The following is a 57,671-nucleotide window of genomic DNA, read 5'->3' on the forward strand; positions in this document are numbered from 1 at the left end:
GTTCGGGGTGGAAGCATGGCGACATGTGCAGCTGACGAATACTAATCGATCGAGGACTTAACCAATTTGTTTGTTTCTGATGTCCTTTATCCAGTTTTGAGTGAACAACTCATTGAGGGTTTCAATGCGCCTCGTATTGAAAGCCGAAGCAGTCTAGTGATGATGGCGAAGAGGTCACACCCGTTCCCATACCGAACACGGAAGTTAAGCTCTTCAGCGCCGATGGTAGTTGGGGGTCTCCCCCTGTGAGAGTAGGACGTCGCTAGGCAACAGAAAGGCCTTCACCGAGTAAATCGGTGAAGGCCTTTTTTATTGACAGGCAGGCAACCTTCGTGAAGGACCATCTATCAGACAATGGATTTACTCTCGTTCGTACCAGACCTTCAATAGAAGTGCCCCGAAGCCTTTTCTAGTTTAATCCTCATTCTTAGTAAATAAACCTTCCAGTGGTTCCCAAGGATGTACTGTATCCTCAAACTTTTCTTCCGATACAGGAGGGGCGTTTTTGGCAATTTCTTTTGCTTCTTGTATCTCTCAACCTCTACAATAACCAACCCCCAAGTGTGGTCCATGATTTATTCCCAATGTGGTTTCCGATTTAACCATGCTTTTCCTCCCTATTTCGCATTCACTATGCCTTTCTCACCATCTCTATAGTTTAATTATAATGCAAATTTAATTTACAAATAAGTATTATAATTCTGTAAAATTACGAATCATTAAATGGATGTTTATGTTAAAATAGGTGTAGATTTCGTGATTACATAAAGAGTACGTGATATCTTTTGTCTATAGAGATCTACCTATATTTTGGATAATAGACATTCAAGTTATGGCTACCCCACATATTCCTTCTTTGATAAAGGTACCAATTAATAAGTACCATCATTTTTTAAAATTATGGATATTAAATTTAAAATATTATTTAAGAGGTAATGAAGAGGCGAAAAATAATATTGTAAAACTAGCAAAACGAACACTAAACAGAGAAGTTGAAAATAAAGATATTCCTTAACTAATGTCCCAGATATTACATGAAATAAAAGTAAATATAGAGCCAGAATTACATAATTTTATTGAGAAATGTGAAGCTGAGTTATTTAAAAGCAGGTAAATATAAAAAGGACGAAAGTTATGAATAAATTAGTAGTGTGGGTGTGTTTATCATTCATTTTAGTTGGTTGTAACGTTGAGCATAAAGATAAAGAAAATATGAGAATACAAGATTATCTTATTACTCTTGAAGACGAATCCAACTCAAACGTAACTGAGTTAAGTTACTCTTTCACCATAGGCCAGATAGGCAAGAATGAAGTGTTGGAAGAAGATATTGAAGTAGTAGCTAGCAATTGGCTAGATCAAAGAAAGATTAATAGTGAATTAACTGAGTTTACTAAGGAAGATGGCAATATTTATATAAAAGGCTTTATAACATTTGATACTGTCGGATATAGTAAGCAAGAACTTGCTGTATATGAACCATTAATAATAGGCGTGAATGTTAATATGAATGAAGAGTTAGTTTTATTAGAAATTAACTAAAACGGCAGGCTAGTTCAGTAAAATGTTAACTTGGAATTGCTTGAAGTAGTAATATGACGAGTTATTCTACTAGTATTTCATCGAATTTTTTAAAGTCATAAATGAGAAATGAGAGTGAAAAATTGAAAACTCGACCAAAAATGTGGGTTGTTATTATATTTACTATAATGCTTCTTGCTGCATGTCAACAAGGAACAGAAGAACCCGAAATTAGAATAACCCATTCTTCTGAACAATTACCCACTATTTCATTTGGAGATCTGTATAACGAAGAAAAGGAAGAAATTGTAGAGAGAGTCAGGGATTATATGGTAGGTAAAAAATTTAGTGAGTTACCCTCCATTAGTCATAGTGAAATCATACAAATTGAATCTATAAACTTTGAATCTGATGAATTTGAGGTTTATGACTACATTTTAGATGAGAATGGATACATTATTTCCGAGTACGATATCGCCCCAGTCGTCCCAAGAGTTGGAGAAAATGGAATCGTTGAATTACAATTCGAGCAAACTCATGATTTTGGGAGATATACGGATTATGCAATAGACGGAAACCTTATACATTGTTTGTTAATTAGAACGAAAATTAATAACAGTAATTTTGCATTCGCTACACTTGTGTTAAAAGATAGTAACTAATTGTCTACGAATGAATTTTCATATGCATGCTACTCAAATAACGGGTACGGAGTAGGTTAGCGGAAGAAGGATTTATGGGATGGTTAAGAGAATACATAACAATGATGTTATTATATAGAAAGTGTACAGTAAGGAGGGATGCTTTTGAATGAATGTCCTAACTGCGGCAGTGAAATGAAAAAAGGGTATATACAGAGTGGTACTAGACTTGCTTGGGTACCAAAAGTATCTAAGTTGAGTATTGAACCCAGGTTGAATAAAGAATCAGTTCTATTATCGAATCAAAGTCGCTTTTCAATTAATTATGTAGATGCTTATCTATGTGAGGGTTGTAAAAAAGTCCTTATAGATTATTCCAATGAAGAATAGAATTTATGAACTAGACTGCTTTAAGAGTGGTCTTTTTTCATATGTTGCTTAAGGAGCAGGTTAGCGGACGAAGAAATTCGAAACTTGGAGGATTTTATGAAAAAGAAATTTCCGTTTGTGATTTCAATTGCTGCTGTCTCGGGTGGGGGCAAAACTACAATAACCTCTTACCTAAAAGGGCAGTTGCAAAATAGTAAAACAATATCTTTTGATGATTATGATTTTGATGGTCCTGATAACATTATAGAATGGATTGATAATGGATGTAATCCTGATGAATGGGACTTATCGCCACTAATTAGAGATATAAAGAAGTTAGTTAATGAACCATTGGATTACATAATTTTAGATTTTCCATTTGCTTATTTACATACTAACACAAGAGAATTTATTGATTTTGCAGTGTTTATTGATACTCCATTGGATATTGCAATGGCACGGAGAATAATGCGAGATTTTAAAAATAGTTCTGCCGAGGATATAAAGCTGGATCTAGAAAACTACATTCTTAGAGGAAGGCGGGGGTATCTGGATATGTTAAATACGACAAAACCGAACTCTGACCTCATTGTAGATGGGACCCTATCTAAATCTGAGATTGCAAGTTTTATCGTCCGAAATATAGCGACAATAGAGTAATTCTAAGGTAAAAGTAAATTAACCAGGTAAAAGGAACGTTGATTTCAACAGGACTAATATATCAATAATTAATATGCAAAGGGTGATTAATATTAATGAATTCTTAACAATTAATCATAATAAAATGGAAATTCTTCGAAAAGGAAGAAATGGTACACCAATAATTATCCTTACAGGGATGGGTTGCTCATTTGATGAGTGGTACGATGTGATAGACCCATTAAGTAAATCAAATCGAGTAATAATGTTTAATAGACCTGGACTTGGTAATAGTGAAATTCGGAATGAAGTCCGTAATACACAGGCGGTCGTAAACGAAATAAATGAGTTGATGCTTTTACTTGAAATATTTGAACCCGTATTATTAGTTGGCCATTCCTATGGTGGTTTATGTGCCCAGCATTTTGTGAAAGAGCATCCTAAAAAGGTGGCGGGAATAGTTTTAGTAGATTCAACTTCTGTTGATTTAAAGGTCTTAGACGAGTTGGATACACCAGTGTTGAATGAAGGTTCAACCGATGAGATTTGGATGGAAAAATGTGCTTCTTATTCTCTTATGAATCAGGAAGAATTAAGAGAAATCATTAATCCTACTCTTTCAATAAAACAAAAACAACTCCCTTTTGATGTACAACAACGATTAATAAAATTCCAGATAAATCCTTTGCTATACAAAGCAATGCATTCTGAAATTAGCAATTGGAAGGTGGACGCAGATACCATAAAGAACTTAGGTGAATTTCCTAATGTACCTTTAATGGTAATTGGGCGAGATAAAGAACATAATATTAGGTTGGGAATTGAGGATGGTTTACCAGAGTCGGAGTTAAGGTTATTTGAAGAAAAGTGGCAAGAACTAATTATGAACCAAGTTAATCTTTCTCAAAATAGTAAATTGATATTAGCACAAGAGGCAAGTCATTCAATACATATTGATAGACCAGATATTATTATTGAATCAATAAGTTGGATGATCAAAGAAAATAATTCCTTCTTCAGCTAACAGGGGCTTTGAATCAAGATCATGGGTAGCTTAGACGACTTTTTTCTTAAGGGGATATTGGGGGGGATCAATGAAGATGGTTGCGATTAGGTTTTATGTTCTTGCTTTTCTACTTTACTTCATGAGTTTTCTTGGGGGCTTCTCAATAGGATTATATATATTATTACCTACGATTTTTGTATTGTTAATTGGAATAGCAGTGAATCTTGGATTATATAAAAAACAGAAATATTATGTAGTTCCATTAATCACATCAATCGTGATATGCGGTATAACGTATCCTTTATGGTATTACTTGGTTCATAATGTGGATGACGCTTATATCTTCTTTCCTTTTATCTTTTTCGTATAATACATGAAACAGTATGAAGGTTGAGCATACCGTGGAGGGTCTAGAAGATTTACACTCTTACTTAAAAATGGAGATGGTGATTAAATGTTAGTTAAGGGGTATAAAGTCAGTTTGCCTAAAGCTTATTGGGTATTATTAATTCCTATATCATTAGGGATAAGTTATTATAATATTTTTTTTGATTGGCAACTGCAATATTACGGATTAAACGAAGTCGAAGATTTTGGCATATATGTATTTGTCTTAGTTCTAAGTATTTGCCGAAGTTTTATTTACATTTTACTAATTAGGCTTGGAATGTCTTTATTAAAATATTTATTTAGAAACCAAGAGGGGAATGCTTCGTCATAATGGATTTTTCTATTGGGTGAAGTAACCTCATTCAGCTGACGGGGTGCTTTACTTCAAGAAGGAGTAAAGCTTTTTTTCTAATCGAACATATTCTATTTTTCTTTATAGAATACCGGATTAGGCATTTAGTATATAACGGTTAATCCAAGAGAAATTAATGCCTTTTTATATTGAATTACTTATGGAAGTAACGACTCTAAAAAATATACATATAATAATTGCAAATTGGGGGGTGTAATGGATTTGCAAGGGAGAGCCAGTTTGATTGTTGGTTGGATAACCTTGTTTCTAATGGGTACAGATTTATTTGTAGTATCTCCGTTACTACCTTTCATTTCGGAAGCTTATAGTGTTAGTTCAGCGATGACAGGATGGATGGTAACTGTTTTTGCTATAACCTATGCTATTGCAACACCTTTCTTTGGTTGGGCTTCAGATAAAAATGGAAGAGGAGTTTTTATTACCTTTGGGTTAATGTTATTTTCCTTCTCTAATATCTTAACTGCTTTTTCTCCTTCTTTTACTTGGTTAATTATTAGTCGTATTTTAGCTGGCTTGGCGGTTGCTGCCATCACTCCTGTGATTTATGCAATTATCGGGGATATTGCACCATCTAATCGAAGAGGAACTTGGCTTTCTATTGTGATTTCAGGACATTTAACAGCTCTTTGGGCAGGAGCACCAATCGGTACGTTACTAGAGAATTTTCTTGGATGGCGTTCAGTTTTTGTTGTAATGGCTGTTATAGGAACTTTATTGGTGGTAGTGAATTATAAAACATGGAAATGTGTTCCTAAGAATGATTTAACAAGGAATCTATTAGAAGGAAATTTGCTGAGAATCCTCGGTTCGGTAAGTGTTACCACCTTTTGGGCAATTTCGATGTATACTCTTTATGTTTACTTAGGTGCGGCTCTTTATTCCGAAAATAGATTCATATCATCAGAAATCGCATTAGCTGTTACTTTTTATGGGATTGGTGCTGTTTTAGGAAGTCTTATAAGTGGACAATTCACAGACAGGTTTGGGGAAAAGAAATTTTCTAAAGCTACGTTAGTTTTATTAACCCTTATACTCGTTTGTTTAGGAATCTTCTTCTCAACTGGGGGTTGGATTTATTTCATTTTGTTCATATGGGCTTTGGTTGGGTATGCAGGATTTACATCCTATCAAGCACGATTAACAGTTGAATATCCCAAAGAACGGGGAATGGTTATGGCGTGGAATAATACGGCTCTATATATTGGCATTACCATCGGTTCAATCATTGGTGGTTATGTGATATCTAATTGGGGTTATCCTTTCCTACCATATGTTTGTAGCATTTCAGCATTTATTTGTTTTGTCCTTAGTAACCAAAAGGTCCCAGAAACAAAAAAGAGAAAAATGATAATGTGAAAAATTGTACTTTAACGAACGGGTACTTTACTTCAAGAAGGGAAACTCATAAGAAGGTTACACACTTACTAAATTCAAAGTCCTTTCTCCCTGAAGAATATGTTTTCAACAAGGTTCTTCAAGATAGTTTAGGTGTGTTTCCTGATAAGTATGCTATTTCATTATGACATGGTTTCTCAAATGCAGCTTCTTACATTTTCTGCTTCACAGCGCAGTTTAAAAAAGTCTTGGACTAACGGATGTTCACTTGCAATTGTGTCGTTCATTTTCATTAATGTTCGTTTCCCAATACGACGATCCAACAGGCATAATATTTTCATTAAACTATCGGATGAGCGTAAACAATCTTCTATAGACGTGTTGAAATATTTTTCTAAAGTAGAAAAGAAATCATATTGTGCATAGATGGCTTCGTTCTTAAGTATTTGATGTGCCTTATCTTGAATGGCACGGTTATTAGATACATCATCAAAATTAAAGTCGTCTAATTCTTTTCTTATAGCTCTACCTCTGTAATATTCTTCTCTCTCCACAGTGATTGTGCACATATTTAACTTTTCTACTTTGTCCACAGTAATGATAGCTCTACCTAGCTGGTCGTGTGCACGTCTATAATTAATGACATGAAAGTCCACTCTTGAACGTAAGGATTCGCAAGTGAAGCTTTTTAATTGTTTTTTAGCTTTGCTCCATTTTGGACTATATAACAAATAAATACCTCCCAAGGTCAACTTATATGAAGGATAATCAAACACATTTTCAAACGATTTATCATGAAAATGGAATAGTTTGAAACAATTTAATCGTAAGAATTAACGTGGACAGAGTACCTGCGGACATTAAGGTAATAATTCTTCTATTGTCCTGGTCCTTCGAAGACTTTCCGAGTTCCTGAGACACTGTGCTCCATATAACGATAGAAGCGATTGACACTATCAAGATTAACATCATATGACGACCTTTCCACAAGCATTTTTCCTTTTAGCGAACCTTCATTGCATCCTCTATAATCTCTAGTATTAATTCGTGATCATCTACTACTTGAATCACTTCCGATGGCTCTACCCATATGCGTGTCTTTGCCTCAAATTCTCTAAGGAAAGGTAGGCACTCTGTAATGTCCACTCGGTAAAATGCCTGATAGGCAACCTTTGGATATTTACCATTGTAAGTTGGGTTTTCTTCATGGCTCACTTCAATACAGCCTAAGTAAGTAGCTGTCCCTCGTACATACGCTTCTTCGTAAATTTCTCTGTGTAATGTTTCTTCTGGTGTCTCGTTATTTTCTAGATGACCACCAGGAGAATTAAAGCCCCTGCCTTCAATATGACTTAACAGGATTTTACCGTCCAATACACAAATACCGTGCACACTTGTAACAATTCTATCTTCTGTCAGAACCAATTCAGGCTTCCAAGTAAGTCTGACTGTATTTTCTCCCCATTTCACATACACCATGCCGTTCCCTCCGTCTCTATAGGTTAATTATACCATGGGCTTTATTTGCATATAAGTCTTATAATTCTATAAATTACAAGCTAAGATAGCATTTATAAAAGAAAAGGGGTGCATGGTTTGATTAGTGGGTCAGCGAATGTAGCGCAAACTGTTCGATATCTTCAACAACATTATGTGGAAATGAAGAGGCTGCCGATGTTTTGTACGTCTCCTATAGCTATTGGAACGCATCTTGGGGAAATGAATGACGAGGATTCAAGGCTATATAAAGAGGCATTAACATACGGATTACGAAATGGGATAAATTTTGTGGATACTGCCTTAAATTATCGTGGAAAGAGATCGGAAAGAGATATTGGGCAGGTTTTGAAAAAAATAATCGTAGAAGATCAAGTGTTGAAAAGGGAAGAGATTATTCTATCTACCAAGGCAGGCCTAATACCAGGTGATATTGACGCCAAATTGGTGCCTACCGAGTATTTAAAGCAAGTCCTTCTAAAGGAAAAGATCATCCAGGAGAAGGATATTCACGTAATGGGTACCAGTAAGCATGTGTTGGAGCCAAGCTATTTTCAATTTGCCATAGAGGAGAGTAGAAGGAATGTGCATGTAGAAACGCTAGATATCTATTACCTTCATAATCCGGAAATTTCGTTGGAGGTAATTGGGGAGACAAAGTTCTATCAAAAGTTAGAGAAGCTGTTTCAATTTTTCGAGGAGCAGGTGGAGAAGGAAAAGATTAGATACTATGGGTTGGCAACGTGGCATGGATTTTTGCGAAATCCTCAGGATGCAGGTTATCTCTCGTTAGAGAAAGTGGTTCAAACGGCGGAACTAGTGGCAGGGGAGCAGCACCATTTTAGGTTCATTCAGTTTCCCTTTAATTTTTCGATGCAAGAGGGAAAATCGCTGTTCAATCAAACAGTTAGTGCACAGAAATGCTCTTTATTAAAAGCAGCTGAAATGCTTCAAATTCATGTGACAACGAGTGCACCCTTCAACTTAGGGAAAGCCTTTGATGATGGAATGGATGCGCGGCAAACATTAAGAAGCATACTTGAAAATAAAAAAGTAAGTGCGGTCATGGTTGGAATGAAACGAAAAGAGCATGTAAGAGAGAACATGGAGGCAATAAGAAGGGGCGAATAAATTCTCCTATGATACTTTTTTACGAACTTCCCCTATGTATGGTAAACTAGAATAGATTGTTAAATTTGAGTCTTGTTAGAGCGCTCTGACTTATATAAAGCAAAATTATAGACAATGTGAACAATTATCGGGGGAATTACTGTGTGGAAATTTTATGGGCTTGCAGCGTTTGTCATTCTACTGGACCAATGGACGAAATGGCTGGTAGTAAAAAACATGGAGCTAGGAGAACGGATTATTCTGTGGGATCCTTATTTTGCGCTCCTCTCACATAGAAATCGTGGAGCAGCGTGGGGAATATTACAGGGGCAAATGGCATTGTTTGCTGTTATCACCGTTGTGGTGGTTGCTGCGATTATTTATTATTTCCATAAGGAAGCAAAGGGTAAACCTTTCTTTCAAACAGGGTTGATGCTTATCTTAGGCGGAGCTATAGGGAATTTTATTGACCGCATGTGGAGAGGCGAGGTAGTGGATTTTGCAGATGTATTAATCCCTATCATCAACTATGATTTCCCGATTTTTAATATTGCAGATGCTGCATTAACTTTTGGGGTAATATTTATTATCTTGTTCATCCTAAAAGAGGAACGTATTGAACGAGCAGAAAAGAAAAAGGTGAAATAATGGAAGAACAAACGTATGTAATAGAAAAGGAATTAGAAAAAGAAAGAATTGATAAGGCAATCGCGTCCTTCGAAACAGATTGGTCTCGTACGCAGATTCAAAACTTCATTAAAGAAGGCCATGTTCTGGTGAATAATGAGCCTGCCAAGTCTAATTATAAGGTAAAGGAGGGAGACGTGATTGTTGTATCTCCTCCAGAGTCCGTGCCATTAGATATCGTAGCTGAAAACTTGAACCTGGAGATTATCTATGAGGACGAGGACGTTGTCGTAGTTTACAAGCCAAGAGGAATGGTTGTGCACCCTGCTCCTGGTCATACTTCTGGGACATTAGTAAATGGGTTGATGTATCAAATTAAAGACCTATCTGGTATTAATGGCGTTATGCGCCCTGGTATTGTGCATCGTATCGATAAAGACACGTCTGGTTTATTGATGGTCGCAAAAAACGATGTGGCTCATGTATCGTTAGTGGATCAACTGGTGAAAAAGACCGTAACTCGTAAGTATACTGCTCTTGTTCATGGACACATTGCTCATGATAAGGGAACGATTGATGCGCCAATCGGCCGTGACAAAAAGGATCGTCAAAGTATGGGTGTTGTAGATAATGGCAAGCATGCAGTCACTCATTTTAGAGTGCTGGAGCGCTTCCAAAAGTACACGCTTGTGGAATGTCAGCTAGAGACTGGTAGAACCCATCAAATTCGTGTGCACATGAAGTATATTGGATTCCCGCTTGCTGGAGATCCAAAGTATGGTCCGAAGAAAACAATAGATTTCAATGGACAAGTGCTACATGCTGGAGTGCTTGGTTTTATTCAGCCAAGAACAGGTGAATATCTAGAGTTTTCATATCCGCTGCCGGAAGATTTTCAACATTTATTGGATGATTTACGAAAAACGTCATTGCATAATGAGGATTAATCCTTTATACTGTTAAAAAAGTAAATAGCTTCACCTTTAATAACAGTCCAGAGAGGCTGAGAAGGTACAATGTGAACGTGACTCACTATCAATCTGCGGATTTATAGGAATCACTCTAATTTCTTGCGCACATACAACCTCTTGGGCTTCTCTAGCTCAAGAGGTTTTTTATTTACACGAAAAGGAGGTCAGGTTCACATGGAAGAAAAGGCAAGCATATTAGATGAGCAATCCATAAGTAGGGCACTAACAAGGATTGCGCATGAAATAATCGAGCGAAACAAAGGAATTGAAGATTGTATCCTTGTTGGAATCAAAACGAGGGGTGCTTTCCTAGCAAAGAGGCTTGCGGAAAGAATCGAGCGAATTGAAGGCAAGGCCATTAAAACAGGGGAGCTCGATATTACCTTATATCGAGATGATCTTTCTCTGAAAAATGGCTCGGAGCCGTTAGTGCAGCAGGTAGATATCACGCATGATGTGACAGATAAAAAAGTCGTGCTGGTGGATGATGTGTTATACACCGGTAGAACGGTGAGGGCAGCAATGGATGCAGTGATGGATCTAGGAAGACCTGCACAAATTCAGCTTGCGGTTCTAATAGATAGAGGGCATCGCGAGCTACCAATACGAGCAGATTATGTTGGGAAAAACATTCCAACCTCTAGTAATGAAAGAATCGTCGTAAAGGTAGTAGAAGCAGATCAGCAGGATGCTGTCACAATTTACGAATAAACAAATGAAGGTAGGGACTCCCCATGTCAAATGCGATTTTAGATGTTCATGAAAAACCATCAAAAGGACAATTAATCACCCTGAGCTTTCAGCATATGTTTGCAATGTTCGGATCCACTATTCTGGTTCCGCAGTTAGTAGGGTTAAGCCCGGCAATTGCGCTATTAACAAGTGGGATAGCAACGATTATTTTTCTACTAATCACCAAGTTTCAAGTCCCAGCTTATTTAGGCTCGTCCTTTGCGTTTATTACTCCAATCATTTATGTAGCTGGTATAGATCAAGCGGGGATGTCTGTAAATCCCGGAAATGCCATGATTGGTGCCATGATGGTCGGATTGGTGTATGGGATTGTGTCACTGGTTATATGGAAAAGTGGCTACAACTGGATTATGAAGCTACTACCAGCTATCGTGGTTGGCCCAGTAATCATGGTAATCGGGCTAGGCCTTGCTGGAGTAGCAGTGGATATGGCGATGAACATTCCAGTAGGAGATGCAGGAGAAAAGGCGTATAGCTTCCTTCATTTCTCAGCAGCGTTAGTTACCTTGTTCACAGCGATTATCTGCACCATCTACTTTAAAAATATTATTAGTACAATGCCTATTTTAATAGGGTTGGTAGTTGGATATATTTACTCTATCATCATTGGAATCGTAAACTTTGACCCAATCAAGGAAACTGGCTGGTTTGCAATGCCAGACTTCTTGATTCCAGGTATAGACTATGAGTTTCAGATAACTTCTACTATATTACTAGCAATGGTGCCGGTGGTTATTGTGACAATTTCAGAGCATATCGGACATCAGCTTGTTCTTGGAAAAGTAGTAGAAAAAGATTATATAAAAGAGCCTGGTTTACATAGATCTCTATTAGGAGATGGGCTTGGAACATTTGTAAGTGCCCTGATCGGTGGTCCGCCGAAAACGACCTACGGCGAAAACATCGGTGTGCTAGCAATTACTCGAGTGTACAGTGTCTATGTCATTCTTGGTGCAGCGGTTGTAGCGATTCTCCTATCATTCATGGGAAAAGTGATGGCAGTCATCACGACGATTCCAACAGCGGTTCTAGGTGGGGTTTCCATCCTGCTATTCGGAATTATCGCTTCTAGCGGATTGCGTATGCTGGTGGATGCAAAAGTAGACTTTGGAGATAGCCGTAATATGGTCATCGCTTCGGTTATCTTGGTAATCGGAATTGGCGGAGCGAAATTTGTAGTTAATGAAGCATTCAGTATCGAAGGAATGGCATTAGCTGCAATCATTGGTGTGATTTTAAATCTAATACTTCCTGGTAGAAAAAAAGAGCTGCCGGAGGAAATAAACTAAATAGCGTAACCTTTTAACAGTAGAACAGAGAGTCTGCGAAGGGTTTAAGAATAGGTAAAGAGTGTGCACGGGGAGCTACTCTACTTTGCCTATGCTTTCACGAACCTTCTCGACGACTCTCGAGGAGGTTTTTTTATAGCCTCTTTTTGCAAAAAGCTCCCCATTTGCTTGTCGGGGCAGACATAGGCGCTTACGCATTTCAATATGTCCAGCTTCAGCGCCTTGCCCCTCGAGGGCCAACAGGATGTTGGTCAGGAAAACGTTGTCACACGAGGTGACGTTCTTAGTTTTCCTTCCGTGTTAAAGCTCCCCATTTGCTTGTCGGGGCAGAGCAGGCGCTTGCGCATTTCAATAATGAGAGGTGGATTTTGTGGTGAATCTAGTTTCTGGAAGGCGTTTAACGGATCTTGTTTCGATGAAGGAATTGTCTGTGGAGCAGATGATGGATATTTTAAAGCAGGCACAGGCTTTTGAGGACGGTACATCTTCTTCACTAACAAGGAAATATCATGTGGCGAATTTATTTTTTGAGCCAAGTACAAGGACGAAGATGAGCTTTGAGATGGCGGAGAGAAGACTAGGTTTAGAGGTTGTACCATTTGATGCAGGTTTCTCCAGCACGCTGAAGGGTGAAACGCTATACGACACGGTGAAGGTTTTGGAGTCCATCGGCTTAGATGCTTTGGTTATTAGACACGAACAAAACGAGTTTTTTAAGGAACTCGTAGGGAAGGTTCGTCTGCCCATTATTAACGGAGGAGACGGAACTGGAAATCATCCCACTCAAAGTCTACTAGATATCTATACAATTTGGCAGGAGTATGGAACACTGCAGGATAAAGTAATCACGATTGTTGGAGATATTGCCCATAGCAGAGTGGCGAGGTCAAATGCAGATGCGCTAACAAGGCTAGGCGCCAAGGTACAATTTGTTTGCCCACCAGAATGGCAGGCGGAATTTAACGCAATTCATGATTTAGATAAAGTAATAGAAAGCACAGATGTCCTCATGCTTTTACGAGTACAGCATGAAAGACATGACGGAATCACGAGCTTTTCGAAAGAAATCTATCACGAAAATTATGGATTAACGGTAGATAGAGAGAAAAGAATGAAGGAGGGCGCAATCATCATGCACCCAGCACCTTTTAATAGAGGGGTAGAAATTGCAAGTGAGCTGGTGGAATGTGAACGCTCCAGAATCTTTAAGCAAATGAAAAACGGCGTATTTATTCGCATGGCAGTACTCGAAATGATAATGAAAGGGAGAGAATAACATGACAAAAATTATCCGTAATATCCAGCTACTAAACGATAAGGGAGAGCTAGAGTCTTCCAGTCTAGCAATCCAAAATGGCAAGATAGCTGGGATCGGGAAAGATATCCAGCTAGAGAATGCAAAGGAAATCGCCGGTAAAGGAATGTTATTATCTCCAGGGTTCATTGATGTGCACGTCCATTTACGGGAGCCGGGTGGCGAGCATAAGGAAACGATTGAAACAGGTACGAAGGCTGCTGCTAGAGGCGGCTATACAACAATCTGTGCAATGCCAAATACTAGACCAGTACCAGATACACCCGAGAACTTTCAAAAAGTATTGGACTTAGTGGAAAAGAATGCACTAGTACGAGTGCTACCGTACGGGTCTATCACGATTCGCCAGGCTGGAAAAGAAAGAACAGACATCGCAGCGTTGAAGGAGTTAGGAGTTTTTGCTTTAACAGACGATGGGGTAGGGGTTCAACAGGCTGGTACGATGTTAGAGGCAATGGAGGAAGCGGCAAGATTACAAATCCCAATTGTTGCACACTGTGAAGACAATACGTTGATCTATGGTGGTGTGATGCATAAAGGGAAGCGAAATGAAGAGCTAGGACTAAAGGGAATTCCTTCTGTTTCAGAATCAGTACATATAGCAAGAGATATCCTTCTTGCTGAAGCAGCGGGCGCTCACTATCACGTATGCCATGTGAGTACGAAGGAATCGGTAAGAGTTATAAGAGACGCAAAAAAAGCAGGGATCCATGTAACAGCAGAGGTTAGTCCGCATCATCTTTTATTATGTGAGGACGACATTCCTTCGAATGATGCGAATTGGAAGATGAATCCTCCACTTCGGGCAAGAGAGGATATGCTTGCTCTTCGAGAGGGACTGCTAGACGGGACAATAGATTTTATTGCCACCGACCATGCACCACATACAGAGGAGGAAAAAGCGAACGCATTTGAAAAGGCTCCGTTTGGAATTGTCGGACTAGAGACAGCATTTCCACTTTTGTATACAAATTTTGTGCAAACTGGGGAGTGGACATTGAAGCAGCTGATCGATTACATGACGAAAAAGCCAGCAGATGTATTTGGTTTTCCGTATGGTCGATTAGAGGTAGGGGCACCGGCAGATTTAGTCTTAATAGATTTGAATAAAAAACAGGCAATTGATAAGGAAACTTTCTTATCAAAAGGGAAGAACACACCGTTCCATGAGTGGGACTGTACAGGTTGGCCACAGGTAACAATCTATAACGGAGAAATCGTATGGCAGGAGGAGCAGATATGAAAACAAGATACTTAATTTTAGAGGATGGTACGGTATTTAAAGGGAATGCATTTGGAAGTGAAGAGGGGACAATGGGAGAGGTTATCTTCACGACAGCAATGACTGGTTATCAGGAATCTATTTCGGATCCATCTAACTGTAGCCAAATCCTTACGTTTACTTATCCGATGGTAGGTAACTATGGGATAAACCCTGATGACTTTGAAGCAATCGATATCGGCTTGGCTGGAGTGGTAGTGAGAGAGCTGGCAGAGACACCATCGAATTTCCGAAAAGAAAGCACATTACACGAGTTTCTTGCGCTGAAAAATATTCCTGGTATTGAAGGAATTGATACTCGTAAGCTGACACGCATCATTCGTAAGCATGGCTCTTTAAAGGGTTTATTAACAAAAGCAGAAGAAGAGGTAAACGTGGAAGAAACAGTAGCATATCTAAAAGCAGCAGAGATTCCAAGAAATGTCGTACAGCAGGTTTCTATCACAAGACCGTATCCAAGTCCAGGACGTGGTAAACGTGTCGTGCTAGTAGACTTCGGCATGAAGCATGGTATTTTACGAGAATTAAACAAGCGTGACTGTGACGTGATTGTCGTTCCTTATAACACATCCTCCAAGGAAATCTTAGCAATGCGCCCAGATGGTGTGATGCTGTCAAACGGACCTGGAGATCCAACAGATATCCCGGAAGCAATCCAAATGGTCAGAGAAATAATCGGAGATGTCCCAATTTTCGGAGTTTGCCTAGGTCACCAGCTGATTTCCTTAGCAAGTGGTGCAACGTCCTTCAAGCTGAAATTTGGACATCGTGGCGGAAATCATCCGGTGAAAGATTTAACAACTGGTAGAACAGAGCTGACCTCTCAAAACCATGGCTACGCAATTGATGCGGATTCTATCGCTAACACAGATTTAGAAATTACACATATTGCACTGAATGATGGAACGGTAGAGGGAGTTCGACATAAGAAGCACCCGGTTTTCTGTGTACAATTCCACCCAGAGGGCTCTTGTGGTCCAGAGGATTCCACGCATTTATTTGACCAATTTATCGAGCTAATGAATAAAGCAAGCAAAAAGGAGACTGCACATGCCTAAACGTACAGATATTGAAACTATTTTAGTTATCGGATCCGGTCCAATTGTCATCGGTCAAGCGGCAGAATTTGACTATGCGGGGACGCAAGCATGTATCTCTTTAAAGGAAGAGGGCTATCGAGTAATCCTTGTAAACTCAAATCCGGCGACAATCATGACAGATACAGAGATTGCTGACAAAGTATACATCGAGCCAATCACCCTGCAATTTGTGAGCAAAATTATTCGTAAGGAGCGTCCAGATGCTATCCTTCCAACACTAGGCGGGCAAACAGGATTGAACATGGCTATCCAGCTGCATGAATCAGGCATTCTAGACGAGCTGGGAATCGAGATTCTTGGGACGAAGCTAGATGCAATCCATCAAGCGGAGGATCGTGACCTGTTTCGTACGTTGATGAACGAATTAAATGAGCCAGTACCTGAAAGTGAAATCATCCACAACCTAGACGAGGCAAAAGCATTTGTCGAGGTGGTCGGCTATCCAGTAATTGTCCGCCCTGCGTTCACACTTGGTGGAACAGGCGGAGGAATCTGCTACAACGATGCTGACTTACAGGAAATCGTGACTAGCGGCTTGAAATACAGCCCTGTAACACAATGTCTGCTAGAAAAATCGATCGCAGGCTTTAAGGAAATCGAATATGAGGTAATGCGTGACTCAGCGGATAACGCCATCGTCGTTTGTAACATGGAAAACGTGGACCCAGTGGGGATTCATACAGGGGACTCTATCGTAGTGGCTCCGACACAAACATTATCGGACCGTGAAAACCAAATGCTAAGAAATGTTTCCCTAAAAATCATTCGTGCGCTAAAGATTGAGGGTGGCTGTAACGTACAGCTGGCACTTGATCCACATAGCTTCCAATATTACATCATCGAGGTTAATCCTCGAGTAAGCCGCTCTTCAGCACTCGCTTCCAAAGCAACAGGCTATCCGATTGCGAAGCTTGCAGCGAAGATTGCGGTTGGTCTGACGCTAGATGAAATGATGAACCCGGTAACAGGAAAAACATATGCTTGCTTCGAGCCGGCACTAGATTACATCGTAGCAAAAATTCCAAGATGGCCGTTTGATAAATTCGAATCAGCGAAACGTAATCTAGGAACGCAAATGAAAGCAACTGGTGAGGTTATGTCACTAGGACGTACCTTTGAGGAAGCAATTCTAAAATCGGTTCGTTCACTAGAAACAGGGCATTTCCACCTAGAAATGAAAAACAGTGAGGACATCTCAGATGAGTGGATGAAAAAGCGTATCCGCCGAGCAGGAGATGAGCGTTTATTCTTCATCGGAGAAGCCCTAAGACGTGGGGTAACCATTGAACAAATTCATGAATGGAGCCAAATCGATTTATTCTTCTTAAATAAATTACAAAATATCGTTCAGTACGAAAAAGTAATTCAAGAAAATCCGTTTGATCAAGAAGTGTTATATAAAGCAAAACGTATGGGATTTGCAGACAAAACAATCGCAAAGTATTGGAACGTAAAAGAAATTGAAGTATATAACTTCCGTAAAGAGCATGGCATTATTCCAGTTTACAAAATGGTAGACACTTGTGCGGGTGAGTTCGAATCAGAAACTCCTTACTTCTACGGCACATACGAGGAAGAAAATGAGTCCATTAAAACCGATAAGCCTAGCGTGATTGTACTCGGTTCTGGTCCGATCCGAATCGGTCAAGGGGTAGAGTTCGACTATGCAACCGTACATTCTGTCTGGGCAATAAAAGAAGCAGGCTATGAGGCAATCATTATCAACAACAACCCGGAAACAGTGTCTACGGACTTCTCGATTTCTGACAAGCTCTACTTCGAGCCACTGACAGTGGAAGACGTGATGCACATCGTAGACTTGGAGCAGCCGATGGGCGTGGTTGTCCAATTCGGTGGGCAAACAGCAATCAACTTGGCAGAGGCGCTAGAGGAAAGAGGCGTAAAAATCCTTGGAACGACACTGGAGGATATAGACAGAGCAGAAAACCGTAACAAGTTTGAAGCTGCTTTGCATGAAATCGGTATCCCTCAGCCACTTGGAAAAACGGCTATATCGGTAGAGGAAGCGGTAGAGATTGCAAACGAGATTGGCTATCCGGTGCTTGTTCGTCCGTCCTACGTGCTAGGAGGTCGTGCAATGCAAATCGTCTACAACGAGGATGAAATTAAACATTATATGGAGCATGCGGTAGACGCTAGTCCCGAGCACCCGGTTTTAGTTGACCGCTACTTAACGGGAACTGAAGTAGAAGTGGATGCCATCTGTGACGGGGACCATGTTTTGATTCCAGGAATCATGGAGCATATCGAGCGTGCAGGGGTTCACTCTGGTGACTCCATCGCCGTATACCCACCGCAAAAGCTTTCTCAGGAGCATATTGACACGCTAGTAGACTATACGACGAGACTGGCAAAGGGCCTAAATATCGTCGGACTTATGAACATCCAATATGTGATTTCAAACGATGAAGTATTCGTAATTGAGGTAAACCCTCGCTCTAGTCGTACCGTTCCATTCCTAAGTAAAATCACATCCATCCCAATGGCAAATATTGCAACGAAGGCAATCCTAGGTCAGTCCATTGTGGAGCAGGGATATAAGCCAGGTCTAGCACCAAACAGCCCAGGCGTATACGTGAAGGTTCCTGTGTTCAGCTTTGCGAAGCTGCGCCGAGTGGACATCACATTAGGACCAGAGATGAAATCCACTGGAGAGGTAATGGGCAAGGACATTACATTAGAAAAAGCATTATACAAAGGCTTAGTAGCAGCTGGCATGGAAATAAAAGACCACGGCTCTGTCCTAATGACGATTTCTGATAAAGATAAGGAAGAGGCAATTGCCATTGCGAAGCGTTTCAACGATGTCGGCTTCCGCATTATTGCGACAAAAGGAACAGCGGAGGCAATCGAGAAAACAGGCATCCCAGTAGATGTAGTTGATAAAATCGGTGGTCGAGGCGCGACCTTATTAGATGTCATCCAAAAAGGAAAAGCACAGTTTGTCATCAACACATTGACGAAGGGGATGCAGCCTGAGCGTGACGGCTTCCGTATTCGAAGAGAGTCTGTAGAGAATGGAATACCATGCCTAACTTCTCTAGACACTGCCGAGGCAATGTTGCGTGTAATCGAATCGATGACATTTTCTACAGATACAATGAAGAAGCAGGAGGTTCTCGTATGATCAGACAAGAAAAAATGGTTGTTGTAAGTCAAGAGCGGCTTGCAACAAACATTTATGAGCTAACCGTAAAGGGGCAGCTGGTGCAGGAAATGAAGGAGCCAGGTCAATTTGTCCATATACGAGTGTCTGATCAGATGGAGCCTTTATTACGAAGACCAATTAGTATTTGTTCGATTGACCGCACCGCTTCTACCTTTACGATGATTTACCGAGCGGAAGGACGAGGCACTACACTACTAGCAGAAAAGAAGGAGGGCGACCAGGTGGATGTGCTTGGTCCTCTCGGAAATGGCTTTCCAGTGGATAAGGTGGAAGCTGGTGAAAAGGTATTGCTAGTGGGAGGCGGCATAGGGGTTCCTCCTCTATATGAGCTATCAAAGAGATTAGTAGAAAAAGGAGCTAAGCCGATGCATGTGCTTGGCTTCCAATCAAAGGATATCGTGTTTTATGAGGAGAAATTTAGTGGCCTTGGAGAAACCCATATCGTAACAGCAGATGGCAGCTACGGGCATAAAGGTTTTGTTACAAACGTGATAGCAGAGCTTACAGATAACTTTACGAAGTATTTTAGCTGCGGACCAACACCAATGCTAGCAGCCCTTGAGCAAATGCTTCCAGAGAAGGAAGGCTATCTATCGTTTGAAGAGCGCATGGGCTGTGGCATCGGGGCATGCTTTGCTTGTGTCTGCAAGACGACAGAGGAAGTAGAGGCAGATTACGTGAAGGTTTGCTCAGATGGGCCAGTTTTCAAGTCAGGAGTTGTGCAACTATGAGTAGATTAACCGTTGAATTACCAGGACTAAGTTTAAAAAATCCAATCATGCCTGCTTCCGGCTGCTTCGGGTTCGGCAAGGAATTCGCTAAGCTTTATGACCTTTCGCAGCTAGGAGCCATTATGATCAAGGCAACCACACTAGAAACTAGGCTCGGAAACCCGACTCCACGAGTAGCAGAAACGCCAGCTGGGATGTTAAATGCAATCGGACTTCAAAATCCAGGCTTAGAAAAAGTAATGAGCAACGAATTACCTTGGCTAGAGCAGTATGATGTGCCAATCATCGCAAACGTTGCTGGGACACTGACAGAGGATTATGTGGCAGTAGCGGAGGAAATCTCCAAAGCGCCAAACGTGCATGCGTTGGAATTAAACATTTCTTGTCCAAACGTAAAGCTTGGAGGTATTACATTCGGTACCGATCCAGTATTGGCAGAGGAGCTAACAAGAGCAGTGAAGGCAGTATCTTCCGTGCCGGTTTATGTGAAGCTTTCCCCGAATGTCACAAATGTCGTGGAAATTGCCAAGGCAGTTGAAGCTGGAGGAGCAGATGGCATTACGATGATTAACACACTTTTAGGAATGCGATTGGATACAAAGACTGGCCGACCTGTTATCGCGAATGTTACTGGTGGACTATCAGGGCCAGCGATTAAGCCGGTTGCACTTCGCATGGTATATGATGTGGCAAAGCAAACGACTCTCCCAATCATCGGGATGGGCGGTATTTCTACGATTGATGATGTCATCGACTTTTTATCAGCTGGAGCAAGCGCGGTTGCAGTAGGTACGGCAAACTTTGTGGATCCTTTTGTTTGCCCAACCTTAATTGAACAATTACCTGCAAAGCTAGATGAGCTTGGCATAGAGTCAGTAGCAGAATTAGTAGGAAGGAGCCATCGACTATGAAATCTACCCCAATCATTGCTTTAGACTTCGCAACAGCGGAGGAGGTTTATCAGTTCCTTACTCCCTTTCAAGAGCCTTTATTTGTGAAGGTTGGAATGGAGCTCTATTTGCAGGAAGGCCCGTCAATTGTATATGCGTTAAAGGAAAAAGGACATGACATTTTCCTAGATTTGAAGCTACACGATATTCCAAACACCGTCGAACAGGCAATGAAGGGACTTGCAAGACTTGGCGTCGACCTGATCAATGTGCATGCGGCTGGTGGAGAAACGATGATGGCAAGAGCAAGAGAAGGCTTAGAGGCAGGAACGCCAGTAGGCAAAGTGCGACCGGCTATTATTGGTGTAACGCAGCTAACCTCGACTTCTGAAAAGCAGATGCATCAGGAACAGCTGATTCAGACGAGTCTATTGGATTCCGTTCTTCATTATGCGAAGCTTTCCCAAAAGGCTGGAATGGACGGCGTGGTTTGCTCTGTACTAGAAGCGCAGGCAATTGCTGAGAGCTGTGGGCCAAGCTTTTTACGTGTGACGCCTGGCATCCGCTTAGAGGCAGGAAACACGCACGACCAAGCGCGAGTAGCTACACCAGCAACGGCTAAAGCATTTGGCTCCACTCATATCGTAGTTGGGCGTGCAATCACACAAGCAGCTGATCCAGTAGCGAGCTACCAAACAATCTTGAACATGTGGGAGGAATCCAAATGACACTAGAAAAGAAAATAGCGGCTGCACTGCTGGACGTAGGAGCAGTAGAATTAAAGCCGAATGATTTGTTTACTTGGGCATCAGGGATAAAGTCGCCGATCTATTGTGATAACCGTATCACGATGTCCTCTCCGGTAATACGCAAGGAAATTGCAAAGGGATTAGCCGAGGCGATTCAAGCAAACTTTCCACATGTAGAGGCGGTAGCCGGTACCGCAACAGCTGGAATCCCCCATGCTGCGTGGGTTAGTGATGTGATAGATGTACCAATGATGTATGTACGCTCAAAGGCGAAGGAGCACGGCAGAGGCAATCAAATCGAAGGCAAGGTAGTACCAGGTCAAAAGGTTGTAGTCATCGAGGATTTAATTTCCACAGGAGGCAGCAGCCTAGTGGCAGTAGAGGCCTTGAAGCAGGCAGGTCTTCAAGTATTGGGCGTTGTATCAATTTTTACATATGGATTAGTGAAAGCAGTGAAGGCCTTCAACGAAGCAGGAATTAGTTATGTGAGCTTAACGAATTTCAACGCGCTCACGGAGGTGGCGCGTGAAAAGGGCTCTATTTCGGAAGATGATCTGCCTATGCTGCTGAAATGGCATGAGGATTTGAAGAATGGATTGTTGAAATAAAAAATGGGCGTACTCCTTTGAGGAGTGCGCCTTTATTTTTGGATAAATAATTTAGTGTTATAGTAGCCTTTCTGGAATAAGTGAGGGCTCCGTGTATGGATGCTTTCATCTAGATATTGGTATTCTAACCTTGGTTGTTCTAGTCCCACCACTCTTTTTGATTCTACTGCTAACCTTTTGGTTACTAACTCCCCGTTTTGCATAAAGGTTACTTCATAATCTTTAATATATAAGCGCTTATCGCTATATTCCGTAATATGATTAGAGACTTCTCGAGAGTTGGTGACCTTCTATTAACTGTTTTACCTCACTACTTGTCATAGAAATTCCTCCTCTTTGATGTAAACTAGTGGAATATAAAAACAAAAATGGTGAAATTAGTTATAAATCAAAGGGAGGGAAAAGAAGGCAATTGGCGGAAAATCAGTGCACTATGCAGATTTTACAACGTTAGTGACAAAATGTTGCCAAATGACATTTTGGAAAGGTTCAACTAAAATATTATATACTTACTAGATGTGTTAAAATAATACAATAAGGGATTACAAAATAAGGGAGACTTAACATGAAAAAAATTCTTACGTTCATTAGTGGGCTTGCACTGGCTTGTAGCTTGCCTTTAGGCGTTGCAGCAAATACAAAACAATTTTCAGACGTATCAACACAATACTTTGCCGAAGCGGTTTATGATTTAGCGGATCGTAATATTATTGGCGGTTATCCAGATGGGACGTTTAAGCCTGGAAACACGATAACACGTGGACAGGCTGCAACAATTATTGTAAAAATGCTTAAGCTTGATACATCCAATGTAAAAAATCCAGGCTTTAAAGATGTCACAATAAACAACGGCTACTATAAGGCGATTGCGACACTTGCACAAAAAGGCATTATTTCCGGCTACAGTGATGGGCGTTACGGACCAAATGATCCGATAAAACGTGGACAAATGGCTTCCATTCTTGTGAAAGCATTTGATTTGCCACGCTTTTCAAATGTTAACAATCCATTTGAAGACGTTGAGATTTACTCTAACTTCCCGACACATGGAGAAAATATTTTAGTTTTATATAAGCTTGGTATTGTCGGCGGGACATCAAAGGACAAATTTAGCCCAAATGCTTATGTGACAAGAGGACAAGCAGTAACAATGCTCCAAAAAACAGAGCAAGCAAAAATACCGATGACAGTGTTAACGGCGAGTGATTTCGAATTAGATGATATTTCATGGATTACAACTAACGAAATGAATAAAGATGGTGTCTATGAAGGGATTCTCGTAGAAGGGAAAGCCCAATCCAAGCTTTATCCAGAAAATACAATTCAACTGGTTCCATTAAAAGAAGGAACAGCTACGCTCATTGTTCGTGGCAAAAAGGCGAGTAAAGAAGTAAACAACAAATATTATGTACACGTGAAAGAAGAAAATGGTGAACTTAAGCCAACTTTAGAGAAAACAGATGATTATTTATCAACAAAGGTCGATCTATCGTTATATGAGTTAGCAAATAAGACCGTAAATAACATAACTCTTTCTACAATGAATGGAGAAAAATTATCGGACAATGTAACCTTTGAAAAAAATATGTATAACGACGTTTCGATTATGATTGATGAACCTGGTCAATATATCGCAACGCTCGAGCTTGCAGACGGACAACACATCCGCTACGCAATTGAGGCAAAACCCAATCCTTATAGCTTTTTCTATAGAATTGAAACACTAAAAGAGCAGCTTTCGGATAAGTATACAGAAGAATATGCTAACATCGGAAAACACAAAATTATCACAGAAAACTACGAGCAAATCGCAAGCATTTCACGAGATTCTGGCACAAATACCTTCCATGCTGAGATCACAGGTCAAAAAGAAGGTTCGATTACCATAGAATATGAGCATGACATTTATATGGAAGGTATCGTTCAAACTGGTCTACGTGTGGAAGTTAAAAAAATTGGAGTTATTTGGAATGTAGAGATTAGGTTTGACGGGTACTCTACGGATATTTGATTTAAATAAGTTCCTTAAACAACAGATAAAACGTGAAAATTTTAGATTGTGAAGCAGATGAATAAAACCGCCTATATGGCTGAATAACGTGTTTATTTCAGAGGTGAAAACATTGTAAAAAAACATAGGAAAACGCACGTGAATTCACATAGTAATTCACAGTGCGTTTTTACTGTTTAACAACATTCTTGAAAGTTCCCCGTTAAGTAGTTTGCTTTCTTCAATTAATCTGCCCCGTTGGTGAAAACATTTACAATAGTTCAATTTCTAGTGAAAGAATTTTTTATATAAATATATAATTATTCCACATATACAAGCTATCCCTACTAATGAAAAGACAAAGAAAAAAGGGGAAATAACCATACCGAATGCTACCTCATTTTGAAGATAGTCTACATTCTCCCGTTCGCTTGATATGTCTGGCTTATAAAATGTTGTTTTTATATAACCTATTCCAACCATGCCAACTAAATAAATTAAATGAATTATTACAGAGGCTATAAATGCTTTCATCACTAATTTCATATATACCTCCCTATAATGGAACATAATAATTTTTAATGGAAGAATAAAAAAAGAGCCGATCATAGCTCTTAATATTGAACGAAAGCCCTCGTTCAATAAGGTTAGTCATGAAAACTCCCAGTTTTGATAAGGACCCCTTGTTTATCAAACCTTTTGTGTTTGTATGGAACCTTGCTTAATTTTTTGTATTTTTCATTCCAAATTATATCTATGAATGGAGATGTTCCTTGTAGAAAGCGGTCAGGAGTCACGTTTTCATAACGATAACATTCGTTAGGGTATGTTTCACTAACATTAAATAAGGCAAGAACATTTTCTTCGAATGCAATTCCACCGATTTTAAACTCATAGACGGTATACAATTCTTCGAGAAAATTTGTAAAGTCTGTAATTTCCTCTTTTTCTATTCCTATTTGATCCCACTCTAACGAATCAAAGAAAGAACCATAGAACCAAAAATTGACCATTATTGCATCGGAAGAGACCATTTCTATTTGTAATGTCGCTTTTCGTTTCCTTAATAAACAGACGTATAATCTCAATCTTAAAGAATGTATGTAATTTGTTTGGGTGTCCTCTTCGTCATAGGGATAGCCTCGATCAAAAAAATCAATCATTTCATCAACGTTTTTGTCATAGATTTCAATTTTGTTTCTGACTTTGGACAAATTAAATAGAATATCCTGTATAGTTTCTGTTTTATTTTCTTTAAGTTCCAACAAGAAACTAACTTCAAGGAAAGGACCGCCTTGTAACCATGGGGGATGTTGCATCAACTATTCCTCCTAAGTCTTTTTCTCGTGATATAAAAGCATATAAAAAGGGAAGTGCAAATTATCTACTATCTTAAATATGCTATTTTAATAGCCATCCGCCGCAATCGCCAGCATAAGAACAAGAAGGAAAATCCCCAAAGCATAAAACGTTATAGATAAAATTTTGTAGTTATGTGTTTTTCTTTTTCCTTTTATACCTAACTGTAGATTTTCATGATATTGCAGCTTATAGCTATAGCTAAGAACTAAAAACAAAGTAATTGCACCAATAAAAAAATACATTTTTTATTCCCCCTGTATTATTTTGCAGAATTGTGGTCTATCATTTTAACCCTTCTAGGAAGTTAGACGTAGCCTTTTATTCAGGGGGCTGTTGTAATCCCTTTACACCCATGTTTACCTTTTGATTCTCGCTTTTCCTTATGTATAGGCAGCTTACTTTTTAATAACGTACGTTTTACAAATCTTATCATGTAATCCTTGTTTGTATGTCGTAAAAGCCACCATAATATAACCAATACACAAGATGCCCGACAACATATATGAAAAATATCGTCCGATTGATTTTCCTAAAGAGATAAACTCGCCATCTTCTCCAACGACATGTAAACCAAATAGTAGTTTACCTGGAGGACCTCCAAATTTTGCTGTCAAAAAGCCAAAATAAAATATTCCAATCATCGTAGTAAAAACGAAACTGATAATATGAAAGGTTGATAATAGACCAATATTCTCTATGCCAAGGAAGTAATCCCCATAAGAAACATCAGGATGAGTCAATGATAATATGATATATTCTATCCCATTGATAGGAAGAAATAATATAATACCATCTACTAAAGTTGCCACAACGCGTATCCAAAAACCAGCGTATTTCGACGCCACTATATCGCCTCTTTCTTTTAGATGTTTGTATCTTTTATTATATAGATTACATTTCAGTTAATATAGTAAAATTTTACATAGCTAATAGTGTTTTGTACCTCTTGGTGTAAATGCTCGAGGGTTGATGGCGTGTGAAAGTTTGCAGCTTGCCCAAATCTCGGATTTTTTTAAAACATATCCAGAAGCCGCAGGGCTGGAGTATTTACGACTTTGCATGTGATTTTTACAACATACTGGCCTGTTTTTACGACATAACGGCTTATTTTTACAACATTAGAGCAGGGGCGAAGAGAAATTACAACATTAATCGTTATTTTTACAACTTTACTTGCTATTTTTACAACATAACGATTCATTTTTACAACATTTATAGAAGTCGCTTCTCCAAATACCAAAATTTCATTTAAAAGAAGATCATTACCTCTTAATTATCCAAAAAAGCTCCCCTTTTATAGAAAATATTGTAAAATATATGTAAGCGCAAGGGGGGAGCAAATGGAGGCTCATTATTATATCTATAACATCGTGTCTTATGGAATTATTCTGCTGCTCGTTTATATGTTTGTGGATATTTTCTTCGATTCTTTTCGTAAAGTAGAAAAACCAGCCGGAAAAAGAATGCTGTTGTATAGTTTTTTATTCTATTGTTTGTGTTTGCTGCAAATAAAGCTTGGTGGTATCGTCCTTCCATTACAGAAGGGCAATGATTTCTATAGCACCTATATTTCCACTGAAAGTTTGTTTGCCTTTTTCGAAACAACACATTTTACTATTAGAAGCTTGAGCTCCTTTGGAATTTGGGGGAACCTTCTCTTATTTTTCCCATTAGGTGTTTATGTAGCTATTCTTTTTCAAGTTAGGCAACTGAGAGAAGCTGTAGCGGTCATCATCATGAGCTGTCTAGGAATTGAATTACTGCGTTATGTGTTAGGAGGAATGGAGCTTGTCATGTCAGGAGGTTCAGTGAACATCCTCACTGTTTTATTTGCGCTTCTACATATAATAGGTGGAGTAGCTGGCTTTTATTTGGTGAAAAGGTCGTCCTGGTGTAGGACATCCATCTTCAAGAGGATAGCTTGGAGGGCGGAATAGAGGTGAAGATAGGGACGGAAAGCATGACAGTTAAGTTAAAATATTAGAGTTATAAGCGTATTTCATCGGCAGATGGATACGCTTTTTCAGTTAAAGTTGGCAAACAGATAATTATACAAATCAATCAGCATATAGATTGTGCAAATGAACGGGATGAGTATAATAGCGAACGTTTTTCTCAGGAATGATAAATCATCCATCTTCATTTTATTTCCAAAGATTAAATACAATATAAATAGAATAAAAGACAGAACGATAAATAGGGTTCCTGAAAAAAAGAAAAGATAAAATTGTCTCTCTGAAAAGGTAATATCCCCTGGATAACTTGAAGCAGCATAAAAACGCATTATATCAATATATAAATGACTTCCCAACCATAGATAAGTAATAGGGATACATATTAGTAGACCAATAAACATGAATAAAAGCATGATGTCACTTCCTTTTTATGTATGTAACTAGAAGCTTATATCTTAAAGTAGTTTTCGTTTTTTGTATAGTAATTTCCAAATGAAATAGTAAGGATTAAAAGATAATTATTATTTTACGGAATAAATGGGTTGCTGTTTGCATTTGTTTGGTAAATAATGTTAAGTGTATACGAATAAAATAGGGCTGATTTTTTACTTGTTAGTAAAAGGAGATTATCTATGAACTTAACAATCAATAAGATAGAAACATTAAGAAGTAGCATTGCAAACGTTATAAAGAACGTTCTGTTATGGAAAGTAGATGAAATAAAGTTTATAGGTAATGGGGTTAATAATGCAGTTTTTTTAATAAAAGAGAAAGATTTAGGGATGCTCGCCATTCGCACTCCTTGGAGAGTGGAAGAAACTTCGAATGATATAGATTTAAGTGGCATCACTTCATTAAAAAAAGAAGCAACTATTTCCGAGCATTGTCAGAGGTATGACATTCCAGTGCCTAAAGTTCATAAGCTTTACTTAAGTGAAGAAATAAATTTTTTAGTTACTGATTATATATGTGGGGATGCTCACGAGATATCTTCTTATGATGTAGGGAAACTTACTTCTAACATACATAGAGTGCCTTTGGATGGACTATTCATTATTGATCAGAAAGAACGGACGTTAGGTAACATTATCTCTAATAGAATAACAGAACGAGTTCGTATATTAAGGAAGCTAAATGAAAAAATCATTATCCCTACTACTGAGGAAATGGAGGCCGTGCTGAATACAGCGGCAATAAGAAACTGTTTACTTCATCTTGATGTAAGACCCCCAAATTTAATAGGAACGAAAGGGGTTATTAAAGGAATTATCGATTGGGATAATGCATTCATTGGTCATCCAATAATGGAGTTAATGAGAGTGCTTGAGACAAAAGAATTAAACGAGGATGAATTTTTAAGAGGATACGACAATGCAGACATTCTATTAAATACAGATGAAATAGTTCAGTCCATTTATCGGCTAGATACAGCTTTGATGCTATCTGTAGTCTTTACCTCTATCGTTAATGATCCAGTTAAAAGAGATTATTACCTTATGCGAGTACGCTTGTTAAGTCAAAAAATAAAGAATAACGTGTAGTCATCCAAACTCTACAATGGGAGGTTATTTTATGAAAGCAGTGATTATCTATTCAACAGGAAAAACATGGTTAGAGGGAAAGCCTCATTGGGAACAAAAATTAGTGCCACATCGCCATTATTTAGTAGAGACTTTGAAAGATAGATTGGTGTCTGCTGGACCATTTATGGACCATACTGGAGGTTTGGTAATTTTGGAAGTCGAAAATTTACAAGAAGCCAAAGAAGTTGCAGAAAATAATCCTGCGGTATTAGAAGGAAAGTTTGAATATGTAGTTCATCCTTGGGAACCTTTAGAAGGGTATTTTACAAAGAGTAGATGACCCGTTATACAAAAGGATAATGGTTTGTTTAGGTATAACTTTTTTCCTGAACTAATAAGGTGTTTAGCTGAAAAATAAGTGGGGGATGAAAAATGAAAAGTTATCTTAATATTATATCTATCCTAATATGTGTATTAAATTTAATAGTTTATATTTTATTTTTCAATGGGATTAATTTAGTGCCAGATGAAGTAATCTTTAGTCTATTGACGGTTGGTTCCATTGTTGGCTTCATCCTTTCATGGATGGGACATAAAGGAGTTACGAGGAACATTGGACTTTTTGGAAATGCTTTTATTCTATTGTTTACAGTAATTGGACCGCTCATAGTGCGTACTTTTATATGGAACACACCTTAAACAAATAATTAATTTAAAATGTAAGAAAATTGTAACTTTTAGAAAGTTAATCTCGTCTCTAAAAAGTAAGTGTCGAAAAGTTTGTTTGGAAACACTAAATGTTTGATAGAGAAAGAGGTGTTGGATGTGGAGAAAATAAAAGAAAAAAATGAATTTCTAGATTGGGTAAAAGCAATAGGTATTGCAATTTTAATCGTTGGTGGGGTGAGGTTTTTCCTTTTTACACCTATAGTGGTTGATGGCGCTTCTATGATGCCAACAGTTGAAGATGGCGATCGAGTGGTCGTAAATAAAATTGGACCACAATTTGTGGGCTATGAAAGATTTGATGTGATTATATTTGAAGCAAACAAAGATACGAATTATATCAAACGGATTATTGGGCTTCCTGGTGACCGCATCGCTTATAAAAACGATGAACTTTTTATTAACGACGAGAAGCAAGAAGAACCCTACCTAGAAGAATTTAAAAAAGCAAAAGGGAAACTTACTGGAAACTTTACATTAGAAGAAATTTTAGATGAAGTAACAGTGCCAAAAGGACACTATTTTGTACTAGGCGATAATCGTCTTAACAGCACAGATAGTAGAGACCCCCGAGTAGGATTTGTTCCTGAGGAAGAAATACTGGGTACTGCGAAAGTAATAATTTTACCTCTAGATAATGTGAAGATACTTAAATGATCCATTAGTTGAGCTGTTCATACGGCTCTATTTTTTATTGAAATAAGTTCATGGAGAGCAGGAGCGGTATGTTGGAAAATAAAATTCAAGAAGTAATAGGTAGTATAAAAATCCTTAGCAACTCCATTAAAGTTACTCGGCTTTCTAAAGGGTATTCACCAGATGAAAAGTATATTGTTCTGGATGGAAATGGGAATCGTTATTTATTACGCATAACTAATCTGGAAAGGTACGATAGGAAAAGGGAAGAGTTTAACGTTTTAAGGGATATTCGAAAGTATGGGGTTCATTCCCCGGAACCAATTGACCTTGGAATGATAGAAGAGCTTGGTATTTGTTATAGCATATTTTCTTATATCGAGGGGGACGATGCGAAAAGTTTGCTAGGAACCCTTAATGAACAAGAACAGTATGAAATTGGCCTAGAAGCAGGAAAAGACCTAGCGCGGATTCATTTTCATCCTGCTCCGTTAGAGGTGAAAAATTGGCATGAGCAATCTATCCAAAAACATCATAGGTACCTAAAGGAATACAAGAATAGTGGTATTAAAATAAACAAGGAAGATAAGATTATTAGTTTTATAGAAGGCAATTATTATTGTTTAAAAAACCGTCCTAATCAGCTTCAACATGATGACTTTCATTTAGAAAATATAATAGTAAAGGATAAAAGCTATGTTGGAGTAATTGATTTTGATAATTATGATTGGGGAGATCCTTTTCATGACTTCGTAAAAATTGCTTTTTTCAGCAGAGTAGACAGTGTTACTTTTTCTGTTGGACAAATTGACGGATACTTCGATAACCATATACCTGAAGATTTTTGGAGGCTTTATTCCACCTATTCCGCAATGGCTATTTTTTCGAGTATTGTTTGGTCTATCAAAAAGTCCCCAGAGCAGCTTGATAAATTTCTAGAACGCATAGATCTGATGTTGGAGGATCATAAGGGCTTCGAAGTGTTAAAGCCAGGATGGTATAGGTAGCCGTATTTTTAATAGTATCTATCGAGAGGAGGATGAATGTTCTGAAGAAAATTTTCGGCTTATTTTTCCTGGTGTTCTTGGTTTCCTGTCAAACTTATAGTAGTGCTCATATTACAAAAGAAGAAGTGGTGGGGGTCTTGCAAGATTATCAAGTGGAGTTGTTGGAAGCGAACATTCCAAGAGGGAAACCCTTCGGAACGAAACTAAATCGTGTGAAGCCGAGTGAATATGAGTTAAGTGGAAAACCTTTCTATATATATGAATTTGAAACAGAAGATGACCTAAAGAAGGGGAAAAGTGACTTTCGTGAAAAGACAGCAGATATGAATTTGGTGTCTTCTGGAACATTTGAGAATAGAAATATACTTATTTTTTATGTACATGGTATAAATTCAGGGGAAATCCCGTTTGAAAAAGAAATAGGAGAAGCATTAGCCAGTATTATTGAGGGGTGAGCCTTCTTATAAATAGGGAAATGAGGAGTATAGGTGGTTACGTTAAAAGACTGTTCAAATAGTTGTGAAGTTGAACTAACGATAGAATCAGTAAATGAAATGAGTGTGGAGTTCAATCTATGCTTACGTTCTGGTCACAGTTTTCCAGAAGTTCATTCAGGAACAATAAATTGTTTAAAAGAAGATCTTCTGGAGATGCTGAGTGATTTAAAGCGACTAGATAATACTTATCTAAGTATGTTGGAGCATAAAGATCCTGGTTTGTGTATTTATCATATTCCTGAATTCGGCACTTATTACTCTCCTACATATGGTTTTCTAGTTCCTGAAAAAGAATGGGGACGCGAATTTCTGTATACATTAATTTTTGTACTAGATGCAGGTGAAATAAATCACTCGAGGGCAACAGGAAGTGGCCCTGCTTTATGTCTAAAAGCTAAAATGGAGCAAATAAATGAATTCGTAGATAGTTTGAGATGGAAGGTTAATAACTTCCATACAATTTGAATAAAGAGTTACGTTTTATAGAATACTAGATTTCTCCCAGAAGGTAGGTATAGAGATCACAAGATGGTTATTCATGATGATGAATGCAATCGTCTTTCATACAGGCGCAACAAGTAAAGCAGAATGTAAAAGAAGCATAAAAAAGGAGGTTTTAGCCTCCTTTAACTTTCTATTATATTTTCAAAAATAAACCTAACTTGTTTAAATATTCAGCGGCTCGATATCGTCCCAACCTGACCCAAAGCCAAAAGTATCATAGAAGAAAAATTCTTCGATTAATTTATTATATTTGTCCGATTTTTCCCCAAAGAAGAGACCTTTTACAAAACATATCATTCTTTCTATCAGGTATGTATAGATTTTTTTAAGATGCTTCTCTGTTATCTTCCCTTCTTTCAATAAGACTGTCAGTGGATTGTCCTCTTCTGCAAAATAAAACATCCCAAGCGCAAGCCGTATAGAATCTTCATCCCTGTCGAATTTAAGGATATAATCCCTACTCTCCTGGTTTATTCCTTCAATATAATAATCAATTATCATGTTAATAACTCTATCTTTTTCTTCGTTTGTTTTATCCTTCCCATAAAGCAAGTATGAAAACACATAACCGAAACGATTTACCATATGCTTGTTTATTTGTTTCATCTCGGAATCTTTAATATGCTTCACGTGTACATCTTCAACGGGACCGTTGCGATAAACAGTGTGGACATATGCCTTTGTAAATTGGTTTAACGTTAGTGCTTTCCCTGCCATTTCGACTGACATATCAATCACCTCATTTAGTATAAATAACGATATCGTTTTAAAGGAGGAGAGGTAAGTGTCTAGTTCTCTCTCAAATGCGATTTATAATTAACATATCGTTATTACTATTATTATAGCTTACATCGAAACCAAATTGTGTCCTTGAGGGACACGAAAATCGACAGAATTAGACAAATATTTTTTGTTCAACTTCTAAAAGCTTTGTTCATCATTCGCCTCAACAAGATGCTTAAAACTATCATTTTTTTAAAAACCACCTAAAATTAGGTGGTTCTGTAACATTTATATTGTCTTTTCCGTAATATAGTGGCAATGAGTTAAGGTGTAACAGTAGTATTCCTCGCTCAAGTCAAAACCTAAGATAGATTATATGTTTTTGCTAAGCTTATATTGCTGCGTATTTCTTTCAATAATTATTTCTAGTATAGTTATATAGAAGTACAAAAAGTAATTTGTAGAGGTCGAACATGGAATTAAAAAATGAAAGTAAAACACTCTTTATACCCTTATTAGGGAAAGCTGTGATGAGTAAAGAAAATATATTTCTACATGATCCAAAAGCAGAAGAAATAATAGCTAAAATAGATTATGATTTTAATTCATTAAAGCAATCTAAATGGTTATCTATGTATATGAGTGTTAGGGCATTAATAATAGATGAGTTATGTAATAAATATATATTGGAACATCCTAATACAACGATTCTTCATCTTGGCTGTGGACTTGATTCTAGGTGTTTACGAGTTAATCAAGGATTTGATGTCTGGTATGATATTGATTTTGAAAGTGTAATTAATATAAGGAAAAATTTTTATGATATAGACTCTAAACATAAAATGATTGGAAGTTCCGTCTTAGATTATAGATGGATAGATCAAATTCAAGATCCCGAAAATGTATTAATCATTATGGAAGGATTGACAATGTATCTATCAGAAAATGAAATAAAAGAATTAATTTCACACATAGAGAATAGATTTGACGAGGTTCATTTGTTATTTGATGCGTATTCTAAAAGAGGAGTTAGATATTCTAAAATCAAAAATCCTGTAAAACAGATGAACGCAGAAGTGAAATTTGGCATTAATAATCCGGAAGAATTTTTATCATTACATAATAAATTAGAATATATAGCAACACATCTAATAAAAAAAGACGACAATAACTTGCATGGTTTAACAAAATTTATTTTTAATCATTTATATTGTAGTAGAATATCTCAATCCTTATATAAAATATATGAGTTTAAATTAAAAAGATAAATAAACAGAGGCGTTAATCCGTGAATGGATTAACGCCTTTTTTGGAACTTACTCAAACTCCATAAGAAGAAGGAAACAACAACATATAACTAGAGTCGTTAAATACGAAGTGTTATTTTTGGAATATTATTTATGTTGTTATTCAAGGTTGTTATAATTAGATATATTTGGAATTCTATTAAGTTTAAAACAGATTAAAGGAAATAGTCTATGAAAGCGCAATTGTAAGGGAGTATATGTAAAGAGGGGAATATCAATCCTAATCACATGAAATGGGGAGAAATGATGAATATTAGATTAGCCGAGATAAAAGACATAAAGCAATTAATAAAAATGAGATGGGATTTTACGATTGAACATGATGAAAGTAAAAAAAACGAATCATTTTCTGACTTCGAAAAAGAATGTGAAGCATTTTTAGAGAACGTTCTAAAAAGAGGGCAATGGTTTATTTGGGTTGCGGAGGAAGGTGAGAAAATTACTTCACATATTTACATAGAATTAATACAGAAGGTGCCGCGACCAGGAAGGATAACGTATCCATTTGTCTATATGACAAACGTATATACACTACCTGAATATAGAAGTAAGGGTATTGGAAGTAAATTACTAGGGGCTATAAATGAATGGGTGAAAGAAAATAACTATGAATTTGTTATTGTATGGCCAAGTGAAGACTCCATAAATTATTATAAGCGAAATGGCTACATTCACTGTACTGAACCAATGGAATATTTTCCTTCCTAACGTAACGGGGGTTATTTTTCAAGACCTGCTTGGAACGAACAAAATGAATGAAAAGGAAGGTGGTTAAAATAGAGGTCTTAGTAATCATTCTATTTTTATGTGTATTTTTGTGGTCTATTACGAAAACAATAGTAACTTTAACAGATAAGATTTTAGAAGTACAAGAGAGGCAGTGCGAATTATTAGAGGAAATAAAATCAAGATTAGATGATAAATGAGAATAGAAGCTAGTGGGAGTATTTATTAAGAGGAATATAGATTGAAGAATAAGTGTTATACAGTCGATAACGATATAACTGAATTAGATATAAGAAAGAAAAATATGGAAGTAAAATGAGGGGGCTATGCTAAAATAAATGAAAGATTGTGAAATGATGTCCTTCAACTAACGGGCAGTTTAGCTCAGGCAGGAATATAGTTTAATTTGTATATAATAATTGGTATTGTGGTAAGGGGGACTTATGAAATTGGGGGAATCTATAAATTATAAGAGTGCAAGCCTATTCAAGAATAAAAACTTTCTTATGTATTGGTTAAGTTACGTTTTTTCAGCTTTAGGCGATGCTATATACTTTTTTGTTATTCCTTGGATGATTAAAGAGATAACTGGCTCTGGAATTATGATGGGGATGTTTTTATTAGTAGTTGGAGTGCCAAGAATTATATTGATGTTATTTGGTGGTGTAGTTGTCGACCGTTTCGACGGAAGAAAAATTATGTTCATTTCAGATATCTCACGGGCTATAGTAATGCTTGGCATATTTATTTTAATGGTAACAAATAGTATAAACATGTTTTCTATTTTTACTTTAGGATTTATATTTGGAGTCGTAGACGCATTTTATTGGCCGGCAGTTACTGCAATCCGTCAGAGAGTAGTATCAAAAGAACAGTATGTGCAATCTAATAGCTTATTGTCAGGCACATGGCAAATAACAGCATTATTTGGACCTTTAATGGGAGCATTTCTATACCACATAGACAAGGGAATCATGTGTGTGTTTGTTACAGGGATTGCATTTATTCTATCAGCATTAACACTGTACTTTTTGAAATTAAACCCGATTATTAGGGAAAAAGAAAGCAATGAACTTAAAAGATCTATCATAGAGGATTTAACTTTCGGTTTAAAATATGTACTACAAAATCGTTTGGTTCTTACCTTAATTATTACCATGCTTTTTGCAAACATGAGTTTTAGGATGTTAGAAGTTGGACTGCCTTTTTTAGCTGAATTATTACAAGCAAACGAGAAGGAATTTGGTTTGATGAAGTCAGCTCTTGGAGCCGGGGGATTAGTCGTTTCTTTCATGTTAACTTTTTTTATTATAATTAAAAATCCTAGCCCAAAGGTCAATATGATAGCTATATCTTGCCAAGGATTAGGGTTATTATTTTTGGGGTTAACGACAAATTACTTACAAGCAATTGCAGCTATCTTCTTTATTGGTATAGCAACAGCAGTAGTAAGTACTATTGGACCAAGTATATTTCAGAAAACCATTCCAGAAGAAATGATGGGGCGTGTATCAAGTATTAATATGATTGTTGCTCAAGGAGCAGTACCATTAGCACAGGCAGCAGGAGGATGGTTCCTAGATACCACAGGACCAAATACGTTATTTATTGCTGCTGGTATTGTAGAAACCTTAACGGGATTGGTTGCATTAATGTTACTAGCAGTTTACTTTTATGATAAAAGAGAGAAAAATCATACAAAGGAAGTAATTTAGCAGTTCTTCAGTATATATAGGGGGATACTTCTGTAATAAACGAATTGGTTGCGTACTACGAAGAATTTCGACAATATAAATCGGCTCTTATCTATCTAAAAAAATACTATAAAGGAGTAAGGATTCAAAAGGGGAACTAATAAACTTGTCTAAGGTTCCGATTCTTTATGAATTGGGTCCTTTTTAGTTATCCTGAAGCAAAAGATTTTAGCTACATTTAATATGAAGGCATAGTCATAAAGTTCGTTGGTCTGAGAATAGTAAAGAAGATACCTTCATAAGTAGAAGAATAAATGGGGACGCCTATTCATTATATGAAATGGCGTCCCTTTTTTTTATTTATCCCGCATTAAGGTACAGTAGGACTCCCACTTCAAGAAGGCAAAAGAAATGAGACAGCTAAGTGGGAGATCAACTGTCCCTAAAAGCCCGATTGGTTCAACTAATGATTGGTGGGGGATGAGAGAACCCCCCCACCAATCAAAGTTTCACTTTATAGAGAATTACAAACTTGTAATTACGGCGAAAAATTCACACCCTGTTTAAAACCTTCACCATACAAGTATGAATCGATAACTTCAATATGACTTGGATAAAAGCCAGTATCTGAATCAACTCTAAACCTTAATAAGAGATAGCCACCTGACAATCCATCACTAAACGGCATAAAAGCCCATTGATGTGTAAGTATTTGTGCTTCTTCCTCTAAAAATTCCATTCCATCAGCTAAAGAGTCATAAGGAATCAAATGTGAATTCTTCATAAGTTCTTTGATTACATCTTCTTTTGTACCTTTGTAACCTACTAGTTTTAGTTCATCAGAAGAATAGATTGGGAAGACCTTTACTTTAGAATCGGCCAATTCTAAATCACTGAGAGCAGTATTTAGCTGTGCCTCTAAGTTAGAATTCTCATTTAAAGTTTTATTGATCACACTGGCGTTTTCTTTTAGTTGCTTTTGATAGTTAAAATTGTAGTACGTTAACACACAAACCGTTATTGTCAGCAAAATAATTATTGTATTTTTAATTATTCGCAAAGGTAATCCTTCTCTCGGTTACTTTAGGGACACCATGTAAAAACAACAATAGTCTGTACCTTTGTTTCATTTTCTTCACTCCTAAAGTATGAATTTTATTAGCTAAATAACTAAATAAACATTGACTGTTTCCTTACATAATTCATAAACCCGCGGGATTTAGTAAATAAACAATTGCCTGATGGGGATTGTGATTATGGCAGCCTCCTAAACTGAGTTTTTTTCCAACTATGTCTCCGTTTATTTAATCCTAGCATTATATTCGTTAATTACAATTGCGAAAATTCTGTTTAATAATAGAGTTCTTGCTTTATATTTGGGGTAAATTTACGAAACTTCTAACAAGAGAAGATATTGTACACTTACCACTTAGTAGAGAATACTTCTATTCATTTATCCGCTTCAAAAGGAAGAAGCCTATGCTTTTGGGAGTAACAATCTTTCCTCCTAAATAGTGATAGTAAAAGGATTATTGCCAACTTAATAGAATATAGACATATGGCAGAGTAAATTTCTTTTTAAGAATGGGAAGGTGTCAAAATGAATATTGCAGAAGAAGTCATCATTTCTTCTTTACAGGATGAATTAATTGAAGACATCAATAAAACAAACGATTATTTTACAGTGTTTGGTAAGGTTGTACCCAGTTTTCAATCAGGAAAATGGTCTTTTGAAGAGCATTTATTTGATGAAACGAAAGAAATTCGATTCCCAGAGGATAAATTTGATTGGAACCAATATATAAACCGTGAAGCTAAAGCTCTCTTTTTAGCTTATCAGCATAATAATTGCATTGGGCAAATTAGAATAATAAAGGATTGGAACCGCTTCTGTTATATTGAAAATATCGCAGTAAAAAAAGAATTTAGAGAATATGGAATCGGAATGTTGCTCTTAACGAAAGCGGAAGAGTGGGCAAAACAAAGAAAACTTATTGGAATGTCTCTAGAGACGCAAGATGATAATCTTGGGGCATGCAGATTTTATGTGAAGCAAGGATTCGTACTAGGCGGAGCCGACACATTGAAACAGTCTTATAATCCTAATATAGAAACCACTCTATATTGGTATAAGTTATTCAAGTAACGGGGGGCTTTACTTCAGGAAGGAGTAAAGCGCATTCTCCTCGTATTGGTTCAACTCAAGCAGCATGATTTACATCTTCACTAGGGTACTGCTTTCTTCAGCTAATACTGTTACGGTAAATACTACGTCTTTTAGCCGAGCTAATGTGGATTCAAAAATTTTTCATTAAAAAAAGGCAGAAATGTTATTTACAACATTTCTGCCTTTAAAACTTAATGAGTAGACTATTTCAAACCTGATTCAACATCGGTTTGTTTAATTTCTGAGTTGATATAATTGTATTCAGAACGATCGACTGGTGTGAAGTTTTCTGGTGTATAGAATCGCAGTAAATCTCCATTCACTACTCGGTCTGATAAATCTAATCTGTCCTGTACGAATTTTTGATAGTTTTTCGCTACATCTAGTTGATCTTCTTCCAACAGTAACCCGGTTTTTGTGTCGTAAAACTTGTCAGCTACATAAGTAATGTCTGGGCTAACAAATTCACCGTTACGGAATGGCACAATTTCAATATGCTCTGGAGATAATAAGTCTGTACCAAAGTGTACGTAATCCTTTGTCTCTTCTCCTAATAAATGAAGGAGCGTTGGAAGGATATCTATTTGTCCTCCATATTCATGATTAACGCCACCTTCAACGCCAGGTACGCGAATAAATAATGGTACTCGTTGTAGCTCTGCCTTACTTACAAAAGGTGTTACTTCTTTACCGAGAACGGTTTCCATTGCTTTGTTATGGTTTTGAGAAATACCGTAATGGTCTCCGTACATGACAATAATCGAATTATCGTATAGTCCAGATTCCTTTAAGTAATCAAAGAACTGCTTCAATGCTTCATCTGCATAACGAGCTGTTTGGAAGTAATTATCCACTGATCGATCACCCGTCGTATGCGGTGCAATTGTAGCTTCTTCCTGATTCATCGTGTACGGATAATGATGCGATACCGTTATAAATTTTGTATAGAATGGTTGAGGCAACGTTTCTAACAATGAAATCGATTGCTCATAAAACGGTTTATCGTGTAACCCATAATCCGCTAATTGCGCTGGGTCCATATCATAGTAACTGGAATCAAAGAAATGATCATATCCAAACGATTTATAGATTTCATTGCGGTTCCAGAAGGTTCCTGAGTTCGGATGGAACACCGCTGATGTATACCCTAGAGAATCTAAAATCGCAGGTGCCGCTTGGTACGTATTCAAACCTTTTGTGGTAAACGCTGACCCTTGTGGCAAGCCATATAGTGAATTTTCCAACATAAACTCTGCATCAGAGGTTTTTCCTTGTGCCGTTTGATGGAAGAAATTATCGAAATACATCATATTCTCTTCCTTAGTTAGAGAATTTAAAAATGGTGTAACCTCTTCCCCGTGTAACTTGTAATCAATTAAAAACTCTTGGATGGATTCAAGGTGCAAAAAGATGACATTCATCCCTTTACCAGCTCCAAAGTATGTTGGATTTGGTTCAGCATGTGTAGATTTGGTGTGGTTAATCACTTCTGTCATGTCATCGCTATCTGCCAAAGCTCTTTGCGCAGATGCACTTGTACTTTTTACCGCATCGTAAATGGTGTAATTATACATTCCTAAATATTTCACAATATAATTACGGTCGAAGCCTCTAGTTAACAATTGAGGTCGATCCATTTCTGCCAAAGCTAAATTCACCCCTGAAATCCCTATTCCCAATAGGAAGATGATTGCCATTCTGCGAGGCTTGAAATTCGTCACGTCTACTTTTACAAATTTAAAAGTAAGCATTCCAATTAGGATGACGATATCAAGGAAGAATAACAAATCATATGGTCTCAAAAGAGAAGTGATACTGCTACTTACATCCCCGAAATTTTGGGTTTGCAAGATAGTCGGCAATGTAATGAAATCGTTAAAGAAACGATAATATAAGACATTGGCATATAAAAGGAAAGACAAAAGAAAATCAATAACAATTAACCAGATGTATTTTCTTTTTCCTTTAAATAACCAAGCAAAGCTTAAAAATACTATAGCAGACCCTAAAGGGTTTAAAAGTAAAAGAAATTCTTGAAGTGAATTTCCTATGCCTAAATCAAACTGCGTTAATTGAACAATATACGTCTTTATCCACAAAAGAAGGACAGCTGTAAAGAAAAAGACCGTATATTTACTATATATTTTCTGGAATTTCTGAAACATTCTATCCATTATGATCCCCAATCTATATATACATCTAATAGTAATCTACTTAATAGTAATCACTTAAAATAAGTATATCTACAAACAATTTTTACCACTTGGTAACCTATCACTTTAAAATGATTTTTAATATGCAAGGTTCATTTAGGGATTATACATTAAAAAGAACAAAAAATAAATTCTTTTTACATGACTAGAAAGGATTATATCAGATGTCAGAATATAAAATAATAACCGCGCCTATTGAGTTGAATTTTCTGTTATTTGTAAAAAAGATATTTGATAAGACTTGGGTTACTGATATTAGCTATGAAAATTTTTATCAGGATTTTGAAGATAGACTTGAGGGCTTGTGGAATAAAAGAGTGGATTCATTATTCACTAAGAAGAGCTATGTGTTAAATGAAAGTTTTGTAGAGGAAGATATCAAGGAATTAGTTGCGAATGAAAAAATTGGGGAAACAGTGGTCAATGAATTTAAGAATTTATGGGGTTGGGAAAGTTTACCTCCACATGGATACGGGAGTCTGATAGAGAGAATAAGTGGAAGTTTAAAGAGTGAACAGATTAATAGGATAGTCGGAGCTGACACCATTCATATAATGATTACCTTTGATGCCATTCCAGCTGGGTATAAAAGAGAAATACCTGAAGATAAACTAAAAATCCATCCTTATATGGAATTTCTGAGATATGTGTAAAAGTTATAGAATTAGTAGAAATAGACGACTTGATTGCAATATTTATAAATAAAAGAAGAACTCCAAAATTAGATGGAGTTCTTTTTGATTTCATTAAATAAATTTTTACATATTCTGTTAATTGGAATAAAATTAGAGAAAAGAGACCTGAAGGGGAAATTGGGTGCATATCTTTACAATTAAAAGAAACAGTGGATTTCAATGAAAGAGAGAAAACAATCATACAAGTGACTACGTTAATAGATTTATCAATTTTTCTAAAATGATAAATTAACATTCGAAATACATATCAATTCATATTAAAGATTGACTCGTTTTCAATGAGTTCTCCCAATTGGAAACAGTTAGTTTCCTTCATAATTCATATAAGGGAAAAAGGAGATGCTATGGATATACTCAATATTCTGTTTGTGGTGTTCGTATGGACAATGTCTTTTATAAATGGTTGGAATCACTATAGGAAGCTGGAGGAGAAGGAACGGACTACCCTTAAGAATGATTTAAGAAAACCTTTTTCTAAATTCGGGCTTATCCCTATCACTCTTGGTTATCTTGTATTTTTTACAGGTTCTAGGGCGGGATTAGGAATAAAAGGTTTAAGTTCTGTAGGGCTTGGTATAGTCTTCTTTGGTTGGACCGTAGTTTGGGTGCTCAATTTGAAGAGTGGAGAGGAAAAGCCTTTAAAGTGCATAGCAATGATTTTGCTTGGCGCTTCTATCCTAACTGCTTATATTTATTTATGATATTAAGCTATAGAATAAACGAACCGCCCCTAGCCAATAGCTAGTGGGCGGTTTCTATTTTACATGCAAATGCTTATACCGACTCACCAGATAAGTAAGAAAAGCATAAGTCACGGCCTTTACGGTTGTCCCTACATTTGTATCCTTATGTGGGTCGATGCAGACGAAGTCCATTGCGGTTAGACAATCGTATTTGCCGAGCTCGTACAATAGGTCGAATAGCTCGTCTGTACGCATGCCGCCGGGAGTGGAGGCAGGGACACCTGGTGCGTAGGCGATATCTAGTACATCAATGTCAACAGTTACGTAAACCAGATCCACTTTATCCTGGAGTTTTTCGATTACTTCTTTTATTTGTGCCACTGCACCCTTACGTCTAAATTCCTTTAATGTAATCATGTTTACCCCATAATGAGCTGCCACATCTATTAAGGAAGGGGCATTGTAAAAGCCGTGCAAACCTATGTTGTAGACATCCTCTCCGCGAACAATCCCATTGTCTAACAGCTGTCTGATTGGAGTTCCGTTAGATGGTCCATGCTCCTCGACGTTTCTCAAATCTAAATGGGTATCGAATTGAATAATGCCTATTCGTTTTTGTGATTCTGCTGCATTTGCACGAATTAAAGGAGCGGTAATGGAATGGTCACCGCCAATCGTGATAGGAAAGCTGTTTGGATAAGCCTTCAACACATCCGTCTTGGCATTCTGTATATTCGAATGGCAGGTGAGAATGTTTGTGCCATGCATTTGAATATCTCCTAAATCGGCTACCTTCAGCTCCCGAAAATCGATTTGATCGTCTATATAATAGGTAGAGAAGTAGTTCCAGCTTTGACGAAATGCTGCAGGAAATTCCGATGCCGCAGAAGCACTAATGGAGGAGCGGGAGAGAGGGGCTCCCATCAGTACTACATGAGGCTCCTCGCTTGTTTCCCATCCAGGCATGATCCAATCCTTTACTTTCATGTCCTGACCGATTACTCGGCTCCACGTAACAGGGGGCTTCGTTAGATAACTGCTTGCTAAATCCTTCATAGTAGCACACCATCCTTCACAACCAGCTTTCCAGCCTTCACTACTGTGTTTGTATGATTCATTCCATAGAAGTATTGCAGCTGCTTGTAGTTCGGCACGTCCAGTAAGAGAATATCCGCTTTTTTGCCTGCTTCAAGGGAGCCTACTTCATGTCCTCGATTGATGGCATAGGCAGCATTAATTGTCGTCGCACAAAGGACCTCTTCCATTGTCATTCCCATGTTCATACAAGCAAGATTTTGAATGAACGGAAGACTGATGGTAGGGGAGGAGCCAGGGTTAAAGTCTGTAGAAATGGCCACTGGCACCCCGGAGTCCACCATTAGTCGTCCGCGAGCGAAAGGTGCACGAAGGAAGAATGCTGTCCCTGGTAAAAGCACGGCAATTGTTCCAGCCTCCGCCATTGCTTTAATTCCTTCATCCGAGGCAACTAGTAAATGCTCGGCAGAAATTGCCCCGACCTCTGCCGCAAGCTCTGCTCCTTCATATGGCTCAATCTCATCCGCATGAATTTTAGGGGTAAGTCCATATTGTTTTCCAGCTTCTAAAATGCGTCGAGACTGCTCAGGTGTAAACACACCCAGCTCACAAAACACATCATTGAACTCGGCTAGTCCCAGTTCAGCAACCTGTGGGATCATTTCCTCGATAATCAAATCAACGAATGTATCCTCATTTCCTTTGTACTCCTTCGGGACTGCATGTGCGCCCATAAAAGTAGAGATGACATCGACTGAATGGTTTTCCTGCAGCTTTTTTGCCACCTCTAGCTGCTTCTTTTCTGTCTCCCAATCAAGACCGTATCCAGACTTGGCTTCGACAGTAGTTACTCCATGCTGTAAAAACTGATTGAGATGACGATACGTTTTTTCATAAAGCTCCTCAAAGCTCGTTTCTCGTGTTTTCGTCGTCGTATAATGAATACCCCCACCAGCGTTCATGATTTCCATATAAGTAGCGCCTGCCAAGCGCATGTTGAGCTCATGCTCTCTCGTTCCTCCGTGCACCAAGTGGGTATGGCAATCCACTAAGCCAGGCATCGCTATTTTTCCAGCAGCGTCTATCACCTCAGCGGATTGAAGAGCATCCCCATATTGTCTTTCTAGCTCAGTAAGTGAGGCAACCGCAACTATGCGGTCGCCTTCTATTAAAATACTGCTATTTTCTTGAATGTTTAATTTGCCCATTGCCGCACGGGTTCTAGGTCCTGCTGTGTCACTTTGTAATGTCAGTATTTCGTTTGCATTTTTTATTAGTAACATCGAATCATCCCTTTAGCATTGGCATTTTGATGCCTTTTTCTTTTGCTGTTCGAATTGCGCTTTCGTAGCCTGCGTCGGCATGACGTACGACACCAAGACCTGGGTCGGAGATTAGCACACGATTAATCTTTTCAGCAGCCATTTCCGTTCCATCTGCCACTAGCACCTGACCTGCGTGCTGTGAGTAACCCATTCCAACGCCACCACCATGGTGAATGCTTACCCAGCTTGCTCCGCCGGCAGTGTTCACTAATGCGTTTAACAGCGGCCAATCGGAAACTGCGTCTGAGCCGTCCTTCATTCCCTCGGTTTCGCGGTTAGGGGAGGCAACAGAGCCAGAGTCTAAATGATCTCGACCGAAGACAATCGGAGCCTTCAATTCGCCACTCGCTACCATTTCATTTACCTTGAGTGCAAAGCGATGACGGTCACCGTAGCCTAGCCAGCAAATACGAGCAGGGAGGCCTTGCCACTTCACCATTTTTTGCGCCATATCAATCCAATTGACTAGTGCTGTATCGTCTGCAAACATTTCCTTCGCTAGCTGGTCTGTCTTATAGATATCCTCTGGGTCGCCAGATAGTGCTGCCCAGCGGAACGGACCCTTTCCTTCACAGAAAAGAGGGCGAATGTAGGCAGGTACAAAGCCAGGGAAGTCAAAGGCATTCTCCACTCCCATTTCCTTTGCATAAGCACGAATGTTATTTCCGTAGTCGAATGTTTCCGCACCAGCAGCCTGGAATTCAAGCATCGTTCGAACATGCTCTGCCATCGTTTCCTTTGCTTTTTGCTCGTAGGTTTTTGAATCCTTTTTGCGAAGCTCTAGCGCCTCCGCTAATGTCATGTTGTTTGGCACATAGCCATTGATCGGATCATGGGCAGATGTTTGATCTGTCACGAAATCAGGAATGACACCGCGGTTTAGCAGCTCTCGGTTCACATCCGCACAGTTTCCAACAAGTCCGATAGATGCAGGCTCTTTTGCTGTAGTTAATTTTTCTACTAGCGCTAGTGCCTCATCTACAGTTTCCACTAGATAATCACAATAACCTTCTTTTATTTTCCGTTCGATTCTTGTACGATCGACCTCGACCACTAATATAACGGCACCAGCCATTTTTCCAGCTAGCGGCTGAGCGCCACTCATACCACCCATACCACCAGTGAGGATGAAGCGACCTCTTAAATCAGCCGAGCCAAACTTTTTCTTTCCTGCTTCTACAAAGCTTAAATACGTTCCTTGTAAAATGCCCTGTGCACCGATGTAGATCCAGCTTCCAGCAGTCATTTGACCATACATCATTAGGTTGCGTTCTTCTAGCTCATAGAAGTGATCCCAATTTGCCCAGCCTGGGACTAAATTCGAGTTTGCAATTAATACGCGAGGAGCATGCTCATGTGTCTTGAATACAGCAACTGGCTTTCCTGACTGCACAAGCATCGTCTCGTCGTTTTCCAGCTCCTTCAGTGTCGCAACTAGCTGGTCGAAGCTTTCCCAATCTCTTGCCGCTTTTCCGATTCCTCCATAAACAACTAGCTCGTCTGGATTCTCTGCTACCTCAGGGTCTAAGTTGTTCATGAGCATTCGCATGGCTGCTTCCTGTGTCCATCCCTTACAGGATAGCTCTGTTCCTCGTGGTGCACGTACGTTTGTTTTGGATATCATCGACAATTCTCCTTTTTAAAATAGTAGGTATGCTATAGGTGTTACGATAATTAGTGTCAATACTACTCGTTCAAACCAAATAACTAAGATATGACGTAGCTTTAATGGAATCTCTGTGGATAAAATCAATGGAATCACAGCTGAGAAAAATAACACAGATGATATGGATACGACAGCTACGATAAACTTTGTTACAAGTGCAGCCTCTGTCACGACTAATGCTGGCAAAAATACTTCCGCAATAGATACAGCTAATGCTTTTGCGGCTAGCATAGGCTCGGGAATCTGTAATAAGTAAGTAAAAGGCGCAAAGATATAAGCGAGCCAATCAAAGACAGGTGTATAGGTCGCTAAAATCAATCCTAATAATCCAATGGATAGAATGGACGGAATAACCCCCATTGCCATGATTAGACCGTCTCGAAGGTTTTGCCAAACGGTTTTTGCAAGAGAAGGGTTATTTTCTACCGCAGTAATCCCTTCCTTCCAAGCTTCTTTTAAACGATCCTTCTTCACCAGCTTTTCTGGCTGTGGGGTACTGCCCTCAAAATAATCATCCTTCATGTTGCGGAGCGGATATAATCTTGCAGTGATTGCTGTTACTAAGAAGGTAACAACAAGCGATACCCAGAAAAAGGTGTTCCAATGCTCCATCAAACCAAGCGTTTTTGCAATCACGACCATAAAGGTAGCGGAGACAGTTGAAAAGCCGGTTGCGATAATGGCAGCTTCCTTAGCAGTGTAACGTCCTTCCATATACACTCTATTTGTCAGCAATAACCCAACCGAGTAGCTCCCAACAAAGGAGGCAACTGCATCTACAGCAGAGCGGCCTGGAGTTTTAAAGAGTGGTCTCATAATTGGCTGCATTAATACGCCGATAAATTCTAGTAACCCATAGCTTACTAATAGTGCTAAGAAGATAGCACCAATGGGAATCAATACTCCTACTGGCTCAATGAGCTTATCCATCAAATAGGGTCCGATATCTGGATTTGCCAGCCACGATGGAGCAATGTTAAAAATCAACAAAATACCAGCTACTAAGCCCCCAATTTTAAAGAAGGAGAGAATCATGTCTACAATCGACTTGTTCCATTTCTTTGTGACAAATGGATAAATGGCTCCACCGACTAACAGGATGAAAATATAAATGGTTACAGCGGTTGGGGCAGTGTTCCGAATGAATGTAACAATATGGTCAATTAAAATAGTAGAAGTGCCATTCCATTCAAATGAAACAAAAAAGCTAAAAATACCAATTAAGCTGCAGACAACCATCTTCATAATGGAGTTAATAGGAGCTGTTGCTTTTTCCTTCAGCTGGGTTTGCAGTTGAACCATATACATACCTCCTCTTAAATGTAATTTTATTCTATCGTTCTTTATTTTCTGAATAAATAGAATAATAGAGGTGATTATAGTAAAATTAAAAGATATATAGCATGTCCTTAAATAAAAATAGAAATTATATATGAAATAGAAAAAATGAACGGAGATGGAAAATGCGAATCTTACTAATTGACCGAGATATGCAGGAAATGCAGGGGATAAAATGGTACTTAACGACATACATAGCAGCAAAGTTAGAAATAGAAACAGAGAAGTCCGTTTATACGGCTACGGATAAGGTGGAGACTTGGAAACCAACCGTCGTCATTGCGGATATAGAGCTAACAACCACGTCATTTTTAGAGAAGCTGCGTGAGAAAAACATTTCCTTTATCGCAATAACAGCGAATCCGATTTTTCAACATGCTCAAAAGGCGATTCGTTATAAGGCGATTGAACTCTTTACAAAGCCAATTCCGCTTCCTCAATTGAAATCGGTTTTATTATCCATCCCCCAGCCATCCTCCTTAAAAGAAGAACAATTTACAAGTAGGGAAGCAAAGCTATATGCAGATTTATTTTTACAAACCTCGGAGATCATTGATAACTCGGTGCAACCGTTTTTCCTTATAGAACCATCAAGGGTGGAGGACAATCTGAGGTTGTATCATTGGTTAATGCATACGCCAATTTTCGATGACATTACCGCGGTTCCTCTGCAAAAGCGAATTGTTTGTTTAGGAAGAAACTCAACGAAGCAGGAAATAGTGAGACAAGCCCGGATTTTTATTCAGGAATGGCACATGATGAGTGGAGAATACGTGAATATTGCTATCTATGATGGAAGCAATGCAACAATCCGTTATATGTATGATCAGACACGTCTTCCTTTAATGAAGCGATTTTATCAGGGGTATGAGCATATCTTTTTTGCGAATGAAGAGGAGCAAGTAATCTCGCTCGATCCATTACTCACTCCTGAGCAGCAGCAATATTGGATTCAAAGCTTGGAAAATCACGACATAGCTTCTATCAAACGATTTTTATATGAGCTTTCACAAGCTACTTCCTATTCTCATGATGACGTCCGAATCCATTTAACTAGTATTCTTGCGCAAATTCGACGCTATATGCAAAAGTATCGAATGCAGCATATCGCTAAGCTAGAGGCTCAGTATAGACAGCTTTTTCAAACGATACTAGAGGAGCCCATTCTTTATACGATTATTCAAGAAATGATTTTATTTACCCAGTTGGTAATGAAACAGGCTGCTGTTGCCAAGCAAACGGCACAAACCGATTATACAGAGCTCGCGATTGATTATATTGACCAGCATTATACGGACCCGCAGCTTTCGTTAAAAGCAGTATCGAAAGAGCTAGGGGTCAGCCCAAATTATCTCAGCCATTTATTCTCCAAAAAACAAGGAATCTCTTTTAAGCGATATATCCAGCGGATCAGAATTCAACATGCAGAAAAGAGCTTAAGAGAAACTTCTTTTTCGGTATCGGAAATTGCTCATATGAATGGCTTTGAGGATGTGAACTATTTTATCAAGGTTTTTAAGCAATCACATGGGTATACTCCCTATCGTTATCGCATAAAATGGCGAGATAATCTTCAGAAGATAAATTATTTATAGTAAATTAGATACAGACATCAATAGTTTCTTGTGGTATATTTAATAAAAATGAGTAAAAGGATGTTGTGTATGTCTACTCCACGAATTTTAAAATGGATCACTGGGTCCTTTGAAGTAGTTTTAGGAATTCCAATCCTTGGAGCGATCGTTATTGTAGGTTTCTCATGGGTACCTCTTATGATTATGTTAGCTCTTCATATAACCACTCTTGTGATAACAAAGAAAGAAGGCGGCTCTGTTACAGGAAGTATACTGGGAATTATCGCTTCATGTTTAGGCATCATCCCAATCGTAGGCTGGGCAATGCATGTCGTAACTGCGATTGTTCTTATGTTAGATGCTGCAAAGCCCGAGCGAGTTTCAAGAGAATATATCTAAAAACTATTAACTGTAGGAGCTCATATGAGTTTTTACAGTTTTTTCTTTTGGAGGAGTTACACAAAAGGTATGATAAGAGAAGTGGCAAAATTTTCATGTAACTAGGAGGGGAAGTATGAACGAACATTTTACTTCAAAAGAAGCAATAAAAAGATGGGATGCATTTGCGGACCAATATTCTCAAAATCACGGAGCAGATGGAGATTTACATAAGGAAGTATTGCTAAATCCCACATTACTTGAATTACTAGGGGAAGTACGAGGAAAGAAAGTGTTAGATGCAGGGTGCGGGGAAGGGTACCTAAGCAGGAAGCTGGCAATCTTAGGAGCAAATGTGACAGCGGTCGATTCTTCACCAAGAATGCTTGAAATTGCAAAGGAAAGAACATCTGTCGACTTATCCATCGTATATTCTTACGGTAATTGTGAGGATTTACATGATTTTGAAGATGAGAGCTTTGACATCATTATTTCTAATATGGTTATTCATGACCTTGCGAATTATGAACAAGCATTTGCTGAAATGTACAGATTATTGGGAAATGGAGGGACTTTCGTCTTTTCCATTCTACATCCTTGTTTTATCCCGCATTAAGGGACAGTAAGACTCCCACTTCAAGATGGCAAAAGAAAGGAGACAGCTAAGTGGGAGATTAACTGTCCCTAAAAGCCCGATTGGTTCAACTAATGATTGGTGGGGGATGAAAGAACCCCCCCACCAATCAAAGTTTCACTTTATTACACCGAACAGCGGATGGGAAAGGTCCTCAACTGGAGAAAAGCTACATTGGAATGTCGATAAGTATTTCCATGAGGGTGCATACGAGCAGCCTGGCTTAGGAGATAAAAAGAGGATGTTATTTTTTCATAGGACGCTAACGAGCTATATAAACACGCTTCTTAAAACCGGCTTTGTACTAGAGGGCTTGGTAGAGCCGAAACCATCAGAAGAGATGATCAGAAAATATCCATCTTTTCGAGAGGATGATAGATGTGTAGATTTTATCATCTTTCAGGTAAAAAAATAAATTCATGATATGTAGGAATCTTCCTTCCTAGTTACACCATATGCTTATAGAATCGAAGCAAAAGATGGGAGTGGGGAATGGAATCTATCAAGCGGTGGAACGAGGATGGATATGTCCGTGTTAGTATCCTGTATGCTGTCTACATGATGATATCTCTTATGGCTACAGCAGTATGTTACTTGTTCTTGGAAAATGTTTATACTATTTTCCTATTTTCTAGCCTTCCTGTATTCTTGTGGATTGTTGGCTATTTAATAGGGAAGCGGGAGTGGAGGGCCTTTGGCTTTCATTTGTCCATCTCGAATCGGGATCTCTTTTTGTACATGCTCCTTTTAGGGTTGCTGGTGCTTGTAGGATGGGCTGGTTTCTATGCGTTAGATGGAGAAATGCTGATTTTTTATGGGCTATATGCATTACTTACGGGTATCATCCAGGAAACTTTCTTTCGCTCCATATTGCTAAATAGTTTGAAAGAAAAGGGAAGGGCGGCTGCTATTATAGTCTCTAGCTTCCTGTATACCTTTGTGCTGTGGTTTCAATTTTGGGGAGGACAAGGCTTTTATCCAGTGTTCCAGCTGGTGCTACTGTCTTTTCTTTTCGCTGTTGCAATGGCGCAGGTGTATCTATTGACGAAAAATATTTTGCCGTTAATCATGTTTCACTGCTTTTTTAGCTACTTTCAATTTATCTCAAAGGAAATGAGTATCATTTTAACAGTTGTGTATGTCGTTTATTTAGTAGGGCTGAATGTATTTTATAGTATTTTATTAAAAAAGGAGAAGCTCGCTTGAAGCTGAGTTTCTCCTTTTCTTTATTTTGCTTCCGCTTGCGGATTTGCTTCTTATGAAGCCTAGAGCATACTAGACAGTGTCATAGGTAATGGCCCCTTTTTGCATGCGAAAAGGGGTGACATTTTCCAATGATTATCCAATATAAGCGGTCCCGGGTATGATACGTGCGTCTGCGAATCGGTTACTTGCGGTTCCCGAGGATTTACTTGCGAAAGTCAATACCTTTAGGTGGAATTACCCCCTATACTTCATATGGCTAGCCTCTATGTATAGAAGCTAGCCATATGCGTAATTAATCTACCGTTACTGATAATCCTTCTACTAAAAGGGAAGGGGAGCCTACTCCATAAAAAGAAAATTCAAGGTCGGAGGCGGTAGCCTTCACGTTTTTCATGTAGTCATAGAAGTTTCCAGCAATCGTCATTTGTTTGATTGGAAAGCTGATTTTTCCGTTCTCGATATAGAAGCCTGTTGCAGCAACAGAGAAATTACCTGAAATTGTATTTGTACCGGAATGTAAGCCGGACAAGTCTGTGATTAGGACACCGTTGTTCACTTCCTGTAGTAGCTGTTCGAGTGATTTTTCACTAGGAGCTACATAGAGGTTATGAGGGGCAATACCCAATGTACTTTTAAAGGAAGGCTTTTGCGCATGACCAGTTGTCTCACAGCCTTCTACCTTTGCTGTTTTTCGATTATGGAAAAGCAATTGCAGCTTTCCGTTTTCAATCACGGCGTGCTTTTTCGTTGCAACACCCTCTCCGTCAAAGGTAGCCCCACCGAAAGCTAGCGGATGGAATGGGTCGTCTATCAAGGTGAATGCTTCTGAAGCGATAACCTCTCCAACTTTCCCTTTCAGCTGAGATTGATCCTTTTGCGTGTTTTCTGCGGAAAAGATTTCACTAAACACTGCTACTAGGGAAGCAGAAGCATTCTTTCGCATAATGATTGGATACTTGCCTGATGGGACAGATTTCTCTCCTAAATAGGAAAGTGCCTCTTCTGCGACCTCTTGTGCTATCTTATCTGCATCTAACACACTGATATCACGAGATAGCTTAACCACACTCCCGGTTTTTGTTTCCTCTCCGTCTCTTACAACGGCAGAAATATGCAGACCAATTCCGTTCGATTTATCGTCTAAAGATAGTCCTTTGCTATTGGCCAGCTGGCGTTCCTGTGAAATGCTTTGGAACATACAATAATCTAAGGTGATGATTCTTGGATCGTATGTGAGAATATTTTTTTCTACTTTTTTTAGAAAATCAATATAAGTTGGGATATCTATTTTCTCTAGCTCCTCATTGACATAGGAGTGTGTCGTATAGCTGCTACTTCCTTCGAAAATATCGGTTCCATCATCCTCATCCAATACCTCGGCGTTTGCCTTTGCCTGTTCAATTAAGTAACTAACTGACTCCTCATCTAGTTTCTCGGTATAGGAATATCCCATCTTTCCATTGTACAAGCCACGAAACCCAAGTCCTGCCTCTTCAGAGGTTTCATAGTGATCAATTTCCCCTTCAAAAATACTACTTCTAAAAAGCTCTGCTTTCTGGTAATAAACCTCAGCCTCTGAGAAGCCAGCCTCTTTAGCCTTAGTCAAAAGCTCCTCTTGATAAGTAGCTATATTCATCATGCTTCCCCCTTTGTTCCGCCTACGGTGATTTCACTTACTCGAATCATCGGCTGTCCAACGTTCACTGGCAGACTTCCACTGATGGATCCACACATTCCTGCACCGTGCCCCAAGTTATTTCCTACACGGTCAACCAGTTGCAGTGTTTTCGCTCCGTTACCAATGAGAGTAGCCCCTCGAACAGGACGGTCTATCTTTCCGTTTTTCACGATGTATGCTTCCATCACAGCAAAATTGTAATCTGCAGTGGAAGGATTTACTTGCCCACCGCCCATATATTTCGCATAGATTCCATACTCTGTGTCGGCGATAATATCCTCTGGTTTGGATTGCCCTGGAGCAATGTATGTGTTTGTCATCCGGGAGGTAGGGTTGAATCGATAGGACTGTCTGCGAGAAGAACCAGTTGGCTCCGCGTTCATCCGTCGAGCATTGAATTTATCTATTAGGTAACCCTTTAAGATTCCATTTTCAATTAACACATTTTTGCGAGTTTTTTCTCCTTCATCGTCTATATTGAGGGAGCCCCATTCATTTGGTAGGGTACCGTCATCAATATAGGTGACAATATCTGGAGCGACCTTTTCTCCGATTTTATTCGCAAAGACAGAATTATTTTTAGCTACAGAGGTTGCCTCTAATCCATGTCCACATGCTTCGTGGAAGATTACTCCACCAAATTCATTGTCAATGATGACTGGGAACTTACCACTTGGACATTCATCAGCACCTAACATCGTTACGGCAATTCTAGAGGCTTCTCCGGCGTAGTGGTTAAGATCAAGTGTTTCCGTGAATTCAAAGCCAGCATGAGCACCTGGGCCATAAAAACCGGTTTGCATTTCGTTCCCGTCAGATGCAGTAGATTGAATGGTAAGTCTGCTATAAACCCTCGTGTCCTCTACAAATTTCCCTTCTGAGTTGGCAATTAACACATGCTGCTCCATATCTAGATAGCCTACTCCTACCTGACGGATCAGGGAGTTATATTCTCTTGCAATAGAATCAGCTTTTCGCATCACATCTACTTTTCTAGCATGAGATACGGAGCGTGGCATTTGCCCAATCGTATGGATAGGCGTGATTAAATCTTGTTTGAACGGATGGATAATGCCACTAGCACCGCCTTTGATTGCTTGGGCAGCTTTGAGTGCAGCCTTTATTAAACCTTCCTCTGTAAAATCATTGGTGTACGTGTAAACGCTTTGCAGTCCGGAGAAAATTCGTATGCCTATCCCGAAGTCTCTACCAGAGTTGCTTTTCTCTATTTTTCCACTTTGTAATTCCAGACGGTTGTTATATTTATCTTCTATAAACACCTCTGAAAAGTCGCCGCCAGTGGAAAGAGCGGCCTCTAACACATTCTCTATAATGGATTGTTTAATCATTTTCTTTCCCCCTTTAATAGAATTATAGCTCAAAAGTAGTGTGAATAAATATTATTTTTAGATAATTAGAATAATAAACAACAAGAAAACGTTTTCACAGAAAATTTCGAATTTTAACGGTAAATCATTGGATTTTTAAGAAGTAATTAGCATATAATTGTTTCTTAATATTATCTTTCAATAGAAATGGGGGATTAAATGAAGGAATTAACAAATCGAAAAGTACTTGTATTGTCTGTGATACCAAAGATATTTCAGCATGTATTGAATGTTTGCCTAATTCTCCTAGCAATGATCTTATCCTTCCTCTTAGTCAGAGAACTCGTTGAATGTGTCCATATTCTTTTGGATGGTAGCAGGGACTATAAGAAGTTCCTTGCGAATATCCTTCTCTTCTTTTTATACTTTGAATTCATCACCATGATTGTGAAATATTTTAAAGAGGATTACCATTTCCCGATGCGCTACTTCTTGTATATCGGCATCACGGCCATGATTAGACAAATTATTGTGGAGCATGAAGAACCTCTAGATACTCTGTTAAATTCTGTTGTCATTTTAATTTTAATCGTCGGGTATTTCATCATGAATTACACGCCTCTTGAAAGACCGAACAAACCAGCCCTTGGGAGATTTGAGAAGAGGGAAGCTAGCTAGATTTCGAAATAAAAAAGTACTTACGAGCTTGAACGTAAGTACTTTTTTTTATCCTATAGGATATACTTCTAACAGTGCACCTATTTCTCAATAGGTAATGCCGGTTCTAGTGTGTGTTTTTTCAAAATCTGCTTTAGAAGGGTCAAAGTATTTGTCGGTATAGCTAGCTGTGAAGTGGTTATTTTGCACGTATCCGGCACCCCAAGTTGGATCCATTGTAATCCAACTGCCATCTACCAATGCTTCTACCCATGCATGTCGATCAGGAGCAAAGCCCTCAATTAATCTTGCTTCTATTCCACCTGCTCGTAAGAGTGCGATTGTTAGGTAGGCATAGTCCTGACAAACACCTGTTTTTAATTCTAATGTTTTCAAAGAGCTATCGTCCCATTGGAAGTCGTTTGTATTTAGCTTTCCTACATCATAGGAAACATTTTTTGCAACGTAATCATAGATAGCCTTGGCCTTGTCGAGGTCCGATTCTTTGCTTTTCGTAAGGCTATTTGATAAATCTATTATTTCTGGAGCAGTTGATTGAATCCCTCTCGAAGGTAATAAATTTCTTTTATCCACGGTGCCAACAGATTCTACTTCAAATCTAGCAACTTCATGAAATTGATAGTAATTGCTTTTTTCGTATGTGATAATCGGAACATGAATCGTTACTTGATAGGTACCCTCACCGAAGCGCAGGTGAAAGGAATCGTCAAATTTATAATCTTTAACAGGAATGACCTCTAAAGCTCTGTCTTCTCCCTTTTTTGTTTCCACATAAAGATGTGTGGTGTCTTGTGCAAATGCCGCTGAATTATCAATCGTCCCATCTATGGAATAAGTATATTCTGCTTCCTCTCCTCCATATAAGGGAGAAAGGAGGTTGATTCCGCGCTCTGTGTAAACAGTAGAATACTCAACAGGCTCTTTTATTTCAGGGGAAAGATTATCAATTAGTATAGTTGTGGCGGTTTGGTAATAATTTTCTTTTGTTTCATCAGGCACCATTACTTCGAGCGTATGAATTCCTTCTCCGTAATAAAGCGGGACCTCATATGAGAATTGTCCATCCTTTACTGGGATTACTGTATTCCAGCTAGCTCCTTCTTTATTTAAGCGAATCATGAGCAGGGAGACATCGGAAAAATGATCAATTTGCCCTTCTAACTGGTAAATTCCATCTCTCCTTACATACCCTTCATCTGTGGAAAAGGTTAAGCCAATCTGAAGACCGAAAGGGTTGATTGCAATGTCTCTTTGTAATTCTGGGTTCACATTTTCTACTTTAAAAGAAGCGGCGTCATAGAAGTAGTTTTCTTGATCCGTACTCGGAAGCATCAATTCGATTTCGTATGTTCCTTCTCCGTTAAAAAAGTGAATAGTTTCCTGAAATTCTCCGTTCTTTATGGGAACAAAGTATTCCATTTGATTGCCCGCAGGCTCCTGTTTACTAGACTGCACGACAACCCAAATATATGGCGAAACATAATCACTGTTTACCATTGTACCGTGAAGCTCGATACTCCCATTCGCCGCGAAATGTGCAAAGGCTGGCTGGTTTATTGTTAGTCCCATTTCCTCTCCGTATGAGGAGATAGCGACCGGGGTTTGCGGAATGTCACTGTTTTTCTCTTCCACTAGTGTTGCGTACTTATCGACCTGTTCTTTTTCCTTCGCCGTTTCAATTTTGGCCTCTGACTTTAACGTATTGGTTGTCTGTTGATTGCATGCAACGAGAATAAATAAGGAAATCAACAGAATGACGATTTTTTTATTCACATAAACACCCCTTTAACTTTTATCATTAAAGATTTCTTATCAAATTGTTATGTAGGATTTGCAGATACATCAGCTTTCTAGTTTACGAGGATAGATGGAGTAGGTTTCATGAATTTTGAAAAATTCTTCCATATGAGTAGGTGAATAAATGTTGATTTTTGGAGTTATTATAAAAAATAGTAATAAAGACTCTTGAAAATTCAGATAATTTTATTGGTATATTTTTCTTTACGAAAATAGTCACAGTTTATATGATAATTTTAT

The 57,671-nt window shown here is 38.4% G+C and carries 56 protein-coding genes and 1 rRNA gene; 41 read left to right on the plus strand and 16 right to left on the minus strand.

Going from position 1 to position 57,671, the window contains the following annotated elements:
* Window positions 1-152: 152 nt before the first annotated feature.
* The 7 genes from rrf (at window position 153) to AC1ECF_RS04060 (ending at window position 6,295) form a co-directional block, all read left to right on the plus strand.
* Window positions 153-268: ribosomal RNA gene (gene rrf, locus AC1ECF_RS04030) — 5S ribosomal RNA — on the plus strand.
* Between the two features lie 866 nt (window positions 269-1,134).
* Window positions 1,135-1,542, plus strand: a complete 408-nt coding sequence (locus AC1ECF_RS04035; RefSeq protein WP_480388117.1) for a hypothetical protein — start codon at window positions 1,135-1,137, stop codon at window positions 1,540-1,542.
* 122 nt (window positions 1,543-1,664) lie between these two features.
* Window positions 1,665-2,183 (plus strand): hypothetical protein, encoded by a 519-nt coding sequence (locus AC1ECF_RS04040; protein WP_480388118.1) that lies wholly within the window; start codon window positions 1,665-1,667, stop codon window positions 2,181-2,183.
* Window positions 2,184-2,327: 144 nt separating this feature from the next.
* Entirely contained in the window at window positions 2,328-2,552 is a 225-nt protein-coding gene (locus tag AC1ECF_RS04045; RefSeq protein WP_480388119.1) for a PF20097 family protein, read from the plus strand.
* A gap of 96 nt (window positions 2,553-2,648) precedes the next feature.
* The gene (locus AC1ECF_RS04050) at window positions 2,649-3,191 is read left to right on the plus strand and encodes a nucleoside/nucleotide kinase family protein (protein WP_480388120.1); all 543 of its coding nucleotides are present in this window, start codon (window positions 2,649-2,651) and stop codon (window positions 3,189-3,191) included.
* A gap of 82 nt (window positions 3,192-3,273) precedes the next feature.
* Complete coding sequence (locus AC1ECF_RS04055) at window positions 3,274-4,194, plus strand: alpha/beta fold hydrolase (RefSeq protein WP_480388121.1); 921 nt, start codon at window positions 3,274-3,276, stop codon at window positions 4,192-4,194.
* 940 nt (window positions 4,195-5,134) lie between these two features.
* On the plus strand, window positions 5,135-6,295 hold the full coding sequence (locus AC1ECF_RS04060; protein WP_480388122.1) for an MFS transporter: 1,161 nt from the start codon (window positions 5,135-5,137) through the stop codon (window positions 6,293-6,295).
* Between the two features lie 176 nt (window positions 6,296-6,471).
* On the opposite strand, the gene AC1ECF_RS04065 is transcribed toward AC1ECF_RS04060, so the two are convergent.
* A complete protein-coding gene (locus AC1ECF_RS04065; RefSeq protein ID WP_480388123.1) occupies window positions 6,472-7,005 on the minus strand; it encodes an SF0329 family protein in 534 nt (177 codons plus the stop codon).
* 271 nt (window positions 7,006-7,276) lie between these two features.
* The gene (locus AC1ECF_RS04070; RefSeq protein WP_480388124.1) at window positions 7,277-7,753 is read right to left on the minus strand and encodes an NUDIX domain-containing protein; all 477 of its coding nucleotides are present in this window, start codon (window positions 7,751-7,753) and stop codon (window positions 7,277-7,279) included.
* A 117-nt stretch (window positions 7,754-7,870) separates the two neighbouring features.
* On the opposite strand from AC1ECF_RS04070, the gene AC1ECF_RS04075 reads away from it, so the two are divergent.
* The 14 genes from AC1ECF_RS04075 to AC1ECF_RS04140 all read left to right on the plus strand — a co-directional run bounded on the left by AC1ECF_RS04075 (window position 7,871) and on the right by AC1ECF_RS04140 (window position 24,397).
* On the plus strand, window positions 7,871-8,902 hold the full coding sequence (locus AC1ECF_RS04075; protein WP_480388125.1) for an aldo/keto reductase: 1,032 nt from the start codon (window positions 7,871-7,873) through the stop codon (window positions 8,900-8,902).
* A 141-nt stretch (window positions 8,903-9,043) separates the two neighbouring features.
* A complete protein-coding gene (gene lspA, locus AC1ECF_RS04080; RefSeq protein ID WP_480388126.1) occupies window positions 9,044-9,529 on the plus strand; it encodes a signal peptidase II in 486 nt (161 codons plus the stop codon).
* Window positions 9,529-10,455, plus strand: a complete 927-nt coding sequence (locus AC1ECF_RS04085; RefSeq protein ID WP_480388127.1) for an RluA family pseudouridine synthase — start codon at window positions 9,529-9,531, stop codon at window positions 10,453-10,455. The genes lspA and AC1ECF_RS04085 overlap by 1 nt, the downstream gene beginning before the upstream one ends.
* Window positions 10,456-10,653: 198 nt before the next feature.
* Window positions 10,654-11,190, plus strand: a complete 537-nt coding sequence (pyrR, locus tag AC1ECF_RS04090; protein ID WP_480388128.1) for a bifunctional pyr operon transcriptional regulator/uracil phosphoribosyltransferase PyrR — start codon at window positions 10,654-10,656, stop codon at window positions 11,188-11,190.
* A 23-nt stretch (window positions 11,191-11,213) separates the two neighbouring features.
* Complete coding sequence (locus tag AC1ECF_RS04095; RefSeq protein ID WP_480388129.1) at window positions 11,214-12,521, plus strand: solute carrier family 23 protein; 1,308 nt, start codon at window positions 11,214-11,216, stop codon at window positions 12,519-12,521.
* A 415-nt stretch (window positions 12,522-12,936) separates the two neighbouring features.
* On the plus strand, window positions 12,937-13,797 hold the full coding sequence (locus AC1ECF_RS04100) for an aspartate carbamoyltransferase catalytic subunit (RefSeq protein WP_480388413.1): 861 nt from the start codon (window positions 12,937-12,939) through the stop codon (window positions 13,795-13,797).
* 1 nt (window position 13,798) lies between these two features.
* On the plus strand, window positions 13,799-15,079 hold the full coding sequence (locus AC1ECF_RS04105; protein WP_480388130.1) for a dihydroorotase: 1,281 nt from the start codon (window positions 13,799-13,801) through the stop codon (window positions 15,077-15,079).
* Window positions 15,076-16,176 (plus strand): carbamoyl phosphate synthase small subunit, encoded by a 1,101-nt coding sequence (locus AC1ECF_RS04110; RefSeq protein ID WP_480388131.1) that lies wholly within the window; start codon window positions 15,076-15,078, stop codon window positions 16,174-16,176. The genes AC1ECF_RS04105 and AC1ECF_RS04110 overlap by 4 nt, the downstream gene beginning before the upstream one ends.
* Window positions 16,169-19,366, plus strand: a complete 3,198-nt coding sequence (carB, locus tag AC1ECF_RS04115; protein WP_480388132.1) for a carbamoyl-phosphate synthase large subunit — start codon at window positions 16,169-16,171, stop codon at window positions 19,364-19,366. The genes AC1ECF_RS04110 and carB overlap by 8 nt, the downstream gene beginning before the upstream one ends.
* Entirely contained in the window at window positions 19,363-20,139 is a 777-nt protein-coding gene (locus AC1ECF_RS04120) for a dihydroorotate dehydrogenase electron transfer subunit (protein WP_480388133.1), read from the plus strand. The genes carB and AC1ECF_RS04120 overlap by 4 nt, the downstream gene beginning before the upstream one ends.
* The gene (locus tag AC1ECF_RS04125) at window positions 20,136-21,050 is read left to right on the plus strand and encodes a dihydroorotate dehydrogenase (RefSeq protein WP_480388134.1); all 915 of its coding nucleotides are present in this window, start codon (window positions 20,136-20,138) and stop codon (window positions 21,048-21,050) included. Before AC1ECF_RS04120 ends, AC1ECF_RS04125 begins: the two co-directional genes overlap by 4 nt.
* Complete coding sequence (gene pyrF, locus AC1ECF_RS04130; RefSeq protein ID WP_480388135.1) at window positions 21,047-21,757, plus strand: orotidine-5'-phosphate decarboxylase; 711 nt, start codon at window positions 21,047-21,049, stop codon at window positions 21,755-21,757. The genes AC1ECF_RS04125 and pyrF overlap by 4 nt, the downstream gene beginning before the upstream one ends.
* Window positions 21,754-22,386 (plus strand): orotate phosphoribosyltransferase, encoded by a 633-nt coding sequence (pyrE, locus tag AC1ECF_RS04135; protein WP_480388136.1) that lies wholly within the window; start codon window positions 21,754-21,756, stop codon window positions 22,384-22,386. The genes pyrF and pyrE overlap by 4 nt, the downstream gene beginning before the upstream one ends.
* Window positions 22,387-22,951: 565 nt before the next feature.
* Window positions 22,952-24,397, plus strand: a complete 1,446-nt coding sequence (locus AC1ECF_RS04140; protein WP_480388137.1) for an S-layer homology domain-containing protein — start codon at window positions 22,952-22,954, stop codon at window positions 24,395-24,397.
* A gap of 267 nt (window positions 24,398-24,664) precedes the next feature.
* Here AC1ECF_RS04140 and AC1ECF_RS04145 read toward each other — a convergent pair whose 3' ends face one another.
* The 4 genes from AC1ECF_RS04145 to AC1ECF_RS04160 form a co-directional block, all read right to left on the minus strand.
* Window positions 24,665-24,922 (minus strand): hypothetical protein, encoded by a 258-nt coding sequence (locus AC1ECF_RS04145; protein WP_480388138.1) that lies wholly within the window; start codon window positions 24,920-24,922, stop codon window positions 24,665-24,667.
* Between the two features lie 101 nt (window positions 24,923-25,023).
* Entirely contained in the window at window positions 25,024-25,695 is a 672-nt protein-coding gene (locus AC1ECF_RS04150; protein WP_480388139.1) for a hypothetical protein, read from the minus strand.
* A gap of 87 nt (window positions 25,696-25,782) precedes the next feature.
* Window positions 25,783-25,980, minus strand: a complete 198-nt coding sequence (locus tag AC1ECF_RS04155) for a hypothetical protein (RefSeq protein ID WP_480388140.1) — start codon at window positions 25,978-25,980, stop codon at window positions 25,783-25,785.
* A 153-nt stretch (window positions 25,981-26,133) separates the two neighbouring features.
* Window positions 26,134-26,583 carry an RDD family protein gene (locus AC1ECF_RS04160; protein ID WP_480388141.1) on the minus strand — a complete coding sequence of 150 codons (450 nt, stop codon included), beginning with the start codon at window positions 26,581-26,583 and terminating at the stop codon, window positions 26,134-26,136.
* A gap of 495 nt (window positions 26,584-27,078) precedes the next feature.
* Here AC1ECF_RS04160 and AC1ECF_RS04165 point away from each other — a divergent pair, with 495 nt between their 5' ends.
* The 8 genes from AC1ECF_RS04165 (at window position 27,079) to AC1ECF_RS04200 (ending at window position 32,547) form a co-directional block, all read left to right on the plus strand.
* Complete coding sequence (locus AC1ECF_RS04165; RefSeq protein ID WP_480388142.1) at window positions 27,079-27,675, plus strand: VanZ family protein; 597 nt, start codon at window positions 27,079-27,081, stop codon at window positions 27,673-27,675.
* A gap of 650 nt (window positions 27,676-28,325) precedes the next feature.
* The gene (locus AC1ECF_RS04170; protein ID WP_480388143.1) at window positions 28,326-29,234 is read left to right on the plus strand and encodes a phosphotransferase family protein; all 909 of its coding nucleotides are present in this window, start codon (window positions 28,326-28,328) and stop codon (window positions 29,232-29,234) included.
* Window positions 29,235-29,265: 31 nt separating this feature from the next.
* The gene (locus AC1ECF_RS04175) at window positions 29,266-29,556 is read left to right on the plus strand and encodes a YciI family protein (protein WP_480388144.1); all 291 of its coding nucleotides are present in this window, start codon (window positions 29,266-29,268) and stop codon (window positions 29,554-29,556) included.
* Window positions 29,557-29,648: 92 nt separating this feature from the next.
* Window positions 29,649-29,915, plus strand: coding sequence for a hypothetical protein (locus AC1ECF_RS04180; protein WP_480388145.1), 267 nt, complete (start codon window positions 29,649-29,651; stop codon window positions 29,913-29,915).
* 126 nt (window positions 29,916-30,041) lie between these two features.
* Window positions 30,042-30,599 (plus strand): signal peptidase I, encoded by a 558-nt coding sequence (gene lepB / locus AC1ECF_RS04185; protein ID WP_480388146.1) that lies wholly within the window; start codon window positions 30,042-30,044, stop codon window positions 30,597-30,599.
* 71 nt (window positions 30,600-30,670) lie between these two features.
* A complete protein-coding gene (locus AC1ECF_RS04190; protein WP_480388147.1) occupies window positions 30,671-31,585 on the plus strand; it encodes an aminoglycoside phosphotransferase family protein in 915 nt (304 codons plus the stop codon).
* Window positions 31,586-31,617: 32 nt separating this feature from the next.
* On the plus strand, window positions 31,618-32,040 hold the full coding sequence (locus tag AC1ECF_RS04195) for a hypothetical protein (protein ID WP_480388148.1): 423 nt from the start codon (window positions 31,618-31,620) through the stop codon (window positions 32,038-32,040).
* A 33-nt stretch (window positions 32,041-32,073) separates the two neighbouring features.
* On the plus strand, window positions 32,074-32,547 hold the full coding sequence (locus AC1ECF_RS04200) for a hypothetical protein (RefSeq protein ID WP_480388149.1): 474 nt from the start codon (window positions 32,074-32,076) through the stop codon (window positions 32,545-32,547).
* 201 nt (window positions 32,548-32,748) lie between these two features.
* Here AC1ECF_RS04200 and AC1ECF_RS04205 read toward each other — a convergent pair whose 3' ends face one another.
* Window positions 32,749-33,315: a hypothetical protein gene (locus AC1ECF_RS04205; protein WP_480388150.1), complete on the minus strand. Its 567-nt coding sequence runs from the start codon at window positions 33,313-33,315 to the stop codon at window positions 32,749-32,751.
* A gap of 467 nt (window positions 33,316-33,782) precedes the next feature.
* Here AC1ECF_RS04205 and AC1ECF_RS04210 point away from each other — a divergent pair, with 467 nt between their 5' ends.
* From AC1ECF_RS04210 to AC1ECF_RS04220, 3 genes are all read left to right on the plus strand, one after another.
* Window positions 33,783-34,577, plus strand: coding sequence for a class I SAM-dependent methyltransferase (locus AC1ECF_RS04210; protein ID WP_480388151.1), 795 nt, complete (start codon window positions 33,783-33,785; stop codon window positions 34,575-34,577).
* 285 nt (window positions 34,578-34,862) lie between these two features.
* A complete protein-coding gene (locus tag AC1ECF_RS04215; protein ID WP_480388152.1) occupies window positions 34,863-35,324 on the plus strand; it encodes an N-acetyltransferase family protein in 462 nt (153 codons plus the stop codon).
* 461 nt (window positions 35,325-35,785) lie between these two features.
* A complete protein-coding gene (locus AC1ECF_RS04220) occupies window positions 35,786-37,057 on the plus strand; it encodes an MFS transporter (RefSeq protein ID WP_480388153.1) in 1,272 nt (423 codons plus the stop codon).
* A gap of 517 nt (window positions 37,058-37,574) precedes the next feature.
* Here the strand turns inward: AC1ECF_RS04220 and AC1ECF_RS04225 are convergent.
* The gene (locus tag AC1ECF_RS04225; RefSeq protein ID WP_480388154.1) at window positions 37,575-38,096 is read right to left on the minus strand and encodes a hypothetical protein; all 522 of its coding nucleotides are present in this window, start codon (window positions 38,094-38,096) and stop codon (window positions 37,575-37,577) included.
* A 540-nt stretch (window positions 38,097-38,636) separates the two neighbouring features.
* Here AC1ECF_RS04225 and AC1ECF_RS04230 point away from each other — a divergent pair.
* The gene (locus tag AC1ECF_RS04230) at window positions 38,637-39,182 is read left to right on the plus strand and encodes a GNAT family N-acetyltransferase (RefSeq protein WP_480388155.1); all 546 of its coding nucleotides are present in this window, start codon (window positions 38,637-38,639) and stop codon (window positions 39,180-39,182) included.
* A gap of 224 nt (window positions 39,183-39,406) precedes the next feature.
* Here AC1ECF_RS04230 and ltaS read toward each other — a convergent pair whose 3' ends face one another.
* On the minus strand, window positions 39,407-41,377 hold the full coding sequence (gene ltaS / locus AC1ECF_RS04235) for a lipoteichoic acid synthase (RefSeq protein WP_480388156.1): 1,971 nt from the start codon (window positions 41,375-41,377) through the stop codon (window positions 39,407-39,409).
* Between the two features lie 203 nt (window positions 41,378-41,580).
* Between ltaS and AC1ECF_RS04240 the strand changes: the two genes are divergently transcribed.
* The gene (locus AC1ECF_RS04240) at window positions 41,581-42,069 is read left to right on the plus strand and encodes a hypothetical protein (RefSeq protein WP_480388157.1); all 489 of its coding nucleotides are present in this window, start codon (window positions 41,581-41,583) and stop codon (window positions 42,067-42,069) included.
* Between the two features lie 386 nt (window positions 42,070-42,455).
* Window positions 42,456-42,812 carry a hypothetical protein gene (locus AC1ECF_RS04245; RefSeq protein WP_480388158.1) on the plus strand — a complete coding sequence of 119 codons (357 nt, stop codon included), beginning with the start codon at window positions 42,456-42,458 and terminating at the stop codon, window positions 42,810-42,812.
* Between the two features lie 54 nt (window positions 42,813-42,866).
* Here the strand turns inward: AC1ECF_RS04245 and AC1ECF_RS04250 are convergent, their stop codons facing one another.
* The 4 genes from AC1ECF_RS04250 to AC1ECF_RS04265 are packed head-to-tail and all read right to left on the minus strand — an operon-like array spanning window position 42,867 to window position 48,122.
* Window positions 42,867-43,850, minus strand: a complete 984-nt coding sequence (locus AC1ECF_RS04250) for an agmatinase family protein (protein WP_480388159.1) — start codon at window positions 43,848-43,850, stop codon at window positions 42,867-42,869.
* The gene (gene hutI / locus AC1ECF_RS04255) at window positions 43,847-45,112 is read right to left on the minus strand and encodes an imidazolonepropionase (protein WP_480388160.1); all 1,266 of its coding nucleotides are present in this window, start codon (window positions 45,110-45,112) and stop codon (window positions 43,847-43,849) included. Before hutI ends, AC1ECF_RS04250 begins: the two co-directional genes overlap by 4 nt.
* Window positions 45,113-45,116: 4 nt before the next feature.
* Window positions 45,117-46,778 carry a urocanate hydratase gene (hutU, locus tag AC1ECF_RS04260; protein WP_480388161.1) on the minus strand — a complete coding sequence of 554 codons (1,662 nt, stop codon included), beginning with the start codon at window positions 46,776-46,778 and terminating at the stop codon, window positions 45,117-45,119.
* Window positions 46,779-46,793: 15 nt separating this feature from the next.
* Entirely contained in the window at window positions 46,794-48,122 is a 1,329-nt protein-coding gene (locus tag AC1ECF_RS04265) for a YjiH family protein (protein ID WP_480388162.1), read from the minus strand.
* A 161-nt stretch (window positions 48,123-48,283) separates the two neighbouring features.
* Between AC1ECF_RS04265 and AC1ECF_RS04270 the strand changes: the two genes are divergently transcribed.
* From AC1ECF_RS04270 to AC1ECF_RS04290, 5 genes are all read left to right on the plus strand, one after another.
* Window positions 48,284-49,753, plus strand: a complete 1,470-nt coding sequence (locus AC1ECF_RS04270; protein ID WP_480388163.1) for a helix-turn-helix domain-containing protein — start codon at window positions 48,284-48,286, stop codon at window positions 49,751-49,753.
* 69 nt (window positions 49,754-49,822) lie between these two features.
* Window positions 49,823-50,131: a hypothetical protein gene (locus AC1ECF_RS04275; protein WP_480388164.1), complete on the plus strand. Its 309-nt coding sequence runs from the start codon at window positions 49,823-49,825 to the stop codon at window positions 50,129-50,131.
* 115 nt (window positions 50,132-50,246) lie between these two features.
* Window positions 50,247-50,726: a class I SAM-dependent methyltransferase gene (locus AC1ECF_RS04280; protein ID WP_480388165.1), complete on the plus strand. Its 480-nt coding sequence runs from the start codon at window positions 50,247-50,249 to the stop codon at window positions 50,724-50,726.
* A 25-nt stretch (window positions 50,727-50,751) separates the two neighbouring features.
* Window positions 50,752-51,159 carry a hypothetical protein gene (locus tag AC1ECF_RS04285; protein WP_480388166.1) on the plus strand — a complete coding sequence of 136 codons (408 nt, stop codon included), beginning with the start codon at window positions 50,752-50,754 and terminating at the stop codon, window positions 51,157-51,159.
* 77 nt (window positions 51,160-51,236) lie between these two features.
* On the plus strand, window positions 51,237-51,950 hold the full coding sequence (locus tag AC1ECF_RS04290; RefSeq protein ID WP_480388167.1) for a CPBP family intramembrane glutamic endopeptidase: 714 nt from the start codon (window positions 51,237-51,239) through the stop codon (window positions 51,948-51,950).
* A gap of 292 nt (window positions 51,951-52,242) precedes the next feature.
* On the opposite strand, the gene AC1ECF_RS04295 is transcribed toward AC1ECF_RS04290, so the two are convergent.
* Window positions 52,243-53,586 carry a TldD/PmbA family protein gene (locus tag AC1ECF_RS04295; protein WP_480388168.1) on the minus strand — a complete coding sequence of 448 codons (1,344 nt, stop codon included), beginning with the start codon at window positions 53,584-53,586 and terminating at the stop codon, window positions 52,243-52,245.
* Window positions 53,586-54,977 carry a TldD/PmbA family protein gene (locus AC1ECF_RS04300; RefSeq protein WP_480388169.1) on the minus strand — a complete coding sequence of 464 codons (1,392 nt, stop codon included), beginning with the start codon at window positions 54,975-54,977 and terminating at the stop codon, window positions 53,586-53,588. The genes AC1ECF_RS04295 and AC1ECF_RS04300 overlap by 1 nt, the downstream gene beginning before the upstream one ends.
* A 198-nt stretch (window positions 54,978-55,175) precedes the next feature.
* On the opposite strand from AC1ECF_RS04300, the gene AC1ECF_RS04305 reads away from it, so the two are divergent.
* Window positions 55,176-55,634, plus strand: coding sequence for a phosphate-starvation-inducible protein PsiE (locus AC1ECF_RS04305; protein WP_480388170.1), 459 nt, complete (start codon window positions 55,176-55,178; stop codon window positions 55,632-55,634).
* An 87-nt stretch (window positions 55,635-55,721) separates the two neighbouring features.
* Here AC1ECF_RS04305 and AC1ECF_RS04310 read toward each other — a convergent pair whose 3' ends face one another.
* Entirely contained in the window at window positions 55,722-57,407 is a 1,686-nt protein-coding gene (locus tag AC1ECF_RS04310; protein WP_480388171.1) for a transglutaminase domain-containing protein, read from the minus strand.
* Window positions 57,408-57,671: the final 264 nt, after the last annotated feature.

The sequence above is a fragment of the Psychrobacillus sp. Z3-81 genome (genome assembly GCF_056620325.1).

What these genes read in the sequence shown, in the direction of transcription:
- AC1ECF_RS04035 (WP_480388117.1), top strand. Translation starts at nt 1,135, where the DNA reads ATGAATAAATTAGTAGTGTGGGTGTGTTTATCATTCATTTTAGTTGGT.
- AC1ECF_RS04050 (WP_480388120.1), top strand. Translation starts at nt 2,649, where the DNA reads ATGAAAAAGAAATTTCCGTTTGTGATTTCAATTGCTGCTGTCTCGGGT.
- AC1ECF_RS04060 (WP_480388122.1), top strand. Translation starts at nt 5,135, where the DNA reads ATGGATTTGCAAGGGAGAGCCAGTTTGATTGTTGGTTGGATAACCTTG.
- AC1ECF_RS04070 (WP_480388124.1), bottom strand. Translation starts at nt 7,753, where the DNA reads ATGGTGTATGTGAAATGGGGAGAAAATACAGTCAGACTTACTTGGAAG.
- AC1ECF_RS04085 (WP_480388127.1), top strand. Translation starts at nt 9,529, where the DNA reads ATGGAAGAACAAACGTATGTAATAGAAAAGGAATTAGAAAAAGAAAGA.
- pyrR (WP_480388128.1), top strand. Translation starts at nt 10,654, where the DNA reads ATGGAAGAAAAGGCAAGCATATTAGATGAGCAATCCATAAGTAGGGCA.
- AC1ECF_RS04095 (WP_480388129.1), top strand. Translation starts at nt 11,214, where the DNA reads ATGTCAAATGCGATTTTAGATGTTCATGAAAAACCATCAAAAGGACAA.
- AC1ECF_RS04100 (WP_480388413.1), top strand. Translation starts at nt 12,937, where the DNA reads ATGAAGGAATTGTCTGTGGAGCAGATGATGGATATTTTAAAGCAGGCA.
- AC1ECF_RS04105 (WP_480388130.1), top strand. Translation starts at nt 13,799, where the DNA reads ATGACAAAAATTATCCGTAATATCCAGCTACTAAACGATAAGGGAGAG.
- AC1ECF_RS04110 (WP_480388131.1), top strand. Translation starts at nt 15,076, where the DNA reads ATGAAAACAAGATACTTAATTTTAGAGGATGGTACGGTATTTAAAGGG.
- carB (WP_480388132.1), top strand. Translation starts at nt 16,169, where the DNA reads ATGCCTAAACGTACAGATATTGAAACTATTTTAGTTATCGGATCCGGT.
- AC1ECF_RS04120 (WP_480388133.1), top strand. Translation starts at nt 19,363, where the DNA reads ATGATCAGACAAGAAAAAATGGTTGTTGTAAGTCAAGAGCGGCTTGCA.
- AC1ECF_RS04125 (WP_480388134.1), top strand. Translation starts at nt 20,136, where the DNA reads ATGAGTAGATTAACCGTTGAATTACCAGGACTAAGTTTAAAAAATCCA.
- pyrF (WP_480388135.1), top strand. Translation starts at nt 21,047, where the DNA reads ATGAAATCTACCCCAATCATTGCTTTAGACTTCGCAACAGCGGAGGAG.
- pyrE (WP_480388136.1), top strand. Translation starts at nt 21,754, where the DNA reads ATGACACTAGAAAAGAAAATAGCGGCTGCACTGCTGGACGTAGGAGCA.
- AC1ECF_RS04140 (WP_480388137.1), top strand. Translation starts at nt 22,952, where the DNA reads ATGAAAAAAATTCTTACGTTCATTAGTGGGCTTGCACTGGCTTGTAGC.
- AC1ECF_RS04145 (WP_480388138.1), bottom strand. Translation starts at nt 24,922, where the DNA reads ATGAAATTAGTGATGAAAGCATTTATAGCCTCTGTAATAATTCATTTA.
- AC1ECF_RS04150 (WP_480388139.1), bottom strand. Translation starts at nt 25,695, where the DNA reads ATGCAACATCCCCCATGGTTACAAGGCGGTCCTTTCCTTGAAGTTAGT.
- AC1ECF_RS04155 (WP_480388140.1), bottom strand. Translation starts at nt 25,980, where the DNA reads ATGTATTTTTTTATTGGTGCAATTACTTTGTTTTTAGTTCTTAGCTAT.
- AC1ECF_RS04165 (WP_480388142.1), top strand. Translation starts at nt 27,079, where the DNA reads ATGGAGGCTCATTATTATATCTATAACATCGTGTCTTATGGAATTATT.
- AC1ECF_RS04170 (WP_480388143.1), top strand. Translation starts at nt 28,326, where the DNA reads ATGAACTTAACAATCAATAAGATAGAAACATTAAGAAGTAGCATTGCA.
- AC1ECF_RS04175 (WP_480388144.1), top strand. Translation starts at nt 29,266, where the DNA reads ATGAAAGCAGTGATTATCTATTCAACAGGAAAAACATGGTTAGAGGGA.
- AC1ECF_RS04180 (WP_480388145.1), top strand. Translation starts at nt 29,649, where the DNA reads ATGAAAAGTTATCTTAATATTATATCTATCCTAATATGTGTATTAAAT.
- AC1ECF_RS04195 (WP_480388148.1), top strand. Translation starts at nt 31,618, where the DNA reads ATGAATGTTCTGAAGAAAATTTTCGGCTTATTTTTCCTGGTGTTCTTG.
- AC1ECF_RS04205 (WP_480388150.1), bottom strand. Translation starts at nt 33,315, where the DNA reads ATGTCAGTCGAAATGGCAGGGAAAGCACTAACGTTAAACCAATTTACA.
- AC1ECF_RS04210 (WP_480388151.1), top strand. Translation starts at nt 33,783, where the DNA reads ATGGAATTAAAAAATGAAAGTAAAACACTCTTTATACCCTTATTAGGG.
- AC1ECF_RS04215 (WP_480388152.1), top strand. Translation starts at nt 34,863, where the DNA reads ATGAATATTAGATTAGCCGAGATAAAAGACATAAAGCAATTAATAAAA.
- AC1ECF_RS04220 (WP_480388153.1), top strand. Translation starts at nt 35,786, where the DNA reads ATGAAATTGGGGGAATCTATAAATTATAAGAGTGCAAGCCTATTCAAG.
- AC1ECF_RS04230 (WP_480388155.1), top strand. Translation starts at nt 38,637, where the DNA reads ATGAATATTGCAGAAGAAGTCATCATTTCTTCTTTACAGGATGAATTA.
- ltaS (WP_480388156.1), bottom strand. Translation starts at nt 41,377, where the DNA reads ATGGATAGAATGTTTCAGAAATTCCAGAAAATATATAGTAAATATACG.
- AC1ECF_RS04240 (WP_480388157.1), top strand. Translation starts at nt 41,581, where the DNA reads ATGTCAGAATATAAAATAATAACCGCGCCTATTGAGTTGAATTTTCTG.
- AC1ECF_RS04245 (WP_480388158.1), top strand. Translation starts at nt 42,456, where the DNA reads ATGGATATACTCAATATTCTGTTTGTGGTGTTCGTATGGACAATGTCT.
- AC1ECF_RS04250 (WP_480388159.1), bottom strand. Translation starts at nt 43,850, where the DNA reads ATGAAGGATTTAGCAAGCAGTTATCTAACGAAGCCCCCTGTTACGTGG.
- hutI (WP_480388160.1), bottom strand. Translation starts at nt 45,112, where the DNA reads ATGTTACTAATAAAAAATGCAAACGAAATACTGACATTACAAAGTGAC.
- hutU (WP_480388161.1), bottom strand. Translation starts at nt 46,778, where the DNA reads ATGATATCCAAAACAAACGTACGTGCACCACGAGGAACAGAGCTATCC.
- AC1ECF_RS04265 (WP_480388162.1), bottom strand. Translation starts at nt 48,122, where the DNA reads ATGGTTCAACTGCAAACCCAGCTGAAGGAAAAAGCAACAGCTCCTATT.
- AC1ECF_RS04270 (WP_480388163.1), top strand. Translation starts at nt 48,284, where the DNA reads ATGCGAATCTTACTAATTGACCGAGATATGCAGGAAATGCAGGGGATA.
- AC1ECF_RS04275 (WP_480388164.1), top strand. Translation starts at nt 49,823, where the DNA reads ATGTCTACTCCACGAATTTTAAAATGGATCACTGGGTCCTTTGAAGTA.
- AC1ECF_RS04280 (WP_480388165.1), top strand. Translation starts at nt 50,247, where the DNA reads ATGAACGAACATTTTACTTCAAAAGAAGCAATAAAAAGATGGGATGCA.
- AC1ECF_RS04285 (WP_480388166.1), top strand. Translation starts at nt 50,752, where the DNA reads ATGGCAAAAGAAAGGAGACAGCTAAGTGGGAGATTAACTGTCCCTAAA.
- AC1ECF_RS04290 (WP_480388167.1), top strand. Translation starts at nt 51,237, where the DNA reads ATGGAATCTATCAAGCGGTGGAACGAGGATGGATATGTCCGTGTTAGT.
- AC1ECF_RS04295 (WP_480388168.1), bottom strand. Translation starts at nt 53,586, where the DNA reads ATGAATATAGCTACTTATCAAGAGGAGCTTTTGACTAAGGCTAAAGAG.
- AC1ECF_RS04300 (WP_480388169.1), bottom strand. Translation starts at nt 54,977, where the DNA reads ATGATTAAACAATCCATTATAGAGAATGTGTTAGAGGCCGCTCTTTCC.
- AC1ECF_RS04305 (WP_480388170.1), top strand. Translation starts at nt 55,176, where the DNA reads ATGAAGGAATTAACAAATCGAAAAGTACTTGTATTGTCTGTGATACCA.